The organism is Streptomyces sp. ADI95-17, from assembly GCF_003846175.1.
Lineage (GTDB): Bacteria > Actinomycetota > Actinomycetes > Streptomycetales > Streptomycetaceae > Streptomyces > Streptomyces sanglieri.
Map to the genome: position 1 here is coordinate 1 of NZ_ML123046.1, position 57,671 is coordinate 57,671.

General features: G+C 72.2%; 53 protein-coding genes (1 of these 53 running past the window's edge). 43 read left to right on the forward strand and 10 right to left on the reverse strand.

What is annotated here, in order from left to right; translation table 11 throughout:
- Positions 1-231 precede the first annotated feature (231 nt).
- Positions 232-981 carry a tetratricopeptide repeat protein gene (locus EES42_RS13890; protein ID WP_206433502.1) on the forward strand — a complete coding sequence of 250 codons (750 nt, stop codon included), beginning with the start codon at positions 232-234 and terminating at the stop codon, positions 979-981.
- Between the two features lie 55 nt (positions 982-1,036).
- Here EES42_RS13890 and EES42_RS13895 read toward each other — a convergent pair whose 3' ends face one another.
- Positions 1,037-2,314, reverse strand: coding sequence for a DUF1015 family protein (locus tag EES42_RS13895; RefSeq protein ID WP_124718546.1), 1,278 nt, complete (start codon positions 2,312-2,314; stop codon positions 1,037-1,039).
- Positions 2,315-2,386: 72 nt separating this feature from the next.
- Here EES42_RS13895 and EES42_RS13900 point away from each other — a divergent pair, with 72 nt between their 5' ends.
- Positions 2,387-3,415, forward strand: a complete 1,029-nt coding sequence (locus tag EES42_RS13900; RefSeq protein ID WP_124718547.1) for an HAD hydrolase-like protein — start codon at positions 2,387-2,389, stop codon at positions 3,413-3,415.
- Positions 3,416-3,581: 166 nt separating this feature from the next.
- Positions 3,582-4,412, forward strand: a complete 831-nt coding sequence (locus EES42_RS13905; RefSeq protein ID WP_124718548.1) for an ABC transporter ATP-binding protein — start codon at positions 3,582-3,584, stop codon at positions 4,410-4,412.
- Between the two features lie 3 nt (positions 4,413-4,415).
- Here EES42_RS13905 and EES42_RS13910 read toward each other — a convergent pair whose 3' ends face one another.
- Positions 4,416-4,763, reverse strand: coding sequence for an SCP2 sterol-binding domain-containing protein (locus tag EES42_RS13910; RefSeq protein WP_124718549.1), 348 nt, complete (start codon positions 4,761-4,763; stop codon positions 4,416-4,418).
- 55 nt (positions 4,764-4,818) lie between these two features.
- Here EES42_RS13910 and EES42_RS13915 point away from each other — a divergent pair, with 55 nt between their 5' ends.
- The 6 genes from EES42_RS13915 to EES42_RS13940 all read left to right on the forward strand — a co-directional run bounded on the left by EES42_RS13915 (position 4,819) and on the right by EES42_RS13940 (position 10,799).
- Positions 4,819-5,124, forward strand: coding sequence for a hypothetical protein (locus tag EES42_RS13915; RefSeq protein WP_241196454.1), 306 nt, complete (start codon positions 4,819-4,821; stop codon positions 5,122-5,124).
- Positions 5,125-5,131: 7 nt separating this feature from the next.
- On the forward strand, positions 5,132-5,947 hold the full coding sequence (locus EES42_RS13920) for a TlyA family RNA methyltransferase (protein ID WP_124718550.1): 816 nt from the start codon (positions 5,132-5,134) through the stop codon (positions 5,945-5,947).
- Entirely contained in the window at positions 5,944-6,849 is a 906-nt protein-coding gene (locus tag EES42_RS13925) for an NAD kinase (protein ID WP_072484231.1), read from the forward strand. The genes EES42_RS13920 and EES42_RS13925 overlap by 4 nt, the downstream gene beginning before the upstream one ends.
- Positions 6,850-6,957: 108 nt before the next feature.
- Positions 6,958-8,703 carry a DNA repair protein RecN gene (recN, locus tag EES42_RS13930; RefSeq protein WP_206433470.1) on the forward strand — a complete coding sequence of 582 codons (1,746 nt, stop codon included), beginning with the start codon at positions 6,958-6,960 and terminating at the stop codon, positions 8,701-8,703.
- Between the two features lie 113 nt (positions 8,704-8,816).
- Positions 8,817-9,518 (forward strand): hypothetical protein, encoded by a 702-nt coding sequence (locus EES42_RS13935; RefSeq protein WP_241196387.1) that lies wholly within the window; start codon positions 8,817-8,819, stop codon positions 9,516-9,518.
- Between the two features lie 186 nt (positions 9,519-9,704).
- A complete protein-coding gene (locus EES42_RS13940; RefSeq protein ID WP_124718551.1) occupies positions 9,705-10,799 on the forward strand; it encodes a glycosyltransferase family 4 protein in 1,095 nt (364 codons plus the stop codon).
- Between the two features lie 12 nt (positions 10,800-10,811).
- On the opposite strand, the gene EES42_RS13945 is transcribed toward EES42_RS13940, so the two are convergent.
- Positions 10,812-12,437, reverse strand: a complete 1,626-nt coding sequence (locus EES42_RS13945; RefSeq protein WP_124718552.1) for a PucR family transcriptional regulator — start codon at positions 12,435-12,437, stop codon at positions 10,812-10,814.
- 219 nt (positions 12,438-12,656) lie between these two features.
- Here EES42_RS13945 and EES42_RS13950 point away from each other — a divergent pair, with 219 nt between their 5' ends.
- On the forward strand, positions 12,657-13,517 hold the full coding sequence (locus EES42_RS13950; RefSeq protein ID WP_124718553.1) for a sulfurtransferase: 861 nt from the start codon (positions 12,657-12,659) through the stop codon (positions 13,515-13,517).
- Between the two features lie 215 nt (positions 13,518-13,732).
- Here EES42_RS13950 and EES42_RS13955 read toward each other — a convergent pair whose 3' ends face one another.
- Entirely contained in the window at positions 13,733-15,535 is a 1,803-nt protein-coding gene (locus EES42_RS13955; protein ID WP_124718554.1) for a glycoside hydrolase family 15 protein, read from the reverse strand.
- A gap of 406 nt (positions 15,536-15,941) precedes the next feature.
- Here EES42_RS13955 and EES42_RS13965 point away from each other — a divergent pair, with 406 nt between their 5' ends.
- From EES42_RS13965 to EES42_RS14030, 14 genes are all read left to right on the forward strand, one after another.
- Positions 15,942-17,627: a CTP synthase gene (locus EES42_RS13965; protein ID WP_124718556.1), complete on the forward strand. Its 1,686-nt coding sequence runs from the start codon at positions 15,942-15,944 to the stop codon at positions 17,625-17,627.
- A gap of 90 nt (positions 17,628-17,717) precedes the next feature.
- Positions 17,718-18,344, forward strand: coding sequence for an NUDIX domain-containing protein (locus EES42_RS13970; protein ID WP_124718557.1), 627 nt, complete (start codon positions 17,718-17,720; stop codon positions 18,342-18,344).
- A gap of 189 nt (positions 18,345-18,533) precedes the next feature.
- Positions 18,534-20,597, forward strand: coding sequence for a tetratricopeptide repeat protein (locus EES42_RS13975; RefSeq protein ID WP_124718558.1), 2,064 nt, complete (start codon positions 18,534-18,536; stop codon positions 20,595-20,597).
- 143 nt (positions 20,598-20,740) lie between these two features.
- Complete coding sequence (gene ald, locus EES42_RS13980) at positions 20,741-21,856, forward strand: alanine dehydrogenase (RefSeq protein ID WP_124719354.1); 1,116 nt, start codon at positions 20,741-20,743, stop codon at positions 21,854-21,856.
- 369 nt (positions 21,857-22,225) lie between these two features.
- Positions 22,226-23,344 carry a ParA family protein gene (locus tag EES42_RS13985; protein ID WP_124718559.1) on the forward strand — a complete coding sequence of 373 codons (1,119 nt, stop codon included), beginning with the start codon at positions 22,226-22,228 and terminating at the stop codon, positions 23,342-23,344.
- Entirely contained in the window at positions 23,341-23,946 is a 606-nt protein-coding gene (locus tag EES42_RS13990; RefSeq protein WP_124719355.1) for a hypothetical protein, read from the forward strand. Before EES42_RS13985 ends, EES42_RS13990 begins: the two co-directional genes overlap by 4 nt.
- A gap of 109 nt (positions 23,947-24,055) precedes the next feature.
- Positions 24,056-25,084, forward strand: coding sequence for a segregation and condensation protein A (locus EES42_RS13995; RefSeq protein ID WP_124718560.1), 1,029 nt, complete (start codon positions 24,056-24,058; stop codon positions 25,082-25,084).
- The gene (gene scpB / locus EES42_RS14000; RefSeq protein ID WP_124718561.1) at positions 25,081-25,722 is read left to right on the forward strand and encodes an SMC-Scp complex subunit ScpB; all 642 of its coding nucleotides are present in this window, start codon (positions 25,081-25,083) and stop codon (positions 25,720-25,722) included. The genes EES42_RS13995 and scpB overlap by 4 nt, the downstream gene beginning before the upstream one ends.
- The gene (locus EES42_RS14005) at positions 25,722-26,885 is read left to right on the forward strand and encodes a pseudouridine synthase (protein WP_124718562.1); all 1,164 of its coding nucleotides are present in this window, start codon (positions 25,722-25,724) and stop codon (positions 26,883-26,885) included. Before scpB ends, EES42_RS14005 begins: the two co-directional genes overlap by 1 nt.
- Before the next feature lie 133 nt (positions 26,886-27,018).
- Positions 27,019-27,672 carry a nicotinamide riboside transporter PnuC gene (gene pnuC, locus EES42_RS14010; RefSeq protein ID WP_124718563.1) on the forward strand — a complete coding sequence of 218 codons (654 nt, stop codon included), beginning with the start codon at positions 27,019-27,021 and terminating at the stop codon, positions 27,670-27,672.
- On the forward strand, positions 27,669-28,748 hold the full coding sequence (locus EES42_RS14015) for an AAA family ATPase (protein WP_124718564.1): 1,080 nt from the start codon (positions 27,669-27,671) through the stop codon (positions 28,746-28,748). Before pnuC ends, EES42_RS14015 begins: the two co-directional genes overlap by 4 nt.
- The gene (locus tag EES42_RS14020; RefSeq protein ID WP_124718565.1) at positions 28,745-29,479 is read left to right on the forward strand and encodes an NUDIX hydrolase; all 735 of its coding nucleotides are present in this window, start codon (positions 28,745-28,747) and stop codon (positions 29,477-29,479) included. The genes EES42_RS14015 and EES42_RS14020 overlap by 4 nt, the downstream gene beginning before the upstream one ends.
- Positions 29,476-30,498: an ADP-ribosylglycohydrolase family protein gene (locus EES42_RS14025; protein ID WP_124718566.1), complete on the forward strand. Its 1,023-nt coding sequence runs from the start codon at positions 29,476-29,478 to the stop codon at positions 30,496-30,498. The genes EES42_RS14020 and EES42_RS14025 overlap by 4 nt, the downstream gene beginning before the upstream one ends.
- Positions 30,499-30,501: 3 nt before the next feature.
- Positions 30,502-31,308 (forward strand): nucleotidyltransferase domain-containing protein, encoded by an 807-nt coding sequence (locus EES42_RS14030; protein WP_124718567.1) that lies wholly within the window; start codon positions 30,502-30,504, stop codon positions 31,306-31,308.
- Here EES42_RS14030 and EES42_RS14035 read toward each other — a convergent pair.
- Positions 31,305-32,000: a nucleotidyltransferase domain-containing protein gene (locus tag EES42_RS14035; RefSeq protein ID WP_124718568.1), complete on the reverse strand. Its 696-nt coding sequence runs from the start codon at positions 31,998-32,000 to the stop codon at positions 31,305-31,307. The genes EES42_RS14030 and EES42_RS14035 overlap by 4 nt on opposite strands.
- A 144-nt stretch (positions 32,001-32,144) precedes the next feature.
- Here EES42_RS14035 and EES42_RS14040 point away from each other — a divergent pair, with 144 nt between their 5' ends.
- The 6 genes from EES42_RS14040 to der all read left to right on the forward strand — a co-directional run bounded on the left by EES42_RS14040 (position 32,145) and on the right by der (position 37,209).
- Positions 32,145-32,582, forward strand: coding sequence for a YidB family protein (locus EES42_RS14040; RefSeq protein WP_124718569.1), 438 nt, complete (start codon positions 32,145-32,147; stop codon positions 32,580-32,582).
- Between the two features lie 169 nt (positions 32,583-32,751).
- Positions 32,752-33,114 carry a chorismate mutase gene (aroH, locus tag EES42_RS14045; protein ID WP_124718570.1) on the forward strand — a complete coding sequence of 121 codons (363 nt, stop codon included), beginning with the start codon at positions 32,752-32,754 and terminating at the stop codon, positions 33,112-33,114.
- Positions 33,111-34,196 carry a prephenate dehydrogenase gene (locus tag EES42_RS14050; RefSeq protein WP_124718571.1) on the forward strand — a complete coding sequence of 362 codons (1,086 nt, stop codon included), beginning with the start codon at positions 33,111-33,113 and terminating at the stop codon, positions 34,194-34,196. The genes aroH and EES42_RS14050 overlap by 4 nt, the downstream gene beginning before the upstream one ends.
- 121 nt (positions 34,197-34,317) lie before the next feature.
- A complete protein-coding gene (cmk, locus tag EES42_RS14055; RefSeq protein WP_124718572.1) occupies positions 34,318-35,019 on the forward strand; it encodes a (d)CMP kinase in 702 nt (233 codons plus the stop codon).
- Entirely contained in the window at positions 35,016-35,672 is a 657-nt protein-coding gene (locus EES42_RS14060) for a lysophospholipid acyltransferase family protein (RefSeq protein ID WP_124718573.1), read from the forward strand. The genes cmk and EES42_RS14060 overlap by 4 nt, the downstream gene beginning before the upstream one ends.
- A 67-nt stretch (positions 35,673-35,739) precedes the next feature.
- A complete protein-coding gene (gene der, locus EES42_RS14065; RefSeq protein ID WP_124718574.1) occupies positions 35,740-37,209 on the forward strand; it encodes a ribosome biogenesis GTPase Der in 1,470 nt (489 codons plus the stop codon).
- Between the two features lie 93 nt (positions 37,210-37,302).
- Here der and EES42_RS14070 read toward each other — a convergent pair whose 3' ends face one another.
- Positions 37,303-37,647 carry a hypothetical protein gene (locus tag EES42_RS14070; protein WP_124718575.1) on the reverse strand — a complete coding sequence of 115 codons (345 nt, stop codon included), beginning with the start codon at positions 37,645-37,647 and terminating at the stop codon, positions 37,303-37,305.
- Positions 37,648-37,784: 137 nt separating this feature from the next.
- Positions 37,785-38,591 (reverse strand): hypothetical protein, encoded by an 807-nt coding sequence (locus tag EES42_RS14075; protein ID WP_124718576.1) that lies wholly within the window; start codon positions 38,589-38,591, stop codon positions 37,785-37,787.
- Between the two features lie 366 nt (positions 38,592-38,957).
- On the opposite strand from EES42_RS14075, the gene EES42_RS14080 reads away from it, so the two are divergent.
- The 4 genes from EES42_RS14080 (at position 38,958) to EES42_RS14095 (ending at position 42,734) form a co-directional block, all read left to right on the forward strand.
- A complete protein-coding gene (locus EES42_RS14080) occupies positions 38,958-40,241 on the forward strand; it encodes a glycosyltransferase family 4 protein (protein ID WP_124718577.1) in 1,284 nt (427 codons plus the stop codon).
- The gene (locus EES42_RS14085; protein WP_124718578.1) at positions 40,238-41,089 is read left to right on the forward strand and encodes a transferase; all 852 of its coding nucleotides are present in this window, start codon (positions 40,238-40,240) and stop codon (positions 41,087-41,089) included. The genes EES42_RS14080 and EES42_RS14085 overlap by 4 nt, the downstream gene beginning before the upstream one ends.
- Positions 41,090-41,147: 58 nt before the next feature.
- Positions 41,148-42,107, forward strand: a complete 960-nt coding sequence (locus EES42_RS14090; RefSeq protein ID WP_124718579.1) for a helix-turn-helix transcriptional regulator — start codon at positions 41,148-41,150, stop codon at positions 42,105-42,107.
- Between the two features lie 411 nt (positions 42,108-42,518).
- Entirely contained in the window at positions 42,519-42,734 is a 216-nt protein-coding gene (locus EES42_RS14095) for an I78 family peptidase inhibitor (protein WP_124718580.1), read from the forward strand.
- 114 nt (positions 42,735-42,848) lie between these two features.
- Here the strand turns inward: EES42_RS14095 and EES42_RS14100 are convergent, their stop codons facing one another.
- Positions 42,849-43,856, reverse strand: coding sequence for a phosphatase PAP2 family protein (locus tag EES42_RS14100; RefSeq protein WP_124718581.1), 1,008 nt, complete (start codon positions 43,854-43,856; stop codon positions 42,849-42,851).
- Between the two features lie 533 nt (positions 43,857-44,389).
- Here EES42_RS14100 and EES42_RS14105 point away from each other — a divergent pair.
- Together EES42_RS14105 and EES42_RS14110 are read left to right on the forward strand one after the other, a co-directional pair.
- A complete protein-coding gene (locus EES42_RS14105; protein WP_124718582.1) occupies positions 44,390-46,096 on the forward strand; it encodes an MFS transporter in 1,707 nt (568 codons plus the stop codon).
- Positions 46,097-46,169: 73 nt separating this feature from the next.
- Entirely contained in the window at positions 46,170-47,366 is a 1,197-nt protein-coding gene (locus EES42_RS14110; protein ID WP_124718583.1) for an acyl-CoA dehydrogenase family protein, read from the forward strand.
- Positions 47,367-47,387: 21 nt separating this feature from the next.
- On the opposite strand, the gene sepF is transcribed toward EES42_RS14110, so the two are convergent.
- Positions 47,388-47,828, reverse strand: coding sequence for a cell division protein SepF (sepF, locus tag EES42_RS14115; protein WP_124718584.1), 441 nt, complete (start codon positions 47,826-47,828; stop codon positions 47,388-47,390).
- A gap of 308 nt (positions 47,829-48,136) precedes the next feature.
- On the opposite strand from sepF, the gene EES42_RS14120 reads away from it, so the two are divergent.
- Positions 48,137-49,372: a DUF5685 family protein gene (locus EES42_RS14120; protein ID WP_206433503.1), complete on the forward strand. Its 1,236-nt coding sequence runs from the start codon at positions 48,137-48,139 to the stop codon at positions 49,370-49,372.
- Between the two features lie 33 nt (positions 49,373-49,405).
- On the opposite strand, the gene EES42_RS14125 is transcribed toward EES42_RS14120, so the two are convergent.
- Positions 49,406-50,344 (reverse strand): ABC transporter substrate-binding protein, encoded by a 939-nt coding sequence (locus EES42_RS14125; RefSeq protein ID WP_124718586.1) that lies wholly within the window; start codon positions 50,342-50,344, stop codon positions 49,406-49,408.
- A gap of 469 nt (positions 50,345-50,813) precedes the next feature.
- Here EES42_RS14125 and EES42_RS14130 point away from each other — a divergent pair, with 469 nt between their 5' ends.
- The 6 genes from EES42_RS14130 to EES42_RS14160 form a co-directional block, all read left to right on the forward strand.
- Positions 50,814-51,680: an amino acid ABC transporter permease gene (locus EES42_RS14130; RefSeq protein ID WP_124718587.1), complete on the forward strand. Its 867-nt coding sequence runs from the start codon at positions 50,814-50,816 to the stop codon at positions 51,678-51,680.
- On the forward strand, positions 51,677-53,521 hold the full coding sequence (locus EES42_RS14135; protein WP_124718588.1) for an FAD/NAD(P)-binding protein: 1,845 nt from the start codon (positions 51,677-51,679) through the stop codon (positions 53,519-53,521). Before EES42_RS14130 ends, EES42_RS14135 begins: the two co-directional genes overlap by 4 nt.
- Positions 53,522-53,753: 232 nt before the next feature.
- On the forward strand, positions 53,754-54,506 hold the full coding sequence (locus EES42_RS14140) for an amino acid ABC transporter ATP-binding protein (RefSeq protein ID WP_124719356.1): 753 nt from the start codon (positions 53,754-53,756) through the stop codon (positions 54,504-54,506).
- Positions 54,507-54,723: 217 nt separating this feature from the next.
- Entirely contained in the window at positions 54,724-55,791 is a 1,068-nt protein-coding gene (locus EES42_RS14150; RefSeq protein ID WP_124718590.1) for an LLM class flavin-dependent oxidoreductase, read from the forward strand.
- Between the two features lie 17 nt (positions 55,792-55,808).
- Positions 55,809-57,089, forward strand: coding sequence for an NtaA/DmoA family FMN-dependent monooxygenase (locus tag EES42_RS14155; protein ID WP_124719357.1), 1,281 nt, complete (start codon positions 55,809-55,811; stop codon positions 57,087-57,089).
- 4 nt (positions 57,090-57,093) lie between these two features.
- On the forward strand, positions 57,094-57,671 hold the 5' portion of the coding sequence (locus EES42_RS14160; RefSeq protein ID WP_124718591.1) for a DUF1684 domain-containing protein. 238 nt of this gene lie beyond the right edge of the window; the window shows 578 of its 816 coding nt (coding positions 1-578); its start codon is at positions 57,094-57,096; the stop codon falls past the right edge of the window.

Sequence of the window (57,671 nt, forward strand, 5' to 3'; positions counted from 1 at the left end):
GACGACAGCCGTGGCGGCGGCTCCGGCGGTGGCTTCCGTCGGGACGACAGCCGTGGTGGGGGATACCGCGGGCAGCGGGACGACCGTGGGGGCCGGGGCGGCTACCGCGGGCGCGACGACCGTGGTGGGTACGAGCGCCGGGACGACCGGGACCGTGAGCCGATCAAGCGGCTTCCGATTCCCGAGGACGTCACCGGTGACGAGATCGACAAGGATGTGCGGCAGGAGCTGATGAGCCTGCCGAAGACCCTGGCCGAGGACGTCGCGCGCAACCTCGTCATGGTGGCCCGGCTGATCGACGAGGACCCGGAGCAGGCGTACGCGTATTCGCGGATCGCTCTGCGGCTGGCCTCGCGGGTGGCCGCGGTGCGTGAGGCGGCCGGGTTCGCCGCGTACGCCACGCAGAAGTACTCGGAGGCGCTGGCGGAGTTCCGGGCCGCCAAGCGGATGACCGGGTCCGTGGAGCTGTGGCCCGTCATGGCCGACTGCGAGCGTGGACTCGGGCGGCCCGAGCGGGCGATGGCCATGGCCGGCGAGCCCGAGGTGCAGAAGCTCGACAAGGCCGGACAGGTCGAGATGCGCCTGGTGGCTGCCGGGGCCCGCAGGGACATGGGGCAGCTCGACGCGGCCATCGTCACTCTGCAGAGCTCCGAGCTCGCCTCGAACGCCGTGCACCCGTGGACGGCCCGGCTGCGCTACGCGTACGCCGACGCGCTGCTGGCGGCCGGGCGCGAGGACGAGGCGCGTGAGTGGTTCGGGAAGGCCCTGGAGGCCGACAAGGACGGCTCCACCGACGCGTCCGACCGGCTCGCCGAGATGGACGGCGTCGAGTTCGTCGATGCCCTCGACGAGGATGAGGACGAGGACCGGGCCGCGATCGACACCGACGTGGCCTCCGAGTCCGCTGCCACCGCGAAGGGCGGAGACAGCGACGACGATGACGGTGACGACGATGACGAGGACCGTCCGTCGGAGGCGTAAAGCATGAGAGAGGGCGGCACCCCGTGGGGGTGCCGCCCTTTTTTGTTGCTGTGGGTCAGTCGAGGTCGAGGCTCCGCAGGACCAGGCCGGTGGCCGGCTTGGGGCCGAAGGAGGTCGACTTGCGGGGCATGGTGACTCCCTGCCGGGCGAGATCCCGGACGACCTCCTCGCGTACCGGATGCATCAGGACCGCCGTCGCGCCGTGACGTTCGGCCTGTTCCACGGCGGCTGCGGTGTCGTGGATGTACGCGATGTGCTCCGGGGCGTCGGGAATCCGCCAGATGTGGTCGAGCAGGACCGAGTGCAGGACCGTCGCGTCGAGGGCCTGCCAGGCGGCCGGCCGGTCGGCGCGAATCGTGCGGGACAGCAGAGCGGGGTCGGGACGGTCGACGAGATGGAAACCACCGTCGCCCGCCAGCAGGAACGCGTTGCCTTCGGCGGCCGCCTCGGCGAGCGCGTCCAGCGCCATGGGGAGCGGCACGTCCAGGTCGCGGATGCGGAACAGGTCGTCCAGCGCGGCGAGGGCGTCGGCGACCGGGAGGCGGTGCAGCAGCCGGTGTATCGCCCGGACCCGGAGCGGGTAGCGGGCCGTGTCGACCAGGAGGACCAGGCCGAAGTCCCAGGGGCCGGGGGCGGTGTGCTCCTGCTGGAGGCGCAGATAGGTGGCCCAGCGGTGGTGGCCGTCGGCGATCAGGGCCTGGTGGCGGGCGAGATCCGTCTCGATCTCGGCCCGGTCGGCCGGGTCGGTGACCGCCCAGAGCCGGTGGTGGTAGCCGTCCTCGGTCGTGGTGGCGAGTAGCGGTGGGCGGTCCGTGGTCCGCTCGATGACGGCGGTCGCTCCCGGGCCGTCGTCGTCGCTGCGGTAGGTGAGCAGCAGCGGTTCGAGATGGGCGGCGGTGGTGCGCATCAGATCGGCCCGGTCCTCGACGACATGGGCCATCACGTCCTCGTGCGGCAGCACGATGCCGTCGGCGGGGGCGGACAGCGCCAGCGCCCCGACCACGCCGCGTTGCAGGATCTCGGCGTTGCGCTGCTCGTAGACGTACAGCGAGGGCTCGCTGTCCGGTGCGAGGACGCCCTCGGACAGCCAGTGCTTCAGGGTCTGTGCCGCCTGCTGGTGGCGGGCCGGCGCCGTGTCCGCCTGCGGCAGGATCAGCCGGACGATGTTGTACGGGTCCGCCGACTCCAGGTGGTGCAGACCGTCGGGGCGCACGACGACGTCGTACGGCGGCGAAGTCACCGCGGCGAGACTGCTGACCCGCTCGGGGACGTAGCGCAGCCCGCGGAACGGAATCAGACGCAGTCCCTGGCCGGCCGGACCTGATGTGTTCATTTCTGCATCGTATGTGCGCGGCCGGGATGCGCGATGATCGGAACGGAAAGCATGGGACGAGGAGCGCAAAGAATGAGTCAGGCGAGCAGGACCAGGCCAAGCGGCAGCAGCACCGCGTTGAACGAGGCGTACGACACGGCGCTGCTCGATCTCGACGGGGTGGTGTACGCGGGCGGTCACGCGATCGTGCACGCCGTCGACTCGCTGGGGGAGGCGCGGGACGGCGGGATGCACCTGGCGTACGTGACCAACAACGCCCTGCGGACGCCGGCCGCGGTGGCCGCCCACCTGACCGAACTCGGCGTACCCGCGGAGCCCGCCGATGTGATCACCTCGGCGCAGGCGGTGGCCCGGCTGATGGCCGATCAGCTGCCTGCCGGGGCGCGGGTGCTGGTGGTGGGCGGTGAGGGGCTGCGGGTCGCGCTCCGGGAGCGCGGTCTGGTGCCGGTGGAGTCGGCGGACGACGAGCCGGTCGCGGTGGCGCAGGGGTACGGCGGCCCCGACATGGCCTGGGGGCGGTTCGCCGAGGCCGCGTACGCGATCGCGCGCGGGGTGCCGTGGTTCGCGTCCAACACGGATCTGACGATTCCGAGCGCCCGGGGCATCGCACCGGGCAACGGCGCGGCGGTGGAGGTCGTACGGATCGCTACCGGGGCCGAGCCGCAGGTGGCCGGAAAGCCGCTGCCGCCGATGCACCGGGAGACGGTGCTGCGGACCGGAGCCGAGCGCCCGCTGGTGGTCGGTGACCGGCTGGACACGGACATCGAGGGCGCGTTCAACGGCGGGGTGGACTCCCTGCTGGTGCTGACCGGGGTGACGGACGCGGCGCAGCTGGTCGCCGCGCCGCCGGAGCACCGGCCGACGTACGTCGACGCGGATCTGCGGGGGCTGCTGACCGGGCAGCCCGAGGTGGCGGAGAGCGGCGAGGGCTTCCGGTGCGGGGGCTGGACGGCCTCGGTGCGCGGGGACGAGCTGGTGCTGGCGGGGGACGGCGACGTACTCGACGGGCTGCGGGCGCTCTGCGGGGCGGCGTGGACGTACGCGGGGGACGGTTCGTGCGGGCTGGACGCGGGCAAGGCGGTCGCCAGGCTGGGGCTGTGACGCGGGGCTCCCGGCGAATCAGGGGCTCCCGGCGAAATCGAGGGCTCCGGCAAGAACGGGGGCTCCCGACGACACCGACGTAGAGGAGGGTAGGCTTACCTAACTTGCCCCTGTTCGGTGTGTCGTCGTCCCGCACCCGATCACCTCCGGCTCCGGGAGTACGACCATGCAGCGCCTCACCGCGGACTCGGTGACCCTCGGCTACGACCGGCGGGTCATCGCGGAGAATCTCTCGGTCGAGATTCCCGACAACTCGTTCACGGTGATCGTCGGCCCCAACGCCTGTGGCAAGTCGACCCTGTTGCGCGCGCTCTCGCGGATGCTGAAACCGGACAGCGGGCGGGTGCTCCTGGACGGGCAGGCGATCCACGCGATGCCCGCGAAGAAGGTCGCCAGGACGCTGGGGCTGCTGCCGCAGTCCTCCATCGCGCCGGACGGGATCACCGTCGCCGACCTCGTCGGGCGCGGCCGGTACCCGCACCAGGGGCTGCTGCGTCAGTGGTCGCCGGACGACGAACGCATTGTCGAGGAATCGATGGCGGCGACCGGAGTCGGCGAACTCGCCGATCGCTATGTCGATGAATTGTCCGGCGGTCAGCGGCAGCGTGTCTGGATCGCCATGGCGCTCGCGCAGCAGACCCCGCTGCTGCTGCTCGACGAGCCGACGACGTACCTCGACATCCAGCACCAGATAGATGTCCTCGACCTCTGTGCGGAGCTGCACGAGACGCAGGGGCGCACTCTGGTGGCCGTCCTGCACGATCTGAATCACGCCGCGCGGTACGCCACCCACCTCATCGCGATGCGGGAGGGCGAGGTGATCGCGGAGGGTGCCCCGGGCGAGGTGGTCACCGCGGAACTGGTGGAGCGGGTCTTCGGGCTGCGCTGCCAGGTCATCGACGACCCGGAGACCGGAACCCCGCTGGTGGTGCCGGCCGCACGCAGGCCGCGCCCGTCCGGCGACGGCGGCGGCCTGATCCCCGCCGCGGCGAGCTGACTCCTACAGCAGCGACCTGAGCCTCAGCAGGTCGCGGAAGCCGGCCTCCAGGCGGACCCGGCCCGAACCCCACGCCTTGGCGAAGTTCAGCTCGCCGTCCACCATGGCCACCAGGTCGTCGCCGGTCATCGCGAGCCGGATCTCGGCCTTCTCGCGGGGCGGGCCGTCGACCGTGTCCAGGACCTGGATCCGGCCATCTGTCAGCCGCCCGGTGAAGGTGATGCCGAGGTCCTTGATGTGGCAGCTCAGCGAGCGGTCGAGCGCGGCCGCGCCGCGCACGTCGCCGTCGGCCCCCGCGAGGTTGTCGGAAAGTCTGTCGAGTGCGCTGCGGCACTCCGCCATGGTCGCCATCGTGATCGACGGTACCGCAGCCCTTCGCGGTAGCGTTTCCCGCATGAGCGACTCGATGCCGGAACCGGCGACGGCAGCCGGAACAGTGCCCGGGAACGGGGCGGAGGACCCGGCCGCCGTGGCCCCGCTCGACCCCGCCGCGCCCGCGCCCCTCGGCGTCGTACGCACCCCCACGGGCAACGCCGGGGTGGACGCCGGGCTGGAGCGTCTCGCCGACGCGGACCACCTCCCGGCGGACGGACACATCGAGGTGTACGAGGATGTACACCGTGGGCTGCGCGAAACGCTGACCGCGCTGGACGCCGGGCCCGCACCCGCACCGGTACCCGCACCGATGCCCTCGTACGACAACAGGAGCTGAACCGAACGTGGCAAGAGTGGCCCGTCGCCGCCTCGACGCCGAGCTGGTACACCGCAAGCTCGCACGCTCGCGCGAGCACGCGAGCCAGCTGATCGCCGCAGGGCGGGTGACCGTCGGGGGGAACACCGCGACCAAACCCGCCACCCAGGTCGAGACCAGCGCCGCCGTCGTCGTGACCGAGGACGACAGCGACCCCGGGTACGTCTCGCGCGGCGGGCACAAGCTCGCGGGCGCGCTCGCCGCCTTCGTGCCCCTCGGGCTGGAGATCGAGGGCCGGCGGGCGCTGGACGCCGGGGCGTCGACCGGTGGCTTCACCGATGTGCTGCTGCGGGCCGGAGCCGGCCATGTCGTCGCCGTCGACGTCGGCTACGGGCAGCTCGCCTGGTCGCTCCAGTCCGACGAGCGGGTCACCGTCAAGGACCGCACCAACGTCCGTGAGCTGACGGTGGAGGCGATCGACGGACAGCCGGTGGACCTGGTGGTCGGCGACCTCTCGTTCATCCCGCTGGGCCTGGTCCTGCCCGCCCTGGCCCGCTGCACCGCCCCCGACGCGGACCTGGTCCTCATGGTCAAGCCGCAGTTCGAGGTGGGCAAGGAACGGCTGGGCAGCGGCGGCGTGGTGCGCAGCCCCGAACTGCGGGCCGAAGCGGTACGGGAAGTGGCGCGCCGGGCCTGGGCGCTGGGGCTCGGAGTGCGGGGGGTGACGGCGAGCCCGCTGCCCGGGCCCGCCGGGAACGTCGAGTACTTTCTCTGGCTGCGGGCAGGAGCACCTGAGCTGGATCCCGCAGATGTCGACCGTGCAGTGGCGGAGGGGCCTCGTTGACGACGAATGCGGCACGAACTGTCTTTCTTCTGGCACACACCGGCCGTCCGGCCGCGATCCGCAGTGCCGAACTGGTCGTACAGGGGCTGCTGCGTAGCGGCCTGGGCGTGCGGGTGCTGGCCACCGAGGCGGCCGATCTGCCGCTGCCGCCGTCCGTGGAGACGGTCACGGACACCACGCCCAAGGCTGTGGACGGCTGTGAACTGCTGATCGTGCTGGGCGGGGACGGCACGCTGCTGCGCGGCGCGGAGTTCTCCCGCGCCTCCGGGGTGCCGATGCTCGGCGTCAACCTCGGCCGGGTCGGCTTCCTCGCCGAGGCCGAGCGGGACGATCTGGACAAGGTCGTCGACCGGGTCGTCACCCGGGCCTACCAGGTCGAGGAGCGCATGACCCTCGACGTACTGGTGCACAGCAACGGCGACATCGTGCACACCGACTGGGCGCTGAACGAAGCGGCCGTGCAGAAGGTGTCGCCCGAGCGGATGCTGGAGGTCGTGCTGGAGATCGACGGCCGCCCCGTGACCGGGTTCGGCTGCGACGGGATCGTCTGCGCGACCCCGACCGGATCGACCGCCTACGCCTTCTCGGCGGGCGGTCCCGTCGTCTGGCCCGAGGTCGAGGCGCTGCTGATGGTGCCGATCAGCGCCCACGCGCTGTTCGCCAAGCCGCTGGTGACCTCCCCGACGTCCGTGCTCGCCGTCGAGGTCCAGCAGCACACCCCGCACGGGGTGCTGTGGTGCGACGGCCGCAGGACCGTGGAACTGCCCGCCGGCGCCCGGGTCGAGGTGCGGCGCGGTGCGGTGCCGGTACGGCTGGCGCGGCTGCACCACGCCTCGTTCACCGACCGGCTGGTCGCCAAATTCGCCCTGCCGGTCTCGGGGTGGCGGGGCGCCCCGCACTGACCGTCGGACATTCCCCCGGAGGTGTTGCGAATGGATCGTGAATACACGGGAGAGTGAGCCCCGGGAGGCGGGGTCCGTCGCACATCGGCGCCCGGACCTCGTAAGGTCGTGTCCGTGTTGGAGGAGATGCGGATACGGTCGCTCGGAGTCATCGACGACGCGGTGGTGGAGCTGTCACCCGGTTTCACCGCGGTGACGGGTGAGACCGGCGCGGGCAAGACCATGGTCGTCACCAGCCTCGGGCTGCTGCTCGGCGGGCGTGCCGACCCCGCCCTGGTACGGATCGGGGCCAAGGCCGCCGTCGTCGAGGGGCGGATCACGGTGTCCGGCGGCGACACCGTCGCCCTGCGGGCCGAGGAGGCCGGGGCCGAGATCGAGGACGGTGCGCTGCTGATCAGCCGTACCGTCTCCGCCGAGGGGCGCTCCCGGGCGCATCTGGGCGGCCGGTCGGTGCCGGTCGGGGTGCTCGCCGAACTCGCCGACGAACTCGTCGCCGTGCACGGCCAGACCGACCAGCAGGGGCTGCTCAAGCCCGCCCGGCAGCGGCAGGCGCTCGACCGCTACGCGGGCGACGGCGTCGCCGGGCCGCACGCGAAGTACGCGGCGGCCTACCGGCGGCTGCGGGCCGTCGTCACGGAGCTCGACGAGCTGACCACACGGGCCCGGGAACGAGCCCAGGAAGCCGATCTGCTGCGCTTCGGGCTGGGCGAGATCGCCGCCGTCGAACCGCTGGCCGGTGAGGACGCCGACCTCGCCGCCGAGGCCGAACGGCTCGGCCACGCCGAAGCGCTCTCCTCCGCCGCGGCTCTCGCGCACACCGCGCTCGCGGGCAATCCGGAGGACCCGGAGGGCGTCGATGCCACGACCGTGGTCGCGGCCGCCGGACGGTCCCTGGACGCCGTGCGCGCCCACGATCCGGCACTGGCGGCGCTCGCCGACCGGATCGGCGAGATCTCGATCCTGCTCTCCGACGTGGCGGGCGAACTGGCCGGGTACGCCGACCAGTTGGACGCCGATCCGCTGCGGCTCGCCGCGGTGGAGGAGCGCCGCGCCGCGCTCACCGCGCTCACCCGGAAGTACGGCGAGGACATCGGCGCCGTGCTCGCCTGGTCCCAGGAGGGCGCCGCCCGGCTCACCGAGCTGGAGGGCGACGACGACCGGATCGGCGAGCTGACCGCCGAACGCGACGCGCTGCGGGACGAACTCTCCGGCCTCGGGCAGGCGTTGACCGACGCGCGCAACCGGGCGGCCGCGCTCTTCGCCGAGGCGGTGACCGCGGAGCTGGCCTCGCTGGCCATGCCGCACGCCCGGGTCTCCTTCGACATCCGGCAGACCGAGGCGGCCGACGAGGCGTCCGGCATCGAGATCGACGGGCGGAGCGTGCTCTACGGGCCGTCCGGCGCCGACGAGGTCGAGCTGCTGCTGGCCCCGCACCCCGGTGCCCAGCCCCGGCCGATCGCCAAGGGGGCGTCGGGCGGTGAGCTGTCGCGGGTGATGCTTGCCGTCGAGGTGGTCTTCGCGGGCGCCGACCCCGTACCCACGTACCTGTTCGACGAGGTCGACGCGGGAGTCGGCGGCAAGGCCGCGGTCGAGGTCGGACGGCGGCTCGCCAAGCTCGCCAGGTCCGCCCAGGTCGTCGTCGTCACACACCTGCCGCAGGTGGCGGCCTTCGCGGACCGGCAGTTGCTGGTCGAGAAGACCGTCGACGGATCGGTGACCAGCAGCGGGGTCACGGTCCTGGAGGGCGAGGACCGGGTGCGGGAGCTGTCCCGGATGCTCGCCGGCCAGGAGGACTCCCAGACCGCACGGGCCCACGCGGAGGAGCTGCTGGCCGCGGCCCGGGCCGACGGGTAGCGGCCCCGCCCGCCGGGTGGCCCCGGTGGGCCGCTGCGTAGTGTGGCGGGCATGGGAGCAGCGCTGAGCAGGGCCGTGAAGTCCGGTGCCGTGCCGCCGTCGTCGCGGGGGGTGTGTACCGGGCGCTGCGGGCCCGGCAGCGCCCGCACTGGCAGCGCACCAACCACGTGGGCCGGACCGTCGATCTGTACGCGGGTCCGGCCGCCGTCCTCGGTACCGCGGCCGGAGCGGCCGTCCTCCCGCTGCCGGCCCGTACCCGGTGTGCCGCCGTACTTGCCGTGCTGGCGGCCGGCGGCTGCGGTGCGTACGACGATCTTGCCGGGGCGGACGATCCGCGCCGCGGGTTCCGCGCCCACCTCGGGGCGCTGCGGGAGGGCGAGGTGACCTCCGGCGCGGTGAAGCTCCTGGGGATCGGGGCCGCCGGGATCGCGGCCGGTGCGCTGCTCAAGGAGCGGCCCGTCGACCGGGCGCTCGCCGCGGTCGTGATCGCCGGGACCGCCCATCTCGTCAACCTGACCGACGTGCGGCCCGCGGCCGCCGCCGCCACCGTCCTCGCCCTCGGGGCCCCCGGCCTGCCGGGCGGGCTTGCCGCCGCACCGGTGGGTGCCGTGGCCGCGCTCGCCGCCGACGACTTGGGGGAGCGGACCATGCTCGGGGACACCGGGGCCCATGCCCTGGGGGCCGGCCTCGGGGTCGCGATCGTCGCGGGCCGCGGCCGGGCCGGACTCGCCGCGCATGCCGCGGGGCTGGTCGCCGCGGCGGTGTACGGGGACCGGATCGGCCGCCGGATCGCCCGGACGCCGGCGGACCGCTGACGGAGGGACCGCAGGGGCGGGCGCGGCAACGACATGCCCGTTTCTCACCCGGGCGAGTGATAGGCCGGGTCCGGTTGTTGCGGTGCGGGCCGCAACAACGGCTCGATTGTGCCGGAACGCGCGTACGGACTGGCATCCTTGGCGGTGCCCAAACCGCCGACTCGGGAGCCCCGGGAGCCAATCAACGTGTCACAGCTGCGTACGGTCCAAGTCCTGGGCGGCGGCAGCGCGGGCAGCAGTGCCCACGTCAGCTCGCTTGCCGCGGGACTCGTGGCGAGGGGCGTGCACGTCACCGTCTGCGCCCCGGCCGAACTGGACCACGCCTACGACTACTCCGGCACGGGCGCCGCTTTCGCGCCGGTACCCCGGCGCAGTGATCCCGCCGCCGTCGCCGCCCTGCGCGCCGCCTGCCAGACGGCGGACGTCGTCCACGCGCACGGACCGCACGCCGCCGTGCGCGCGGCCCTCGCGCTCGGCGGCCGGCGCGTCCCGCTGGTCGTCACCTGGCACGCCCGCGCGCACGCCGAGGGGGCCCGCAGTCGGCTGATCCGGCTGATGGAGCGAAGAGCCGCCCGGGCGGCGGCAGTTGTGCTCGGCACGACCTCAGACCTGGTCGACCGGGCCCGGCACCGGGGCGCGCGCGACGCACGGCTCGCACCGGTCTCCGCCCCCGTCCCCCGACTGCCCGCCGCCGCCCACGCGGGCAAGGCGCGGGCCGAACTCGGGGTGGTGGAACGGCCGTTGATCATCGCCCGCGGAAGTCTCGTACCGCATCACGGGTACGGGTCACTGCTGGACGCCGCGCGGCTGTGGCGCGAGCTGGACCCCGCGCCGCTCCTGGTCGTCGTGGGCGAAGGCCGCGAACGGGCCGCCCTCCAGCGCCGGATCAGGAACGAGGAGCTGCCCGTACGGCTCATCGGCAGCCGCGACGACTACGCCGAACTGCTCGCCGCCGCGGATCTGGCCGTGCTGTGCAGCAGCTGGGAGGCGCGTTCGGTGTCGGCCCAGGAAGCGCTGCGGCTCGGTGTCCCGCTGGTCGCCACCGCGGTCGGCGGTGTGCCCGAACTCGTGGGTGACGCGGCGGAACTCGTGCCGTACGGCAACGCGGAGGCGCTCGCGCGGGCGGTGGTCAGGCTGCTCGGGGACCCCGGGCGGCGCGCCGAGATGGCGGCCGCCGGGCTCGCGCAGGCCGCGAGCTGGCCGACCGAGGACGACACGATCGCCCAGGTGCTCAGCGTGTACGACGAGTTGACCCAGCCGCTGGCGGCGCGGACGCGGTGAGCCGCCGCCCCGCTACGAGGTGTGGCGGCGGGCCCGGAGGGCCAGGCTCAGCGCCAGTACCGCCTGCGGGTCGTCCAGGTCGGTGCCGAGCAGCTCGCCGATGCGGGCCAGCCGGTTGTACAGCGTCTGACGGTTCAGATGGAGTTCGCGCGCCGTCTCCGCCTTGCGCCCCGCGTGGGCCAGATACGTCTCCAGCGTCGGCAGCAGCGCCGGGCGCGAGGTGCGGTCGTGATCGCGCAGTGGGCCGATCGCCCGGTCCACGAACGCCGCCAGGTCCGGGTGGTCGCGCAGCCGCCACAGCAGCAGATCGATGTCGAGGCGCCGGGCGTCGTACCAGGGCCGGTCGCTGAGACCGTGCGCGGCCGTCGCCGTCTCGGCGGCGTGCCGCAGCCCCGCGCCGGCCGCCGCCCAGCCGCCCGCCACCCCCACCACCACGACCGGCGGATGAGACCCGGCACGCTCCAGCCCGGCGCGCTCCACACCGGCCCGCAGCGCCGCCGCGACCCGGTCCGCGACCGCCGTGCGCTCCGTCTCGGACCGCAGCCCCAGCAGCACCGGAACCCTGCCCTCCACGGGCCGCACGCCCAGCAGCACCGGCACCCCCACCGACGAGAGTTCCTCCAGCACCGCCCGCGCCAGCAACGCCCAGTTCCCGGACAGCGAAAGCTCGGGGGCCAGCCGCATCACCACCGGCAGCAGTGGCATCTCGGCCGGCTTGAAGCCCAGTACGCGGGCCTGCGCGGGCGCGTCCTCCGGCGTGATCCGGCCCTCGGCGAGATCGGTCAGGAAGTCGCCCCGGCCGCGGGCCGCGAGCTCCTCCTCCTGGCGGGCCTGCATCAGCACCACGGCGAGAATGCCCGCCGCCCGCTCCGCCGCCATCCGGTGCACCGTCACCAGCGGCCCGGCCACGGCCAGCAGCACCAGCCTGGCCCGTACCGAACCGGAGCCGGGGCCGCCGCCCGGCACGTCCACCAGCACCGAACCGGTGGGCGGGGTCTCACGGGCCGCCCGCCCGCCGCGCATCCCGTCCCACACCTGGAGCGGATCGGCGCAGACCGGGCCGGAGCCGGGGCCCGCCGCGTACAGCAGCTGGCCGTCCGCCGTCTCCAGGAAGACCGGATTGGCCGCGAAGTCCGCCAGGATGCCGAGCACCTGCGGCACCCCGCCCCCGCCCAGGAGCGCCTCCGTACACCTGCGGTGCACGTCCTCGGCCTGCCGCAGCAGCGCGTAGTGACCGTTGACGATCTCGGTGTGGATCTCCTCGGTCACCGTCACGAACGGCACCTCGCGGTGCAGCTGCACAAGCGGCAGCCCCGCGGCGCGGGCGGCGTCCACTATCGACGCGGGCAGTCTGCTGAAGCGCGGCCCGAGCTCCACCACCAGGGCGGCGATGCCCCGGTCGGCGAGCCTGCGGACGAAGGCGCGCTGCTCGGCGGGGCGGGTGCCGAGCCCGAGCCCGGTGGTGAGCAGCAGTTCACCGCCCTTGAGCAGCGAGGCGATGTTCGGGACCTCGCCCGCGTGCACCCAGCGCACCGTACGGTTCAGCCGGTCCGCGCCGGCCACCACCTCCGGGAGCCCGCCGCGCAGCCCCGGCAGTTCGAGGGCTCGCTGCACGGTGATTCCGCCTTGCGTCTCCACTGGCTCTGGCCTCGCGTTTCCACTCGGATCGGACGGCGGTCGCCCCTGATTCAGGAAGGTACCGGCCCCGGCCGCCGGAGGCGTCGCCGGGGGAGCCACCGGGGGAGCTGTTGACACGGGACGAGCGCCGCTGCGATCTTGTGGACGCCGTGCGGTCCGGGCCGATCGGCCCCGGCACGCCGGGCGGCCCCGACAGCCGGAACCGGACCTGGAGCAGACATGGGCGACGACGTGCCGGCGTACCCGAGCGGTCCGGAACTCCCCGGCCCGCTGGTCGGGGTCGACTGGCTGGCGCGGCGGCTCGGCCGGCCGGGACTGGTGGTGCTCGACGCCTCGGTCGGCGCGCACCGGGGCGGCGAGCGGCGGATCCCGGGAGCGCGGGCCTTCGACATCGACGGGGCGCTGTCCGACCACTCCGGCCCGTTGCCCCACACGATGCCCGGGGCCGGCCGGTTCACCGAGGAGCTGCGCTCCCTCGGCGTGAACGGCTCCGACACCGTCGTCGTCCACGACGGCGCGGGAATCTACTCCAGCGCGCGGGCCTGGTGGATGCTGCGGGCGATGGGCTTCGACCGGGTCGCGGTGCTCGACGGCGGCCTGCCCGCCTGGGCCGACGCCGGACTGCCGCTGGAGGACACCCTGCCCGGGCCCGCCGTCGAGCCCGGCGACTTCACCGCACGGCCGCGCCCGGGCATGTTCGTCGGCGCCGACGAGGTGGCGGCGGCGCTGGCCGACCCGGCCGCGGTGGTCCTCGACGCCCGTGCCCGGGAGCGGTTCACCGGCACCGTCGCCGAACCCCGGCCCGGACTGCGCGCCGGGCACATGCCGGGGGCGGTCAGCCTGCCCTTCGGAGAGCTCCAGCGCGCCGGGCGGATGCGCCCGGCGCACGAGCTGCGCGCCGTGTTCGCCGCCCTCGCCGGAGAGCGCGAGCGGCTGGTCGTCAGCTGCGGCTCGGGAGTCACCGCGTGCGTCCTGGCCCTGGGGGCCGAACTGGCGGGGTACCGAGGACAGGCCGTGTACGACGGGTCCTGGAGCGAATGGGGGCTGCCGTCACGGCGGCCCGTGGTGACCGGGGCGTAGGGCCTGCCCGGCTGATCAGGGCCGGACCGACGCGCCAGGCCCTTCCGCGACGTCCCTTCCGCGACGTTCCTTCCGCGACGTCCCGCCCGCGCCGGACGCCGCAGGGCCCGCTCTCCGGGCGGACGACGGGACTCCGCGGACGCGCATGGCGCGGCGGCCCGCCGTCGCAGGGGTGACCGGGGCGGACGGGTCTCCGCCCGCCCCGTGAGCCGGACTCAGCCGACGTAGGCCCCGCTCGCCGTCAGGCGCAGTGCCGTGTCGATCAGCGGCACATGACTGAAGGCCTGCGGGAAGTTCCCCACCTGGCGCTGGAGCCGGGGATCCCACTCCTCCGCGAGCAGGCCCAGATCATTGCGCAGGGCCAGCAGCCGCTCGAAGAGCTGGCGGGCCTCGTCGACCCGGCCGATCATCGCCAGATCGTCCGCCAGCCAGAACGAGCAGGCCAGGAACGCGCCCTCGTCGCCCTCCAGGCCGTCGACGCCCGCGTCCTCGCCCGAGGTGGGGTAGCGCAGCACGAAGCCGTCCTCGGTGGACAGCTCGCGCTGGATCGCCTCGATCGTGCCGATCACGCGCTTGTCGTCCGGGGGCAGGAAGCCCATCTGCGGGATCAGCAGCAGCGAGGCGTCCAGTTCCTTCGAGCCGTAGGACTGGGTGAAGGTGTTGCGCTCCGGGTCGTAGCCCCGCTCGCAGACATCGCGGTGGATGTCGTCGCGCAGCTCGTGCAGGCGCTCCAGCGGTCCTTCCGCGTCCCCGGACTCGATGAGCTTGATGGTGCGGTCGACGGCCACCCAGGCCATCACCTTCGAGTGGACGAAGTGACGGCGCGGCCCGCGCACCTCCCAGATGCCCTCGTCCGGCTCGTCCCAGTGCTTCCCCAGGTACTCGATCAGCTTGAGCTGGAGGCCGGTCGCGTAGTCGTTGCGGGTCAGGCCGGTCATGTGGGCGAGGTGCAGCGCCTCGGTGACCTCGCCGTACACGTCCAGCTGGAGCTGGCCCGCCGCGCCGTTGCCGACCCGGACCGGGCCGGAGTTCTCGTAACCGGGCAGCCAGTCCAGCTCGGCCTCGCCCAGCTCGCGCTCGCCCGCGATGCCGTACATGATCTGGAGGTTCTCCGGGTCGCCGGCGACCGCCCGCAGCAGCCACTCGCGCCAGGCGCGGGCCTCCTCGCGGTAGCCGGTGCGCAGCAGCGAGGAGAGCGTGATCGCGGCGTCGCGCAGCCAGGTGTAGCGGTAGTCCCAGTTCCGGGAGCCGCCGATGTCCTCCGGCAGGGAGGTGGTCGGCGCGGCGACGATGCCGCCGGTCGGCGCGTACGTCAGGGCCTTGAGGGTGATCAGCGAGCGGACCACGGCCTCGCGGTAGGGCCCGTGGTACGTGCACTGCTCGACCCACTCGCGCCAGAAGTCCGCCGTCGCGTCCAGCGAGCCGTCCGGGTCCGGCAGAGCGGGCGGCTCGTGGTGCGAGGGCTGCCAGCTGATCGTGAACGCGATCCGGTCACCCGGCGCGACCGTGAAGTCGGAGTACGTCGTGAGGTTCTCGCCGTAGGTCTCGGCGGGGGTGTCCAGCCAGACGGAGTCGGGGCCCGCGACGGCGACCGTGCGGCCGTCGACCTTGTGCACCCACGGGGTGACCCGTCCGTAGCTGAACCGCATGCGCAGCTCGGAGCGCATCGGCACCCGGCCGCTGATCCCTTCCACGATCCGGATCACCTGCGGCGCACCGTCACGCGGCGGCATGAAATCGGTCACTCTGACCGTTCCGCGCGGTGTGTCCCACTCCGATTCCAGGATGAGGGAGTCCCCGCGGTAGCGGCGGCGGTCCGCGGCCTGCGGCTGCGTCCCCTCCGCCCGTGCCGGACCCAGGCGCCAGAAGCCGTGCTCCTCGGTACCCAGCAGTCCTGCGAAGACGGCGTGCGAATCGAAGCGGGGAAGGCACAGCCAGTCCACTGTGCCGTCCCGGCAGACCAGGGCGGCGGTCTGCATGTCTCCGATGAGTGCGTAATCCTCGATGCGCCCGGCCACGTGCATCTCCAGTCGAACGGCCTTGTCGCCCCGTAGGGCATTACTGCGGGTCAAGAGGTCGTCGCAAGGGGTTGTTGTGGGGGATCCTGCGAACAAGTCACCTCGCCCGGGGCAAGTGTCCGAGCAGGATACGACGCACCTGGATGATCCGCGCGACGGTCTCAGCAACACGTCTGACCCGAACGGGTGTGTGTACGGGCACTCGTGGTGATCATGCGAGGTGGGTGGTGCGGATGCTGCCGGAAGCGGGCTCCCTTCGGCGCTGATACCCTGGTAGCCCGTGGACCGGTGGTCGTCCGCAACCGCAGACGAGGCCCCCGAACCGCAGCGACGGCGCCTCCGGAGTCTCCGGACGAAAACGCCGGTACGCACCTCACGATCGCGACCACGGGAGCCCCCTTTGGCTATGCAGCCCACATCCACGACGACCAAGCACATCTTCGTCACCGGGGGTGTCGCCTCATCCCTCGGCAAGGGTCTGACTGCCTCCAGCCTCGGTGCCCTGCTCAAGGCGCGCGGCCTTCGGGTCACCATGCAGAAGCTCGACCCCTACCTCAACGTCGACCCGGGCACGATGAACCCGTTCCAGCACGGTGAGGTCTTCGTCACCAACGACGGCGCCGAGACCGACCTGGACATCGGCCACTACGAGCGTTTCCTCGACGTCGACCTCGACGGTTCCGCCAACGTCACCACCGGCCAGGTCTACTCGCAGGTGATCGCCAAGGAGCGGCGCGGCGAGTACCTGGGCGACACCGTGCAGGTCATCCCGCACATCACCAACGAGATCAAGCACCGCATCCGCCGCATGGCCACCGACGACGTCGACGTCGTCATCACCGAGGTCGGCGGCACGGTCGGCGACATCGAGTCGCTGCCGTTCCTGGAGACCGTCCGCCAGGTCCGCCACGAGGTCGGCCGGGACAACGTCTTCGTCGTGCACATCTCGCTGCTGCCCTACATCGGCCCGTCCGGCGAGCTCAAGACCAAGCCGACCCAGCACTCGGTGGCCGCGCTGCGCAACATCGGTATCCAGCCGGACGCCATCGTGCTGCGCGCCGACCGTGACGTACCGACCGCCATCAAGCGCAAGATCTCGCTGATGTGCGACGTCGACGAGGCCGCCGTGGTGGCCTGTGTGGACGCCAAGTCCATCTACGACATCCCGAAGGTGCTGCACACCGAGGGCCTGGACGCCTACGTCGTGCGCAAGCTCGACCTGCCGTTCCGCGACGTCGACTGGACGACGTGGGACGACCTGCTGGACCGCGTCCACAACCCCGACCACGAGATCACCGTCGCGCTCGTCGGCAAGTACATCGACCTGCCCGACGCCTACCTCTCGGTGACCGAGGCCATCCGGGCCGGCGGCTTCGCCAACAAGGCGCGGGTCAAGGTCAAGTGGGTCGCCTCGGACGACTGCAAGACCCCGGCGGGTGCCGCGAAGCAGCTCGGTGACGTCGACGCGATCTGCGTCCCCGGCGGCTTCGGCGACCGCGGTGTCAACGGCAAGATCGGCGCCATCCAGTACGCCCGCGAGAACAAGGTGCCGCTGCTCGGTCTCTGCCTCGGCCTCCAGTGCATCGTGATCGAGGCCGCGCGCAACCTCGCCGAGATCCCCGACGCCAACTCCACCGAGTTCGACGCCGCCACCTCGCACCCCGTCATCTCGACGATGGAGGAGCAGCTGGCGTACGTCGAGGGCGCGGGCGACCTGGGCGGCACCATGCGGCTCGGCCTGTACCCGGCGAAGCTCGCCGAGGGCTCGCTGGTCCGCGAGGCCTACGAGGGCGAGCCGTACGTGGAGGAGCGCCACCGCCACCGCTACGAGGTCAACAACGCCTACCGGGCCGAGCTGGAGAAGAAGGCCGGTCTGGTCTTCTCCGGCACCTCCCCGGACAACAAGCTCGTCGAGTACGTCGAGTACCCGCGCGAGATCCACCCCTACCTGGTCGCCACCCAGGCGCACCCGGAGCTCCGGTCCCGTCCGACCCGCCCGCACCCGCTCTTCGCGGGCCTGGTGAAGGCGGCCGTCGCGCGCAAGACGGGCGCCGCGGCCGGTGACGGCAAGGGCAAGCAGTCGGGCAAGTAGTCCGGCGCCGCACAGGCGTTAACGTTGACCGGGGTACGCGTCCTTCGAAGGACGCGTACCCCGGTTTCTGTTTTTCGTGGGAGGACGTAGATGGGTTTCCAGGACACGCCCGAGGAGTGGCAGGTCACCGCGACCGAGACGCCCTTCGCCGGCAACAAGACCAGCGTCCGCACCGACGAAGTGGTGATGCCGGACGGCACGGTCGTACGCCGCGACTACCAGGTCCACCCGGGCTCGGTCGCCGTGCTCGCGCTCGACGACGACAACCGGGTCGTCGTGCTGCGGCAGTACCGCCACCCGGTGCGCCACAAGCTCTGGGAGATCCCGGCCGGACTGCTCGACGTCCCCGGTGAGAACCCGCTGCACGCGGCGCAGCGCGAGCTCTACGAGGAGGCGTACGTCAAGGCCGAGGACTGGCGGGTGCTGACCGACGTCTACACCACACCGGGCGGCTGCGACGAGGCCGTACGGATCTTCCTGGCCCGCGGTCTCTCCGAGGCCGACGGGGAGCGCTTCGAGGTCTCCGAGGAGGAGGCCGACATGGAGCTGGCCCGGGTGCCGCTCCAGGAGCTGGTACGGGGCGTGCTCGCGGGGGAGCTGCACAACAACTGCCTGGTGGTGGGCGTCCTCTCGCTCGCGGCGGTGCTCGCCGGTGACGGGATCGATTCGCTGCGCCCGGCCGACGCGCCGTGGCCGGCCCGCCCGTTCGAGGCCTGACGGGCCGTAGCGCCGCCGAACGGTGCACACCGAGGTCCTTCGATCGGACAAGATGCTGATCCGATCGGGGGACCTCTGCGTCGTGCTCAGCCGTGCTCGAAGGAAAACGCCCGCACGCCTGAACTACGCTCACAATGCCCTGACCGGAGTCCCGGCGGGCGACGCGTGCAGCGAAGTGGAGCGTGGCCCGTGACGGATCAGGCGGTGGACACCAGCGGCCCGGCCGAGGCAGCGGGAACCGAGGAGCCGTCCGGTACCGCCCCACCCCAATTCTTCGGCCGAGCCCGCGAGTTGAAGGAGCTGCGGGCCGACATCGAACGGGCCGGCCTGGACACCCTGGCCGGCCGCAAGGCCGCCCGCGCCCGGGTCCTGCTGATCGCCGGACGCCCCGGCTCCGGACGCACCGCGCTCGCCGGTGAGCTCACCCGGCGGCTGCTCGCCGAGGGCGACCACCCCGACGGACTGTTCCGGGTCAGGCTCACCGACCCCGGCGGCGTGCCGGTGCCCACCGAGCGCACCGCCCGCGAGCTGCTCGACCGGATGGGGGTGACCGGGCCGCCCGGCGCGGACGGGGACGAGCTCTCCGGGATGGTCCGCGACGAGCTCGCCGGACGCCGCGCCCTGCTGCTCCTGGACGACGCGGTGGACGCGGAACAGGTCGACCCGCTGCTTCCCGACAACCCGGACTGCCTGGTCGTCGCCACGTCCGGGGGCCCGCTCACCGGCATCCCGGGCGTCCGCCCCTGCACCATCGGCGGCCTGGACGCGGGCTCCGCCGTGCGGCTGCTCGCCCGCACCATCGGAGAGGTCAGGATCACCGTCGATCCGCGGACCGCCGAGACCCTCGCCGAGGAGTGCGGCGCACTTCCGGCCGCCCTGGTGATGGTCGCCGGCTGGCTCGCCGCCCGGCCCATGGCATCGGTCGCCGATGTCACCAGGCAACTGCGCGAACTGCCGGACGACACCGAGCAGTCCACCGGCTCCCGGCCGCTGGCCCGGGCCTTCCGGCTGGTCCACGAATCGCTGCCGCCGACCGCCGCCCGGATACTGCGACTGCTCGCCCTCGCCCCCGCCGGTCTCGCCGACGCCCACACCGCGTCCGCGCTGGCCGGCTGCTCCGTCTCGGCCGCCCAGACGACCCTCGACGACTTCGTGGCCCTGGGACTGCTGCACACCAATGGGGCGGACCAGCCGCAGTACGAGGTGCCCGGCTGCCTCGCACCGCTGCTGCGGGCGCTGCTGGAGGCCAGGGACCGGCCGGCCGAGGTCCAGCTGGCCCGCGCCCGGATGCTGGAGCGCACCGTACGGCTGCTGCAGTCCTGCCGGGCGGTGACCGAACCCGAGGGCTCACCGGCCCGCCGGAAGCTCGCCGGGCTTCCGCGGTCGCTGCGCTTCCCCAACCCCGAGGCGGCCGCCGAATGGCTGCGGATCCGCCGGCCGGCCCTGCTGGCCTCGGCCCGGATCGCCGTCGAGGACGGTGAACTCGACACCCTGGCAAGGCGGTTGGTGTCCGCGCTGGTGCGGGCGCTGGCCGTGCACCGGGGTACCGAGGCCGCCGCACCCGAGCTGTACGGACTGCACGGTCTGGTGCTGGCCGTCGCCGAGCGGCGCGAGCTGCCGCGCGAGCGGGCCGCCGCGCTGCTCAACCTCGCCGACCTCGACGCCAGGACCGGCCGCACCCGGGAGGCGCTGGCCCGCTACCGGGCCGCGCTGGACGCCGGACGGGCGGCGAAGGACCTGTACGCCACCGGCCGCGCGATGGAATCCGTAGGCGGCGCCTATGCCGAGCTGGGGGACTTCCAGCGGGCCTCCGACTGGTACGGCCGCGCGCTGGCGCAGCGGCTCACCCAGGGGGAGCGGGCCGACGAGGCGCGGCTGTACGGGCGGCTCGGCGCCGTCCACACCTACGCCGGGCGGTACGGCGAGGCGCTGCGGAACTGGCGCGCCGCGGCGGCTGGGTACCGCAGGCTCGGCGACGTGCCGGCCCAGGCGCGGGCGCTCAGCGAGGCGGCGCGGGTGCAGGAGTACGCGGGCCGGCCGCACGAGTCCCTGCACACCTGCCAGGAGGCCGTCGAGTGGGCCAGGCGGGCCGGTGACGTACGGCTCCAGGCGGCGCTGGAGCTCCGGCTGGCGGACACGCTCGACAGGCTCGGCGACCCGGCCGCGGCAGGGCTGCACCGGGGTCTGGCCGACAGATTGCTGGGCCAGGAGGGTGTGACCTGCGAAATCCGTAGTGCGGCGACTGAAAATTAATGCTTTGTAAGGCTAGACAGCGCGAAACCCTTCATTAGACTGGCTCTGCCGCGTGTGTTCGCGGTGTCTCCATTTACGTAGTGTCTATCCGGGTATGTATAGCTATGCCCGGGTAACCCTCTGAGCCAAGGACCGTGATCGACGTGAAGGTCGGCATCCCCCGCGAAGTCAAGAACAACGAGTTCCGCGTGGCGATCACGCCTGCCGGTGTGCACGAGCTCGTCCGCCACGGCCACCAGGTCGTCGTCGAGGAGAACGCCGGGGCCGGCTCCTCGATCACGGACGAGGAGTACGTCGCCGCCGGGGCGCAGATCCTCCCCACCGCCGACGAGGTCTGGGCCACCGCCGACCTGCTGCTCAAGGTCAAGGAGCCGGTCGCCGAGGAGTACCACCGCCTCCGCAAGGACCAGACGCTCTTCACCTACCTCCACCTCGCGGCCTCCCGCGAGTGCACCGACGCGCTGATCGAGTCGGGCACCACGGCCATCGCCTACGAGACGGTCGAGACCGCCAACCGCGCGCTCCCGCTGCTCGCCCCGATGTCCGAGGTCGCGGGCCGGCTGGCCCCGCAGGTCGGCGCCTACCACCTGATGCGCTCGGTCGGCGGCCGCGGTGTGCTGCCGGGCGGCGTCCCGGGCACGGCGCCCGCCGAAGCCGTGGTCATCGGCGGCGGTGTCTCCGGCTGGAACGCCACGCAGATCGCCGTGGGTCTCGGCTTCCACGTCACGCTGCTCGACAAGGACATCAACAAGCTCCGCGAGGCCGACAAGGTCTTCGGCACCAAGGTGAAGACCGTCGTCTCCAACGCCTTCGAGCTGGAGAAGGCCGTCATCGAGGCCGACCTCGTCGTCGGTGCCGTGCTCATCCCCGGCGCGAAGGCGCCGAAGCTGGTCACCAACGAGCTCGTCGCCAAGATGAAGCCCGGAAGTGTTCTTGTCGACATTGCGATCGACCAGGGCGGCTGCTTCGAGGACTCGCACCCGACGACGCACGCCGAGCCGACCTTCATGGTCCACAACTCGGTGTTCTACTGCGTCGCGAACATGCCGGGCGCGGTTCCGAACACCTCGACCTACGCGCTCACCAACGCCACGCTGCCGTACATCCTGGAGCTGGCCAACCGCGGCTGGGTCGAGGCGCTGCGCCGCGACGCCGCGCTCGCCAAGGGCCTCAACACCCATGACGGGCAGGTCGTTTACCGCGAGGTGGCCGAGGCGCACGGCCTGGAGCGCGTCGAGCTGAGCTCGCTTCTCGGCTGACGGGTCAACTCCTTCCGTCAACCTCGCGCGTACGGCCGGACCTTGCCGAGCAAGGTCCGGCCGTACGTATGTCGGGCCCCTTCGGCGGCCCCGTTCAACTCGTCTCGAACGTAACCCTTTAACCGATTCGTACACCCGTTAAATCTGCGCCCCGGTGGCCGCACGCCCTTGACAGGGACGTGTTCGATTGCCGACACATCGGGCCGGGTCCGGCGGATTGTGTTGCTGCGGAGCGGTGACACGCCATAGAGTCGCCAATCGTCGGCATGGTGCCACGCTGACCTATCGATAAGTTTCCTGGTCACGTCCAAGGAGGTAAGACGACTTGTGAATGAGTCGACATTTACTCCCGGGGGTGTTCATCCAGGGATGCCTGCGCGGGGCCAGAGCCCGAACGGGCTGGAGGCTGTCGGCTCCGTCGCTGTCCGCACCTTCGCCACCCAACAGCACATGACGACAGCCCCCCAGATGATGGACGGCCTACACGTGAACGCCATGGCCGGCAACGAGAGTGGCCGGGACACCGCCCACTTCGCCGACTTCGACGAGGTGCCCCAGGGGCACTTCTACGACCCCGATGCCGAGTACGAGCCCGATCCGGAGTACGCGGCCACCCTCGCGCCCGACGCTGCCCGTCAGCGCCGCGAGCGGATCGGCCCGACCGGCCGGCCCCTGCCCTACTTCCCGATCCCGGGCCCGCTGACCGATCACGGCCCCGCGAAGATCATCGCGATGTGCAACCAGAAGGGCGGCGTCGGCAAGACCACGTCGACCATCAACCTGGGCGCCGCGCTCGCGGAGTACGGACGACGCGTCCTGCTCGTCGACTTCGACCCGCAGGGTGCCCTGTCGGTCGGGCTCGGCGTCAACCCGATGGAGCTCGACCTCACGGTCTACAACCTGCTCATGGAGCGGGGCATGTCGGCCGACGAGGTGCTGCTGAAGACCGCGGTCCCGAACATGGACCTGCTGCCCAGCAACATCGACCTGTCGGCCGCCGAGGTGCAGCTGGTGAGCGAGGTGGCCCGGGAGTCCACGCTGCAGCGTGCCCTGAAGCCGCTGATGGCCGATTACGACTACATCGTGATCGACTGCCAGCCGTCGCTCGGCCTGCTCACCGTGAACGCCCTGACGGCCGCCCACAAGGTCATAGTGCCGCTCGAGTGCGAATTCTTCGCGCTCCGTGGTGTGGCGTTGCTCACCGAGACCATCGAGAAGGTCCAGGAGCGCCTCAACCCCGATCTGGAGCTCGACGGCATCCTCGCCACCATGTACGACTCCCGTACGGTGCACAGCCGTGAGGTCCTCGCGCGCGTCGTCGAGGCATTCGACGACCACGTCTACCACACGGTCATCGGGCGCACCGTGCGCTTCCCGGAGACCACGGTCGCCGGTGAGCCCATCACCACCTACGCCTCCAACTCGGTCGGTGCCGCCGCCTATCGCCAGCTCGCCAGGGAGGTGCTCGCCCGGTGTCACGCCGAGTGAGTCTGCCCGGGGCCGACGAACTGTTCCGTACCACCGGAGGAATGGGGCTCCAGGCCTCGTCCCCCGCGGACCGGCGACGCAAGGCGAACGGTGAGGCCCGGGTGCCCGGTCCGGCCGGGGAGAGCGATTCCGGGGCGGACGGATCCGGGGCGGAAGCGGCGCAGGCGGCCGACGGTGCCTCGCGCGAGGAGCACTCCGCGGCGGACGCCGACGCGGGGGAGTCGCGCAGCCGCGACGCAGACCGGGGCGCGGTGGCCGCTCAGGCGGGCCGCAGGCCCCAGCAGTCCGCGCCGACGGCCGCGCCCCCGGCCGCGCAGGAGGCGGTTCCAGCCCCTGCCGTCCAGCAGCAGCGCAGGCGCGGCGGCGGGCGCGGGGCGAACCGGCGGCCCAGCGGCCGCGAGCGCCACGACGAGAAGATCACCGTCTACGTCTCGGCCGAGGAACTGATGGACCTGGAGCACGCCCGCCTGGTGCTGCGCGGCGAGCACGGGCTCGCCGTCGACCGAGGGCGGATCGTCCGCGAGGCGGTCGCGGTGGTGCTCGCGGATCTGGAGTCGCGGGGCGACGCGAGCATCCTCGTACGGCGGCTGCGCGGCCGCTGACGGGTGAGGCGCCGGTAGCCTGCCCGGTGGGCGGCCGCCGGACGAGCGGTCCGGCCCCTTCCGTACGGGCCACGGCCCGCCGCCCGTATCCCGCTGCCCCTGGACCTTCATGCCGACGACCGACGAGCCCGCCCGCACCCCACGCCGCCCCCTGGGGCGCGGCCCGGGCGGCGGGGCCGCGCCGGAACCGGCGGACGGCGGGAGCACCGGGGCCGGGGCCCCCGCGCCGGAAGCCGCGGTGTCCGGGGCGCCCGAGGTGCCCGAGGTGCCCGAGGTCCCTGTCGCGCTCCCCGGGCCCACTGATCCTCCCGAACCCTCCGGGCCCGCCGGCGACGGGCGGTTCACCGTCCGGCTGGCGAACTTCGAGGGGCCGTTCGACCTGCTGCTCCAGCTCATCGCCAAGCACAAGCTGGATGTGACCGAGGTCGCCCTGTCGAAGGTCACCGACGAGTTCATGGCGCACATCCGCGCCATGGGGCCGGACTGGGACCTGGACCAGACCACCGAGTTCCTCGTCGTCGCCGCGACCCTGCTCGATCTGAAGGCGGCCCGGCTGCTGCCCACCGCCGAGGTGGAGGACGAGGCGGACCTGGCGCTGCTCGAAGCGCGGGACCTGCTCTTCGCCCGGCTGCTCCAGTACCGCGCGTACAAGCGCATCGCGGAGATCCTCAGCGAGCGGCTGGCGTCCGAGGGGCGGCGGTTCCCCCGGACCGTGGGGCTGGAGCCGCACCACGCCGAGCTGCTGCCCGAGGTCGTGATCAGCATCGGCGCGGAGGGCTTCGCCGCGCTGGCCGTGAAGGCGATGCAGCCGAAGCCCGAGCCGCAGGTGTACGTCGACCACATCCACGCGCCGCTGGTCAGCGTGCGGGAACAGGCCGGGATCGTGGTGGCGCGGCTGCGGGAGGCCGGCGAGATCAGCTTCCGTACGCTCACCGAGGACGCCCCGGACACCCTCACCGTCGTCGCCCGGTTCCTCGCGCTGCTGGAGCTGTACCGGGAGAAGGCCGTCGCGCTCGATCAGGACGAGGCGCTCGGGGAGCTGCTGGTGCGCTGGGCCGGGGGAGAGGGGGCCGGCCCCGTCGTCACGGACGAGTTCGACCCCGAGACGCAGGACGTCCAGGAGGATGTGAAGGCATGAGTCAGCAGGAGAACACCGGCGTCGCGGATCTCGATCTCAGGCCCGCGCTGGAGGCCGTCCTCATGGTCGTCGACGAGCCCGCCACCGAGGAGCACCTCGCCAAGGTGCTGGAGCGGCCCCGCAGGGCCGTCGCCGACGCGCTGCGGGAGCTGGCCGACGAGTACACCGTGCAGCGGCGCGGTTTCGAGCTGCGGCTGGTGGCGGGCGGCTGGCGCTTCTACACCCGCCCGGAGTACGCGGCGGCCGTGGAGGGCTTCGTCCTGGACGGCCAGCAGGCCCGGCTGACCCAGGCGGCGCTGGAGACCCTCGCGGTGGTCGCGTACCGCCAGCCGGTCAGCCGTTCCAGGGTCTCCGCGGTCCGTGGGGTGAACTGTGACGGGGTCATGCGGACCCTGTTGCAGCGGGGGCTGGTGGGGGAAGCGGGCGCGGAACCCGAAACAGGTGCGATCCTGTACAGGACGACGAACTACTTTCTGGAGCGGATGGGCCTGCGCGGCCTGGATGAGCTCCCGGAGCTCGCGCCCTTCCTCCCCGAGGCGGACGCGATCGAGGCTGAGACGCTAGAGGGTGTGCCGTCGTTCGATCCGGACGCACCGGACACCCCGGATACTCACGCAGACGACAAGACGGATTTTTGATGCGAAGCAGTGGCAGGAACAGCGGAAGCGGCGGCGGAGCCAGGAGCGGCGGCGGCAGGAGCGGCGGCAGCGGCGGCAGGAACAACACCGGCAGCGGCAGGAACAGCAACCCCAACCCCAGGGTTGCCGGCTCCGAGCGGGACGACAAGCAGGAGCAGCGCCCCCGCCGGCCCCGCCCCGAGGAGCGCCGCTACGACGTGGGCAACGACAAGCCGGGCGGCGACGGCGGCACCCGCAAGGGCCGCGGCGCGGCGGCCCGCGGCGGCGCCAAGGGCGGCCCGAAGGCGGCGACCGGCGGCTCCAAGAGCAGCGGCCGCCGTACCCCGTACGGCGCCCCGTCCCGTCCGCGTGAGCTCGACGCCAAGATCGAGCAGCGCAACCGGGACCGGTACGCGGGCAAGGCCGACATCAAGACGCCCAAGACCCACCCGGGCGCCGAGCAGGAGGGCGAGCGGCTGCAGAAGGTCCTCGCCCGGGCCGGCATGGGCTCGCGCCGGGCGTGCGAGGAGCTGATCGAGCAGGCCCGCGTCGAGGTCAACGGCGAGATCGTCGTCGAGCAGGGCATGCGCGTCGATGTGAACAGGGACGAGATCAAGGTCGACGGTCTGACCGTCGCGGCCCAGTCCTACCTCTTCTTCGCGCTGAACAAGCCCGCCGGTGTCGTCTCCTCGATGGAGGACCCGGACGGCCGCCAGTGCCTCGGCGACTACGTCACCAACCGTGAGACGCGGCTCTTCCACGTCGGCCGGCTGGACACCGAGACCGAGGGCATCATCATGCTCACCAACCACGGTGAGCTGGCCCACCGCCTGACCCACCCCAAGTACGGGGTGAAGAAGACCTATCTGGCCGCCATCCAGGGACCGCTCCCGCGCGACCTGGGCAAGCGGCTCAAGGACGGCATCCAGCTGGAGGACGGGTACGCCCGCGCCGACCACTTCCGGGTCGTCGAGAACACCGGCAAGAACTACCTGGTCGAGGTGACCCTCCACGAGGGCCGCAAGCACATCGTCCGCCGGATGCTGGCCGAGGCCGGCTTCCCGGTCGAGCGGCTCGTGAGGACGTCCTTCGGGCCGATCCCGCTGGGCGACCAGAAGTCCGGCTGGCTGCGCCGCCTCACCAACACCGAGGTGGGCATGCTGATGCGCGAGGTCGGTCTGTAGGGAGCGCCCTTCACCGTCCGTTCCGAGGCCCGCGGCCGGTTCCTGTCTTCGATTTTCGAACAGGAATCGGCCGCGGGCCTTTTCCTGTACCCCTTCCGCCTTTATAGTCAGAGTGACTATTAAGGAGGCGGGCGTGAGTCTCGCGGATTTCCTCGATCCACTGCAGCAACCCCTGGTGACGGTGCTCGACACCCCGGTCAGCTGGACCGAGGTGCTCGGCTTCGGAAGCGGGGCGCTGTGCGTCTGGCTCGTGGCCCGCCAGCACCTCGCCAACTGGCCGATCGGCATCGCCAACAACCTCTTCTTCATCCTGCTGTTCACCCAGTCCGGTCTGTACGCCGACGCCGGCCTCCAGATCGTCTTCATCGCCCTTGCCGCGTACGGCTGGTGGACCTGGACCCACGGGGGTGGACCAGGCTCGCCGGACCTGCCGGTGCGGCGCACCACGCGCACCGAATGGACCTGGCTGCTCGCGGCGGGGGCGGTGGGGACCGTCGCGCTCACCGTCCTGCTCGACCATGCCACCGACTCGACCGTGCCCTTCTGGGACGCCCTGACGACCGCGCTGTCCCTGACGGCGACGTACGGGCAGTGCCGCAAGCTCGTCGAGTCCTGGTGGCTCTGGATCGCCGCAGATGTGGTGTACATCCCGCTGTACGCGTACAAGGAGCTCTACCTGACCTCGCTGCTGTACGTCGGCTTCCTGACGCTCTGCCTGATCGGCCTGCGCAACTGGAAGCGCGATCTCGCGGGGCAGCGCCCGCGGTTGGTGCGGGTGGCGGCATGAAGCGCTTCGGCCACGGGCTGGTCCTCGGCAAGTTCTATCCGCCGCACGCCGGCCACCACCACCTCGTCCGCACCGCCCAGGACCGCTGCGAACGGCTGACCGTCCTGGTCTGCGCCGCCTCCGTGGAGTCCGTCCCGCTCGCCGACCGGGTGGCCTGGATGCGGGAGGTGCACCCGGACGTACGGGTCGTCGGCGCCGTCGACGACATCCGGATGGATCTCCACGACCCGGTGATCTGGGACGCCCACATGGCCGTCTTCACCGGGGCCGTGCCCGAGCCGGTCGACGCCGTCTTCACCTCGGAGTCGTACGGGGACGAACTCGCCCGCCGGTTCGGCGCCGAATCCGTCTGCGTCGACCCCGACCGCACGGTCTTCCCGGTCTCCGGCACCGCCGTCCGCAAGGACCCGGTCGGCTGCTGGGACTTCCTGGAACCGCCGGTACGGGCCGCCCTCGCCCGCCGGGTCGTCGTCCTCGGCGCGGAATCCACCGGCACCACGACCCTGGCCCGCGCCCTCACCGACCACTACCGCGCACGCGGCGGCGTCTGGGCGCGGACCCGGTACGTCGCCGAGTACGGACGGGAGTTCAGCGAACGGAAGCTGGCCGAGCTGCGCGAGCGGTGGCCCGGTGCCCAGTGGGAGGACGTCAGCTTCACCACCGGTGACTTCCCGCTGATCGCCGAGGCCCAGAACGCGAAGGAGGAGGCCGCCGCGCGCACCGGGTCGCCGGTGCTCATCTGCGACACCGACTCCTTCGCCACCACCGTCTGGCACGAGCGGTACATCGGCGGACGCAACCCGCTCGTCGAGCGGACCGCCGACCGGGTCGCCCACCATCTGTGGCTGCTCACCGACCACGAGGGCGTCGCCTTCGAGGACGACGGACTGCGCGACGGCGAAGAACTGCGGCCCTGGATGACCGACCGGTTCCGCGCCGAACTCAACCGCACGGGAAGGGAGTTCATCGAAATAACCGGCACCCGTCAGGAACGCCTGGCCACCGCGGTCGCCGCCGTCGACGCACTGCTCGCCGACAGCTGGAACTTCGCCGCGCCCCTGCCGGAGCACCGATGAGCACCGGAGTCCCCGAAGGGTACGACCCGTACGCCTTCGAACCCTTCGCGGTCACCGTCGACCTCGCCGTCTTCACGGTCCGCGACGGCCGGCTGCACGTCCTGCTCGTCGAACGGGGCGCCGACCCGTACAAGGGCCACTGGGCACTGCCCGGCGGCTTCGTACTGCCCCGCGAGTCCGCCGAGACCGCCGCCCGCCGGGAACTCGCCGAGGAGACCGGACTGACCGGGGGCACCGCCGGCGCCCTCCACCTGGAACAGCTGCGCACCTACACCGACCCGGACCGGGACCCCAGGATGCGGGTCGTCTCGGTCGCCTACGCCGCGCTCGTACCCGACCTGCCCGAACCGCGCGGCGGCGGCGACGCGGCCGGCGCCCGGTGGTGGGACGCCGGGCGGACCGGCCCGCTCGCCTTCGACCACGACCGGATCCTCGCCGACGCGCACGACCGGATCGGCGCCAAGCTCGAATACAGCTGTCTGGCCACCGCCTTCTGCCCGCCCGAATTCACCCTGGGGGAACTCCAGCAGGTGTACGAGACGGTCTGGGGCGTCGAGCTGGACCGGCCCAACTTCCGGCGCAAGGTCCTCACCACGCCCGGCTTCGTCCAGGCCGTGGAGGGATCGCCGCGCCGCACCGGCGGACGGGGAAAACCGGCCGCGCTCTACCGGGCGGGTGCCGCTACCGCCCTGCACCCACCACTGCTGAGACCGGAAGGAAGAAGCACGTGATCGTGACCAGGACCATCACCAAACAGGCCGCCACCGGCGCGCTGACCGGGCTCGCGCTCGGCGACGCACTGGGCTTCCCGACCGAGTTCAACAACGTTCCGTCGATCCTCGCCAAGTGCGGGCCGTGGCGCACGATGCGGCTGCCGAAGCCGGCGGTCGTCACCGACGACACCCAGATGACGCTGGCCCTGGGGCGGGGCATCCGCACCGCCATGGACCGCGGACTGCTCACCCCGCTGCGGCTGGCCCGCCCGGTGCGCGAGGAGTTCGTCGACTGGTACCACTCGCCCGACAACAACCGCGCGCCCGGCCGCACCTGCATGACCGCCTGCCGGCTGCTCGACAGCGACCGGCTCTGGCAGGAGGCCAGCCAGACCGGCTCCAAGGGCTGCGGCGCCAACATGCGGGTCGCGCCGATCGGACTCGTCCCCGGACTCAGCGACGAACAGCGCTCCGGCGCCGCCCAGTTGCAGGCCGCCCTCACCCACGGACATCCGACCGCGCTCGCCGCGTCCGACCTGACGGCCCGCGCGGTGCACCTGCTGGCGCAGGGGGCGGAGCCGATGGGCCTGATCGGGCAGTTGCGCAGTTACGCGTACGAGAACAGCGGCCGGTACCTCACGCGCTGGCTCGGCGACCTCTGGCGGTACGCGGGCGACGCCTCGCCCGAGCTGTACATCCAGCGCGGCTGGGACGAATGCCTGACCGCCCTGGCCCGCGTCCAGGACGCGTTGCGCGACCCGTCCCCGGAGACCGACCCCTGCGAGGTGACCGGCGACGGCTGGATCGCCGAGGAGGCCCTGGCCACCGCCCTGCACTGCTTCCTCCTGTTCCCCGAGGAGCCGGTCACCGCGCTCCGCCGGGCCGCCTGCACCCGCGGCGACTCGGACTCCCTGGGCTGCCTGACCGGCGCGTTCGCCGGCGCGCACCTGGGGGCGGGGGCCTGGCCCAAGGAATGGTCGGAGCGGATCGAGTACCGCAGCGATCTGCTGTCGCTGGGGGCGCTCTGGGATTCTTGACCCATGCTCATGGACACCAAGCACCTCAAGGAGGCCGGGCTGCCGGTCACCGACCTCGGACCGGTCCTCGCCGGGGAGCGCCACCCGCTGCTCTTCGCCACGGTCTCCGGAGCGCACCTGTACGGGTTCCCCTCCAAGGACTCGGATGTGGACCTTCGGGGGGTCCATCTCCTGCCCGCGGCCGACCTCGTGGGACTGCGCGAGGCCGAGGAGACCCGCTCACGGATGTGGGACCGGGACGGGACCGAGATGGATCTCGTCACGCACGACCTGCGGAAGTTCGTCCGGCTGATGCTGAAGCCCAACGGCTATGTGCTGGAACAACTGCTCTCGCCGCTGGTCGTCCACACGAGCGGGACGCACGCGGAACTGGTGGAGCTGGCACCGGGCGTGGTCACCCGCAACCACGCCCACCACTACCGGGGCTTCGCCAACACCCAGTGGCGGCTCTTCGGGAGGACCGGTGAGCTGAAGCCGCTGCTGTACACGTTCCGGGCACTGCTCACCGGGATCCACCTGATGCGCAGCGGTGAGGTGCTGGCGCATCTGCCGGCTCTCCTCGGGGAGGTGGCGGCGCCCGCGTATCTGCCCGGGCTGATCGAGGCGAAGGCCGAGGCCGAGCACGGGGGAGCGGAGGGCGTGGACGGGGAGGCGGTGTCGCGGGACGTGGAGGCGCTGCACGGGGTGCTGGACGAGGCCCAGGCGGGGTCGGCGCTGCCCGCGACGGCCGGCGGGTTCGAGGCGCTGCACGACCTCGTGGTGCGCGCGCGGTTGACGGGGGTCTCCTGGTCTCCTGAGTCAGGGGACTAGGACCGGTCCACGGACGCCCGGCGGGTGCGGATCAGGAAGTCCTCGATCCGCGCCCGGTCCGGCTCCTGGGGGAGCGGGGAGTTCCGCGCCGTCTCCTCGCTCTCCTCCATGAGGCGGTTCATGCGGCGCTCGACCTCCTCCCACGGCACCTCGCCCCGCTTCACCGCCAGCAGATCGTCGCGGGCCGCGCCCACCTCGATCGTGAGCTCACCGGTGCGCAGCAGGTCCCGGCCGGCGCCCAGGAGCCGCAGCAGATGCATGGCGTGCTTCCAGCGCGGCGCCCCGTACTGCCGTACGTCCGCCTCCAGCTTCTTGCGCTGGCCCGAGGCGTAACGCACGAACGTCCGGTGGGCCAGCCGGGACAGGAACGCGCCACGCAGGGAGAGGAGTTCCCGGCCCACGTCGTCGACGTGCTCCACCAGCGGCGAGTGCAGGCACTCCAGCACGTTGGGGTTGGCGCGCAGCGCCAGCTCGCAGAAGCGTTCCAGCTCCCAGGAGAACTGCTCCGGTGCCGGGCCGTCGACATGCGTCGGCGGCTTCTCGAACCGCCAGAACAGCGGAGTCGGCGCGAGGAACACGCCGCGCCGGTCGGTGTCGCTCCCCTCCGTGGCGAGCCCGAAGGCGCGCGAGCCCATCACACAGGAGTAGACCGTGTGGTCGCGTACGAGAGCCTCGGGATCAGGGGTGATCATGCCGGCGAGGCTACGTGAGCGGGAGCGGTCCGCACCGGGGATTTCCGTGCCGGGGCTCCGGCACGGGGTGCCCCGCTCAAGTGGCAGAAGCCCGGGTTCTGATCGACATTGTCGATAAATCATCCCCTCTGGAGAGGCAGAACCATGGCAGGAAACGATCTCGGCAGCCTGCTCGGCGGCTTGCTGGGCGGCAGCGGCCAGAGCGGCGGCCAGGGCGGCGCGGGGAACATCCTCGGGGCGCTGCTGGGCGCGCTCGGCGGCGGCCAGGGCGGCCAGGGCGGTACGGGCGGCGGCAACGCGCTCGAAGGGCTGATCGGGATGCTCACCAGATCCGGCCTCGTCGACCAGGCGCAGTCCTGGGTCGGCACCGGGGAGAACCAGCCGGTCAGCGGTGCCCAGATCGCCGAGGCACTGCCGGACGAGACCCTGCGGAAGGTCGCCCAGGAATCGGGGGTCAGCACCGAACAGGCGGCCGACCAGATCGCCCGCTCGCTGCCGACCGCGGTCGACAGGCTGACCCCGTCCGGGGAGGTGCCGGAGGGCCGCTCGATCGAGGACCTGGTCCGCGAGCAGCAGCTCTGACAGCGGAAGCGGCCCGAGGACCTGCCCGGCGGATCACGGCCGGACCGGCCCCGGGCCGTTGCCGTGCGCCCGCCCCGTCTCACGGACAGAGCACCCCGGGCCGCCGGCCGCGCCGCACCTCTAGGCTGACCGGCAGAGAGATCGAGCACGAAGAACCGAGGAGCACGACGTGGCGGTACGAGCGGTCCGTGGAGCCGTCCAGCTGGAGCGGGACGAGGCCGGACACATGGACGAGCAGGTCGGTGCCCTGCTCACCGCCGTCCTCGAACGCAACAGCCTCGTCGCGGACGACCTGATCAGCATCTGGTTCACGGCCACCCCGGACCTGCACAGCGACTTCCCGGCCGCCGCCGCGCGCGGGCTCGGTATTGTCGACGTACCGCTGATCTGTGCCCAGGAGCTGGACATCGTGGGCGCCATGCCCCGTGTGGTGCGCATCCTCGCGCACGTCGAGACCTACCTTCCCAAGTCCGAGATCGCCCACGTGTACCTCGGTGCCACCGCCGCACTCCGCAAGGACATCGCCCAGTGAGAACCGCCGTCGTCATCGGAACGGGCCTCGTCGGCACGTCCGCAGCCCTCGCCCTCGCCGGGCGCGGCATCCGGGTCCACCTCGTCGACCACGACCCCCAGTCGGCCCGTACCGCCGCCGCGCTGGGCGCCGGTACGGACGAGGCGCCCGAGGAGCGCGTGGACCTGGCGATCATCGCCGTACCGCCCGCCCATGTGGCCACGGTGCTGGCCACCGCCATACGGGACGGCATCGCCCGCGGCTACCTGGACGTCGCCAGCGTGAAGGGCGGCCCCCGCCGCGAGCTGGAGGCCCTCGGCCTCGACCTCACGCCGTACATCGGTACGCACCCCATGGCCGGCAAGGAGCGCTCGGGCCCCCTCGCCGCCACCGCGGACCTGTTCGAGGGGCGGCCCTGGGTCCTCACCCCGACCCGTGACACCGACACCGAGGTCCTCAACCTCGCCCTGGAACTGGTCGCGCTCTGCCGTGCCGTCCCGGTCGTCATGGACGCCGACGCGCACGACCGGGCCGTCGCCCTGGTCTCCCACACCCCGCAGCTGATCTCGTCGATGGTCGCCGCCCGCCTGGAGGAGGCCGACGAGACCGCCGTACGCCTCTGCGGCCAGGGCATCAGGGACGTCACCCGGATCGCCGCCTCCGACCCCCGGATGTGGGTGGAGATCCTCTCCGCCAACCCCGGCCCGGTCGCCGACGTGCTGGCCGGGGTGGCCGCCGACCTGGACGAGACGGTACGGGCACTGCGCGGCCTGGAGTCCGGTGACGACGACAAGCGCCGCGAGGGCACCGAGGGCATCGAGGACGTCCTGCGCCGCGGCAACGCGGGCCGGGTCAGGGTGCCCGGCAAGCACGGGACCGCCCCCGCCGCGTACGAGATGGTGTCGGTGCTGATCAGCGACCGGCCGGGCGAGCTGGCCGGGATCTTCGCCGACGCCGGACGGGCCGGGGTCAACGTCGAGGACGTGCGCATCGAGCACGCCACCGGGCAGCAGGCAGGTCTGGTCCAGCTGATGGTCGAGCCGAGCGCGGTCGCCGCACTGAGCGCGGCGCTGCGCGAGCGCGGCTGGTCGATACGGCAGTAGGCGGGGCGGGACCGGGAGGCGGTTGTCCACAGGGGTGCTCAGGCCCGCTCCGACACTCGGTAACCTTGTGCGGGGCGGGTTCGCACACGTCCCCGTCCCGCCCACCCCGTGTACCAGGAAGGTGTCCACCACCGTGGAAACCCGTACGGCCCCGGCCGCAGTGATCGTCGCCATCGACGGGCCCTCCGGCACCGGCAAGTCGAGCACGTCCAAGGCCGTCGCCGCGCAGCTCGGGCTGAGCTACCTGGACACCGGCGCTCAGTACCGGGCGATCACATGGTGGATGCTGAACAACGGCATCGACGTCCAGGACGCGGTGGAGGTGGCGACCGCGGCCGCCAAGCCGGTCATCGTCTCCGGTACGGACCCGGCCGCCCCGACGATCACCGTCGACGGCGAGGATGCCTCGGGCCCGATCCGTACCCAGGAGGTCACCTCCAGGGTCAGCGCCGTCAGCGCCGTCCCCGAGGTGCGCTCCCGGATCACCGAGCTGCAGCGCACCATCGCCGCCGCGGCCGAGCGGGGCATAGTGGTCGAGGGCCGCGACATCGGCACCACGGTGCTGCCCGACGCCGACCTGAAGATTTTCCTCACCGCCTCCCCGGAGGCACGCGCCGCCCGGCGCAGCGGAGAGGTCAAGGGCTCCGACCTCGCCGCGACCAGGGAAGCACTGATCAAGCGGGACGCGGCCGACTCCGGCCGCAAGACCTCGCCGCTGGCCAAGGCGGACGACGCCGTCGAGGTGGACACCACCGAGCTGACCCTTCAGCAGGTCATCGAGTGTGTCGTCACCCTCGTCGAGGAGAAGCGGGCCACGAAGTGACCCGGGCCACGGGCCGCCCCTCGCCGCGCGGAGCGGCGGTGGGGCGCGGGATCGGTATCGGGCTGATGTACGGGCTGTGGAAGCCCCGGGTACTGGGCGCGTGGCGGGTTCCCGCCTCCGGACCCGTCATACTCGCGGTGAACCACTCGCACAACATCGACGGTCCGATGCTGATGGGCACCGCGCCCCGGCCCGTCCACTTCCTGATCAAGAAGGAGGCGTTCGTCGGCCCGCTCGACCCGTTCCTGCGCGGAATCGGTCAGCTGAAGGTGGACCGCACGACCGTCGACCGCGCCGCCATCACCCACGCCCTCGGCGTGCTGGAGGAGGGCGGGGCGCTCGGGATCTTTCCCGAGGGCACCAGGGGCGAGGGCGACTTCGCCTCCCTGCGTGCCGGGCTCGCGTACTTCGCGGTACGCGGTGGGGCGCCGATCGTGCCCGTGGCCGTCCTGGGAAGCACCGAGCGCCGCGGACGGTTGATATCGGCACTGCCGCCGCTGCGCAGCCGGGTCGATGTCGTCTTCGGCGACGCCTTCGAGGCGGGCGACGGAAGCGGCAGGCGTACGCGCAAGGCGCTGGACGAGGCGACGGTACGGATCCAGGCGCGGCTGACCGCCCACCTGGACGAGGCCAGGCGCTTCACCGGCCGCTAGGTAAGACTTGAGTAGTGGGCCGCGCAGTAGTGGCCCATCGATGATGATGCAAAGAGGAACGGACTTCATGAACGACCAGATTCACTCCGACGGCTCGGACCACGAGCACGGAGCGCTTGGCGACGCCGAGTACGCGGAGTTCATGGAGCTCGCCGCGGAGGAGGGCTTCGACCTCGAAGAGGTCGAGGGCGCCATCGACGAGGCCGGTCACGGACCGCTGCCCGTGCTCGCCGTTGTCGGCCGCCCCAACGTCGGCAAGTCGACACTGGTGAACCGGATCATCGGCCGCCGCGAGGCCGTCGTCGAGGACAAGCCCGGCGTCACCCGCGACCGCGTCACCTACGAGGCCGAGTGGGCCGGCCGCCGCTTCAAGGTCGTCGACACCGGCGGCTGGGAGCAGGACGTGCTGGGCATCGACGCCTCCGTCGCCGCCCAGGCCGAGTACGCCATCGAGGCGTCCGACGCGGTCGTCTTCGTGGTCGACTCGACCGTCGGCGCGACCGACACCGACGAGGCCGTCGTCAAGCTGCTGCGCCGGGCCGGCAAGCCCGTCGTGCTCTGTGCCAACAAGGTCGACGGACAGAGCGGCGAGGCGGACGCCACCGCCCTGTGGTCGCTGGGCCTCGGCGAGCCGCACCCGGTCTCCTCGCTGCACGGCCGCGGCACCGGCGACCTGCTCGACGCCGTGCTCGAAGCGCTTCCCGAGGCCCCGGCGCAGCGCTTCGGCACCGCGATCGGCGGCCCGCGCCGGATCGCGCTCATCGGCCGTCCCAACGTCGGCAAGTCCTCGCTGCTGAACAAGGTCGCCAACGAGGACCGCGTCGTCGTCAACGAGCTCGCGGGCACCACCCGCGACCCGGTCGACGAGCTGATCGAGCTCGGCGGCATCACCTGGAAGTTCATCGACACGGCCGGCATCCGCCGCCGCGTCCACCTCCAGGAAGGCGCGGACTACTACGCCTCGCTGCGTACCGCCGCCGCCGTGGAGAAGGCCGAGGTCGCCGTCGTACTGATCGACGCGGGCGAGTCCATCAGCGTCCAGGACCAGCGCATCATCACCATGGCCGTGGAGGCCGGCCGGGCCATGGTGATCGCGTTCAACAAGTGGGACACCCTCGACGAGGAGCGCCGCTACTACCTGGAGCGCGAGATCGAGACGGAGCTCGCGCAGATCGCGTGGGCGCCGCGGGTCAATGTCTCGGCCGTCACCGGCCGGCACATGGAGAAGCTCGTCCCGGCGATCGAGACCGCCCTCGCCAGCTGGGAGACCCGTGTCCCCACCGGCCGGCTGAACGCCTTCCTCGGCGAGATCGTCGCCTCCCACCCGCACCCCGTCCGCGGCGGCAAGCAGCCCCGGATCCTCTTCGGCACCCAGGCCGGTACCAAGCCGCCGCGCTTCGTGCTGTTCGCCTCGGGCTTCCTGGAGCACGGCTACCGGCGGTTCGTCGAGCGTCGGCTGCGTGAGGAGTTCGGCTTCGAGGGCACCCCGATCCACATCTCGGTGCGGGTCCGCGAGAAGCGCGGCCGCAACAAGTAGCACCCACGGGCGCACGACAGAGCCCCGGACCGTCTCGGACGAGAGACGGCCCGGGGCTCCGTCGTCACGGGGCGGGCGCCCGCGGACGTACGGTCAGGCGCCCCGCGAGCCCGGGGGCAGGGCCGCCGGCTGGGTGCGCCCGGAGTGCCGGCCCATCCGCTGCCAGGAACCGAGGCCCCCGGTGCCGGTCCCGGTGCTGTGTCCGGAGGCGCCGCCCGTCACGGCGAGGCCGGTGGAGAAACCGGCGGAGTGGCCGGAGTGGCCGCTCAGCGGGAGGCGGCTGCCGAAGAGCCCGGAGCCGAAGGCCAGGAAACCGAGATTCTCCTCGCCGCTCCGATCGCCCGGCAGCGCCCTGAACGAGCGGCGGTACTCGGAGTACAGCGCGTCGTAGATCGGCGTGTGGGACTGACCGCCCGATGGCTCCTGCGAGGGCCGCATGGCAGGGATCGGGCTCGGGCGCTGGTGGGAGGAGTCGTATGAGTGCACGTATGTGCCAACGACACCGGTGTCGCTCGGATGCGGGCGCGGCGGAGAAATAGCTGTTCGCCGCTGGTGCGAGGGGCCGGCGGTCACGATCAGGTACCGGCCAGCGGCATCGCGGCGGCGACCAGGAGCCCCTTGGCCGCGGCCCTGTCCAGGGCGTCGCGCAGCAGGTCCTCGCGGGGCTGCTGGCCGATCGACCCGGCCGGGGCGGCGAAGACGAGAACGGTCTGCGACTTGTTGGCCGCGGTCCGCCAGCCCTCGGTGACCTGGAGCGGTGCGTGCGCCTGCCACCAGGCGACCGGTGCGCCGCCGCCGGTGCCCGGCTGGAGCACGGCGTGCAGCTGGCCCATGGCGAGCAGGATCGACCAGCCGTGCAGCACGGCGGGCACCTGGTCCGTGCGGTGGACCGGGTGGAAGCCCTGCTCCAGCAGCAGCTGGAGGAATTCGTCGCCCCGGCTGCCGTCCGTGCCCGGCCGGGAGATCGCACCGGTCGGCTCGACGACGAGGGCCGGGTGGAGCTCGTCGTCGATCAGGACGAGGCCGCTGGTGATGCCGAGTACGGCCTGTTCGGTGGGGGCGTTCTGCGGCAGGCCCGCGCCGGAGCCGCCGACGTCCGGTCCCTCGCCGCCGGTGATGCTGCGTACGGCGCCCTGGAGCTGCTCCTCGGCGACCTGGACGACCTGCGAGGGGATGCACGTCGCGTGGGCGAAGGCGAGGACGGCGGTCTCGTCGCCGACGAAGAGCACCGTGCTGGTGCGTTCCTGCTCGGAGTCTCCGGGAGTGCGGCAGGAAGTGCAGTCGTAACTGCCCGGGGTGTTGTCGCCGACGAGCAGCCGGTCGGCTTCGGCATCGCCGATCTCGGCGCGTACGTCCTCGCTGACGTCGAGCATGCGCGGCACGGGTGGCTCCTCGAACTCGGTACGTGCGCCGGGCGGTTCCCGGCTCATGGAAATGACAACGGGCGAGCTGCGGCCGGGGTCACGCGAGAAAGGGAACGTAATCGAACCAACCGGCCCAGAGGGTGAATCCCGGGGCCCGGCAGTGCACTTGGGGACCGTTCGGGCCGGTCCGGGGGCTCGCGATGTGGTCGACTCGACGATGCGGCGGTACACCGAATACGGCAGCAAAGCGACAAAGCGGAGAAGTTGGTGAGTCAACCGCTGGCCGAAATTCGCTCGTACGCGGAGTGAACCGCGGACCGGCCTTTGCCGTCATGGCAAGTGCAGCCTGCCGCTGATCAGCCGAACCGGGAGATATGGCGTTTCATGCACATTTCTTTCCTGCTCCACAACGCCTACGGAGTCGGGGGCACGATCCGCACGACGTTCAATCTCGCCGGGGCGCTGGCCGGGCACCACGACATCGAGATCGTGTCGGTCTTCCGGCACCGTGACGTTCCCGCGCTGGGCGCCCCCGAGGGGGTGCGCATGAGCCACCTCGTCGACCTGCGGAAGAAGAGCCCGACGTACGACGGCGACGCCGCCGAGTACGCCCGGCCCGCGACGGTGTTCCCGCGCGGCGACAGCAGGTACCGGCAGTACAGCAGGCTGTCCGACGCGCGGGTGGCGGACCATCTGCGGTCGCTGGAGGCGGACGTCGTGGTCGGCACCCGGCCGGGTCTCAACGTGCACATCAGCAGGCAGGCCCGCCGCGGCCCGGTCCGGATCGGACAGGAGCACCTCACCCTCGACAGCCACAGCTACCGGCTCCGCCGCGAGATCGCGCACCGCTACCCCCTGCTCGACGCGATCACCACCGTCACCGAGGCCGACGCCCGGGCCTACCGGACCGGGTTCAAACTCCCCGGCGTACGGATCGAGGCCATCGCCAACAGCGTGCCCGAACCGTCCGTCCCGCCCGCCGACGGCGACCGCAAGTGGGTGATCGCCGCGGGCCGGCTGCACAAGGTCAAGCGCTACGACCTGCTCGTCCGGGCGTTCGCCGACGTGGTCGCGGTCCGCCCGGACTGGCGGCTGCGCATCTACGGCGGCGGCGACGCGACCGGCAACGAACGGGCGGCGCTGCTCGCGCTCATCGAGGAACTCGGGCTGCACAACCACGTGTTCCTGATGGGACCGGTCAATCCGCTGGAGGCCGAGTGGCCCAAGGGATCGATCGCCGCGGTCACTTCGGACCGCGAGTCCTTCGGCATGACCATCGTCGAGGCGATGCGCTGCGGTCTGCCGGTCGTCGCCACCGACTGCCCGCACGGCCCCCGCGAGATCATCGACGACGGCACCGACGGACGGCTGGTGCCCGTCGGTGACACGACGGCCGTGGCCGACGCCCTGCTCGGCCTGATCCGCGACGACGAGGCACGGCACCGCGCGGGACGCGCCGCACTGGCCGCGTCGCAGCGGTTCGACCCGGCACGGATCGCCGAACGCCATGAACGGCTCTTCACCGAACTCGCCTCGCGGGGCCCGCGCGACCGCTCGCACGGCGCACTGAGCACCACACTGCACCGCGCCAGGGGCACCGTGCTGGACGGGGCGTACGCCCTGCGCTACAAGGCAGCCGCCGTGATCCGCAAGGGGAAGACCGCATGACCGTCTCCACAGGGCGAAGGACACCGAGGGCCGACTGCACCGCGGGACCCGGCGGCGGGATCACCTTCGATCTCGACCTCGGCCGCCGCGAGGACGAGGAGGCGCCCGAGCTGCTGCTCCGGCTGCGCGGCGCCAAGGGCAAGGGCGACGGCGACACCGTACGGCTGCAGCTGAGCCCGCTGCGCGACGGGCGACTGCGCGCGGTGCTGCCGGGCACCCTGGAGCCCGCGGAGGGCCGCTGGGACGTCTATCTGCGGGAGCCCGGCGCGCAGGACGGCGAGGCGGTGGCCGTCGAGCCCGGCATCCGGGATCTTCGGCTGCTCGTCGACCAGGTACCGCAGAGCGGGCGGATCGCGGTCCGGATCCCGTACCCGACCCTCGACGGCCGGCTCGCCGTGCGCTGCTGGCTCCGCACACCGCATGCCGAGGCCGGTCCGGTGACCTTCGACGGGCACGGGATGACCGTCGGGGGCACGCTGTACGGCACCGGTCTCGGCGCCGGTGCCCGTGTCGAGGCGCGGGCGCCCGGCGCGGACGGCCGGGTCCTGCGGGTGCCGGTCACCGGGGACGGGGAGGAGGGCACCTTCGCCTTCACGCTCCCTCTCGACGAACTGGCCGACGGGGCCGTCACCGAGCCCCGGCTGTGGACGCTCTGGCTGATCCCCGGCACGGCGGAGGACGGACCGGCCGGCGGTGTACGGATCTCCCGCATCCTCGACGACGTCTGGGACCGCAAGAAGATCTTCGTCTACCCGGGCCGCAGCACCGGGGAGGGCAGCCGGGCCACGCCCTGCTACACCACCGACAACGACCTCTGCGTAAGGCTCGAACCGGAACCCGCCCCCTGAGGGCCGCCGGGGCGGTTGCGGACCCGGGCTGTCCGCAACCCCTGGCAGACTCACCGTCATGTTGGAGACCTCGGCACGACTGCTGCGTCTGCTCTCACTGCTCCAGGCACACCGCGACTGGTCCGGCGCCGACCTCGCCGACCGGCTCGGGGTCACCCCGCGGACCGTCCGGCGCGACGTCGACAAGCTCCGCGAGCTGGGCTACCCGGTCAACGCCAGCCCCGGCACCGGCGGCGGGTACCAGCTCGGCGCCGGTGCCCAGCTGCCGCCGCTGCTCCTGGACGACGAGGAGGCCGTCGCCGTCGCCGTCGGCCTGCGCACCGCGGCGGGCAACGGGGTCGAGGGCATCGGCGAGACCTCCGTACGCGCCCTGACCAAGCTCGAACAGGTGCTGCCGGACCGGCTCCGGCGCCGGGTGAACGCGCTGAACACCTTCACCGTGCCGCTGCTCCGCGGGCCCGGCGCCTCGGTCGCCGACGCGGGTGTCCTGACCGAACTCGCCGGGGCCTGCCGGGACGGCGAGCGGCTGCGCTTCGAGTACCGGGACCACTCAGGCTCCGTCTCGCGGCGGACCGTCGAACCGCACCGGCTGGTGTGCACCGAGCGCCGCTGGTACCTCGTCGCCTGGGACCTGGAGCGCGCGGACTGGCGTACGTTCCGGGCGGACCGGATCACCCCCACGCCGCCGCACGGGCCGAGGTTCGTCCCCCGCGAGCCACCCGCCGAGGACCTGGCCGCCTATGTCGCCAGGGGGATCTCCACGAACGTGTACCCGATGCACGCGGTGATCCGGCTGAAGGCGGGGATCGAGCGAGTGGCCGAGCGGATCTCGCCCGCCGCCGGGGTGCTGGAGGCAGTCGACGACGACACCTGTCTGCTGCGCACCGGAGCGATCGGCCTGGACGTGATGGTCGTCCATGTGATGCTGCTGGGCCTCGACTTCGAGGTCGTCGAACCACCGGAGCTGAAGGACGCGATCAAGGTCGCCAGGGACCGGCTGACCAGGGCACTGGACTGAGCGCCGGCCGCGGCGACGCCATACGGACGGCCGGGGCCGCCCGCTATACCAGTGGCGCTCGACGGCTGTCCCGTACCGCGGAGTGAATATTGTGACCAAAGGATAAGGCTGCCATAAGGAAGCGTGAATTCCCGGCGACATGCTCATTTACGTGCGCTATTCGGCGCGGGAATTACATCCGCTCGATACGGGATATTCCGCTTCGATTCCGGGCTTTCCGAATGATCATTCTCCGGGTTGTGTGATTACTGTGTGTCGGGTCCCGGGCGGCCTGTCCGGGTGGCGTGATCCATACCGTGCGCGTGTCGTGATCCTGTGACACAAGTGTGACCGGCGGAGAACGTGAGGATGCCCTGCGACGGTGGGCGCCCCAACTTCCGCCGCCGCCCGCGGCCGCCTACGGTGAGGGGCATGGCACCCATACCGACCCCTTCCGCCCAGCCCGACGACGCGCCCGACGAGTACGTCGGCCTCGCCGCCGACGCCGCCGAACAACGGGCCCGCAGCCATGGCTGGACCACCGTCAGATCGCTGCCGCCGGGCGCGATCATCACCATGGAGTTCCGCGGCGGCCGGATCAACTTCGAGGTCGACGGAGCCGTCGTCACCCGCTGCTGGGTGGGCTGAGGCTCCCCGCGGCGCGAGAACCCGGACCCGGACACGAGTGAGGGCCCCGACAACGGTCGGGGCCCTCACTCGTGTCCGGGGAGCGGCTGTGCGTACCGGCTCCCTCGCAGGGGCTCAGCCGCCGGCCACCGGGCGGGCCGGGGTCGTCGAGCCGCCGCGCGGTGTGCGATCGGCGTGCGGCGGGCGCCGGCTGCCGACCGGGGTGACCGGGGTCCGCTCCGAGCGCACCACATGCGCCGGATGCGAGGCGTGGGCCCGCGGCCGGGTGCCGGTGCCGCCCGCGGCCGCCGAGACGACCGGCTCCCGGGCCGGGGCCTCGCCGCCGTCCGGCTGAGGCACCAGCACGGTCCGGGGGCCTCCGGCCGCGACGGGCACCGAGGGAACGGGGCGGCCGAATCCCCGCAGGTTCTCGCGCTGGGCGAAGATCCAGGCCTCGGCCCGGGTGATCAGCGGCTCCGCCCAGGGCAGGCCCAGCATGATCAGCAGGCCGGCGGCCCAGCCCAGCAGGACGTCGCTGAGCCAGTGCGTACCGAGATAGACGGTGGTGAGGCCGACGCCCAGCGACACGATCGCCGACATGGCCGACAGATAGCGCCGGGCCCGTGGGGTGGTGGCCAGATAGGCGAGGATTCCCCAGGTCACAACCGCGTTGGCGGTGTGCCCGGAGGGAAATATGTCGCCGCCGGCGAAGAGCTCGGCGGAGCCGATCTGGGTCGCGTAGTGCGGGCCGAGGCGGCCCAGGCCGATCTTGACCGCGCCGACCGTCACATTGAGCAGCAGCAGCGCCGCGCCCAGCGTCAGCAGGGGGCGCAGCGTGTGCTGCCGCCAGGAGCGCCAGCCGAGCCAGCAGGCCACCATCGTGGCGGTGGGGCCGCGCTGGCCGAGCACGATGTAGTAGTCGAGGAAGGCATGGATTTCCGGCCACTGCTGATACGGCCGGAAGAGCATGACCTTCCAGTCCAGGGTCACCAGCCAGGACGAGACCAGCACGGCAATGACGATGGCGAGATAGAACGCCAACGTCCCGCCGAAGAGTGCGATGCGGTGACGGCTCATCCGCGGTGGCTCTATCTTCGGCGGCTCCGGCTCCCGGTCCAGCCGGGCAAAGATGTCGGTACGCACCCAATCGACGTTACAGCGCGTTAGTGAGAGACCAGGTCGATCCGGTCTCTTTGTGATGACGATGTGATGTGGACTATGTCTCAGCGGGGTCTTAATTCCTGATCCGCGTAAGCGTCTCGGCGGCACTTCGCGCTATTGATTTCGCACGCATTTCGGAAGGGTGTTTGGGCCCGGACGGAAAAGCGCAGGAGGTGCCGGTATGAATTTATCCGGGCCCGGGAGGAGGGGGAACGGAACGTGCCGGTCCGGTCACCGGCCGCCTTCGGAGCGGGCCCGGCGGGTGCTCCGCGGGGGCGGCCGGGTACCGTCCCGTTCCGGGTGCGCAGGGTGTCCTCGCAGGTCCGGGCGGCGGGTCGGCGTGGCGTACGCCACACCCCGCGGCCCGACCGGGTATGAGGTGGGCCACGTGTGAGGGGTCCGAACTCGCGTACGCTGACGGCCACTCGCCCGTCGATGCCGGGCCATGAGGAGCGGCGAACCGCCGCATCCCCGGTTGGCCCGCCGAGCGCGAGGGACCTTTGGGAGGTACATGCATGTCAGGGACGACCACAGCCCGATTCCGGCTGCGCGCGGCGGCCGACGGTGCCAATCGATGGGTCGTCCTCGTCGTCCTCTGCCTCAGCCTCCTGCTCGTGGCGCTCGACTCGACCGTGCTCCACGTCGCCGTACCCGCCGTCACCGAGGACCTGAACCCCAGCGCGGTCGGTCTGCTCTGGATCGTCGACGCCTACCCGCTGGTCTGTGCCTCGCTGCTGATTCTCTTCGGCACCCTCGGCGACCGGGTGGGCCGCCGCCGGGTCCTGCTGCTCGGCTACGCCCTCTTCGGGGCCGCCTCCGCGATCGCCGCGATGGCCGACAGCCCCGCCGTGCTCATCGTGGCGCGTGCGCTGCTCGGGGTCGGCGGCGCGATGATCATGCCGGCGACGCTGTCGATCCTCCGGCAGGTCTTCCCCGACCGGCGGGAACGGGCCCTCGCGATCGGCATCTGGACCGCGGTCGCCGCGGTGGGCGCCGCCACCGGTCCGGTCATCGGCGGCTTCCTCGTCGAGCACTTCTGGTGGGGCTCGGTCTTCCTGATCAACGTTCCGCTGATGGCGCTGATCCTGCCGGTCGGACGGCTGCTGCTGCCCGAGTCGCGCGGCAGCCACGACGGGCCGTGGGACGTGCTGGGCGCACTGATGGCCGCCGCCGGGGTGCTCGGGGTGGTCCTCGGAGTGAAGCGGGCGGGCACCGGCGAGGGTGTGCTCAGTCCGGCCACGCTCGCTCCGCTGCTGATCGGGGCGGCACTGATAGTCCTGTTCGTGCGCCGGCAGAAGCGGCGTACGCATCCGCTGATCGACATCGGGCTGTTCGCCAAGCCCGCCTTCTCCACCGCGGTGGGCTGCATCATCATCGCCATGCTGGCCCTGGTCGGTCTTGAGCTCATAGCCGTGCAGTACCTCCAGCTCGTCCTCGGACTGAGCCCGCTGCAGACCGGCCTGCGGCTGCTCCCGCTCACCTTCGCTGCCATGGCCGCGGGCGCCACCGGCTCGTACACCCTGCGCCGCGTCGGCCCGCGCCGGATGGTCGGCTGGGGCTTCGTGCTCACGGCCGTCTCGGTGCTGACCCTGACCGCGATGGGGCAGCACGACCGGCCCGCACTGCTGACGGCGGCCTTCGTGGCCCTGGGCTTCGGGCTGCAGACCACGCTCTTCGGGGCGTACGAATCGATGCTCAGCGATGCCCCCGCCGACCGTGCGGGCGGGGCGGCGGCCATCGGCGAGACCTCGTACCAGCTGGGTGCGGGCATGGGGATCGCCCTGCTCGGCAGTGTCATGAACGCCGCCTACGCCCCCGGGCTCTCGAAGCTTCCCGAGGCGGGTGTCCCGGCCGGGGCCCGCGCGGCCGCCGCCCACTCGCTGGGCGAGGCCTACCAGGTGGCCGACCGGCTGGGCGGCCCGCTGGGTGCGGTGCTGCGCTCCACGGCGCGCCACTCCTTCATCACCGGGCTGCATGTCACGCTGCTGGTCAGCGCCGCGCTGCTGCTGGCCGGGGCGCTGGCCGCGCTGCGGCTGCCGAGGGCGATGGACTGTCCGGCACCGGTGCCCGACGAGCCGGAGCGTGCGGCGGACGTGAGCGAGGCGCGGGAGCACCGCGCGCCGCACGAGGTGCCCGCCCCGGGCCGTGCGCAGCGGCCCCTGTCGCGCCCCGCCCGGCGCCGACCCGCCGAGGCGACGGGCCCTGGACGAGCGGCACACTGAGCCGTAACGTCGGTGCGACGCCATAACTACCACTGCTAGTTTTAGCATCGTGCGAGCCGCCGGAGGCGCCCTCATGTCCACCACCGAGTCCTCGAAGCTCCCGCCCTTCGACCCCGCCGACCCGATCGGCATCGACGATCTGCTCAGTGCCGAGGACCTCGCGATCCGCCAGACCGTCCGGGACTGGGCCGCCGACCGCGTCCTGCCGCACATCGCCGAGTGGTACGAGAGCGGCGAGCTGCCCGGGATCCGTGAGCTGGCCCGTGAGCTCGGTTCGCTCGGCGCGCTCGGCATGTCCCTCCAGGGGTACGGCTGCGCCGGCGCCACCGCCGTCCAGTACGGACTGGCCTGTCTGGAGCTGGAGGCGGCGGACTCCGGGATCCGCTCCCTGGTCTCCGTACAGGGTTCGCTCGCCATGTACGCCATCCACCGCTTCGGCTCCGAGGAGCAGCGGCAGCGGTGGCTGCCGGGCATGGCGGCCGGCGAGATCATCGGCTGCTTCGGCCTCACCGAGCCGGACCACGGATCCGACCCGGCCGGGATGCGTACGTACGCCAAGCGCGACGGCGGGGACTGGGTGCTCACCGGACGCAAGATGTGGATCACCAACGGCTCGGTCGCCGGGGTCGCCGTCGTCTGGGCGCAGACCGACGGCGGAATCCGTGGCTTCGCGGTGCCGACCGACACCCCGGGCTTCTCGGCTCCCGAGATCAAGCACAAGTGGTCGCTGCGCGCCTCGGTCACCAGCGAGCTGGTGCTGGACGAGGTGCGGCTGCCCGCCGACGCGGTGCTCCCGGGCGTCACCGGTCTGCGCGGCCCGCTCAGCTGTCTCAGCCATGCCCGCTACGGCATCGTCTGGGGAGCGATGGGCGCGGCCCGTGCCAGCTTCGAGGCGGCCGTGGACTACTCGCGCACGCGGGAACAGTTCGACCGGCCGATCGGCGGCTTCCAGCTCACCCAGGCCAAGCTCGCGGACATGGCCGTGGAACTGCACAAGGGCATCCTGCTCGCCCACCATCTGGGCCGGCGGATGGACGCGGGCAGGCTCCGTCCGGAGCAGGTCAGTTTCGGAAAGCTCAACAATGTGCGGGAGGCGATCGACATCTGCCGTACCTCGCGCACGATCCTCGGCGCCAACGGGATCTCGCTGGAGTACCCGGTGATGCGCCATGCGACGAATCTGGAGTCGGTGCTCACCTACGAGGGAACCGTGGAGATGCACCAGTTGGTACTGGGCAAGGCGCTCACCGGTCTCGACGCGTTCCGCTAGACCGTCCGGCGAGCGCCCTGCTCAGCTCTGGTTGAAGAAGCCGTCGGCCGGCCGGCCGGCGGCTTCGGTCACCACCTGGGTGTCGGCCGGGGTCAGCAGGAAGACCCGGGTGGCCACGCGCTCGATCGAGCCGCGCAGTCCGAAGATCAGCCCGGCGGCGAAATCCACGACGCGCTTCGCGTCGGTGGGGTCCATGGTCGTGAGGTTGACGATCACCGGGACGCCGTCCCGGAAGAGCTCTCCGATGGCCCGTGCGTCCCGGAAGCTGTCCGGGGTGACGGTGGCGATCCGGCGGCCCGTCTCCTCGGCCGCCTCGGACACGACCTGCACCCGGGGGTCGGTCACCCAGGCCTGGCCGCCGGTCCCGGTCTGCGCGCCCTCGGCGTACTCGTCGTCGTAGTACCGCTCGTCGTTGTCCTCCACGAGGCCCAGCCAGGCACTCGCCTTGCGCACCGATCCCATGGACGCCTCCTCTCACCGCGGTTCCGTGGCGTTCCGCATCTCTTTCGTATCCCTATGGTCGTCCATGATGCGGATCGTGCGCCAAGTGGATAGTCGGCGCGCAGGGTGTTCGTGACGGTACTGATGCAGAAGATGTGGCGGTATGTCAGGGTTCCTCCCGCATAAGGGGTCGGAAAGAAAGAAAATATGATGCCCCGGGCCGTACGGGTGACATGGGGGACGTACGGGTGAACGGGCCGCTCGATACGATGCACCTCGCGCGGCCGCAGGGGTGCGGCGCGAAGGTGAACGACTCTCGGGGGATCGTCGTGTTCGGAATAGTCAGGCCCTGCGCCCATCGGTTGTCCGAGGGGCTCCGGACCGAGTGGATGGCCCATCTCTGCGGGCTCTGCCTCGCACTTCGCTCCGATCACGGGCAATTCGCCCGGATCGTCACGAACTATGACGGTCTGATTGTTTCCGTTCTGACGGAGGCTCAGTCCGAGCGCACCACCGGATGGCGACGCACGGCGGGGCCCTGCCCGCTGCGCGCCATGCGGACCGCGTCGGTCGCCCGCGGCGAGGGCGCCAGGCTGGCCGCCGCCGTCTCCCTGGTGCTGGCCTCGGCCAAGGTCCGGGATCACGTCGCCGACGGGGACGGCCTGTTGAGGCGCCGCCCGGTCGCCGCCGCCGCGCGCCGGGTCGCCGCGGGCTGGGACCGGGCCGGCGCGCGTACCGGCGCACAGCTCGGCTTCGACACGGCGCTGCTCGTGGACGCCGTCGACAGGCAGACCGGCATCGAGCTGATCGCCGGGCCCGGCACCCCGCTGCTCACCGTCACCGAACCCACCGAGACCGCCACCGCGGCCGCCTTCGCCCACACCGCGGTGCTGGCCGGCAAGCCGCAGAACGCGGCGCCGCTCGCCGAGGCCGGCCGCCTCTTCGGACGTCTGGCGCATCTGCTGGACGCCGTGGAGGACCAGGAAGCTGACGCCGCGTCGGGTGCCTGGAACCCGCTCACCGCCACCGGCACCTCGCGGGACGAGGCCCGGCGGCTGTGCGACGACGCGCTGCACGGCGTACGGCTGGCGCTGCGCGACGCGGAATTCACCGACGACAAGCTGGCCCATGTGCTGCTGGCACACGAACTGCGCCAGTCGGTGGACCGTGCCTTCGGCACCACGGCGTGCTCGCACCAGGCCGGCGCCGTGCTCCTGGACGGAGCTGCCGGTCCGTCAGCCGCCGGGCCGGCCGGGTCCTTCGGGCCGGTGCCGGGCAATCCGTACGCCCCGGGTCCGGGCGGCCCGGGCGGTCCGCCGCAGCCGCCGCCCGAGCCCCCGCGCGACCGGCGCGGTCTGATCATGGGCTGCCTGGTGTGGGCGGGGCTGGCCTGTACCTGCCAGATGTGCTGCGGCACGTTCGAGGACCCGTGGAGCCATCAGCGCCGCGAGGGTCTGTGCAGCCAGTGCGACTGCGGTGACTGCTGCGATGCGTGCGACTGCTGCAGCAACTGCGGGGACTGCTGCGACGGGTGCGACTGCTGCGATTGCGACTGCAGCTGCTGAGGGCGGGAGACCGGACGAGGGTGGGGGACCGGATCATTTGATCTCGGGCGGCGAGATCCGCGAGGTCGTGATCGCGGATGCGCCGATGCCCCACTTCTTCAGGATCCGGTCGTAGGTGCCGTCCGCCTTGAGGCCGTTCACCGCGGCCTGGAAGGCGGGCGCCAGCGGGGTGCCCTTCTTGAAGGCGAAGCCGACGTCGAGACGCTTGAACTCGTTGAGGAAGCGCACGCCCTCCTGCTGCTCCACCGCGTACCGCAGTCCGTTGATGGTGGACATCACCACATCGCTGCGGCCCTGCTGGAGCGAGGCCCAGGTGGCGCCCTGGTCGTTGTACGTCTTCACTTCGTACGGCTCGCGGCCCGTGTCGGTGCACAGGTGCCGGTTCTCCTCCAGGGTCACCTCGAAGGTGGTGCCCGCGCCGGTGCCCACGGTCAGGCCGCAGAGCTGGGTGAGATCGGTGACCTTCTTCAGCCTGCTGTCGTCACGGACCGCGAAACCCTGGCCGTCATTGATGTACGTGACGAAGTCGATCGTTCTGCGGCGCTCCTCGGTCACCCCGAAGTTCCCGGTGCCCACGTCGTACTTCCCGCTGTCCAGCGCCGGCAGGATCGCCTCGAAGGAGGCCACCTCGCGGGTGAGGCGCAGTCCGAGCTTCCGGGCGACCGCGTCCGCGAAGTCGATGTCCGTGCCGGCCACGGTCTTTCCGTCGGCGAGGTAGGTGGAGCCCGGCGGGTTGCCGACACTCGCGGCGATGGTCAGGGTCCCGGCGGCGCGGACGTCGGCGGGCAGCAGCTTCGCCGCCGCCTCGTCCTTGCGCACCGAGGAGACGACATCGGTCGTCGGCACCTTCCCCTCGGCGGCGGCCGCGGCGCCGGCCGGTGCGGCCGCCGGATCACCGGACCCGCACGCGGTGAGGGCGAGAGCGGCGGCGGTGATCAGTGCGAAGGCAGCAGTGTGCCGGGTCCGGGGCATGGGGTGTGGTTCTCCAGAGTCATCGGCCGTGAGCGGTCGCGCCGGCGTCGGGGCAGCACGCGGCGACCCCACGGTCGGGGCGAAGGATGGCGGAGCGAGGGGAGGGGAGAACGGTGTTGTGTACGGGAGGACACGCGGGGAAAGGCGCTCGGTCGCCGCACACGGCGCCGGGCGAAGACACGCGGAAAGGCAGGGGGTCGGCTCAACAGGAGGCGGACCACACGCGACCGAAGTCGATGTGGGAGCGCTTGACCAGCCACTGCTGCGAATGCATGGCCCCAGTGGAACAGGCATCCGGTGGTCCGTCAACCGAGCCCCGGCGCACGGCTCACAGTGTGGACGAGCTTGACAACGCGCGGCGAACAGCGATTGTCTCGGAAGCGGACCGGCGCTGAGGGGCCCGGTCCGTGTTGTGTTCCGGGCCGAAGGCACGCCCCGTGTTCGATCTCTGCATCCACGGAGCCCTCGCATGTCCGCGCAGACAGACACCCTCCCTCAGTCTCCCCCCGCACCGCTCGCGAAGAGCGACGGAGCCGACCGGCTCCGGATCGTCCCGGCGCGCCGAACGGGCCAGTGGACAGCGGCCGTTGCCGTACTGGCGCTGCTCGCCCTGGTACTGAACTCCGTCATCCGCAACGACGCCTTCCAGTGGGATGTCGTCGCCGACTACTTCACCACCGCCGCGGTGCTGCGCGGCCTCGGCCTCACCCTCTGGCTCACGGCGCTGGTCATGGTGCTGGGCTTCGCCCTCGGCACCCTGCTGGCCGTCCTCAGACTCTCCGCCAACCGCGTTCTGCGGTCGGTCGGCTGGGGGTACGTGTGGCTGTTCAGATCCACCCCGATCCTGGTCCAGCTGCTGTTCTGGTTCAACATCGGCGCGCTCTACCCGCAGATCCTCGGCGTCCGTACGGTGAACCTCCTCGGCCCCGTCACGGTCGCCGTCATCGGGCTCACCCTGCACGAGGCCGCGTACGCCGCCGAAGTCGTCCGCGGCGGCATCCTCTCCGTCGAACGCGGACAGATCGAGGCCGCCCAGTCGCTCGGCCTCGGACCCTGGCGCCGGTTCCACCGCATCGTCCTCCCGCAGGCGATGCGCTCCATCGTCCCGCCCGCCGGGAACATGCTGATCGGCACCCTCAAGGGCACCTCGATCGTCAGCATCATCGCCGTGCAGGACCTGCTGTACTCCGTGCAGCTCGTGTACCACCGCACCTATCAGGTCATCCCGCTGCTGCTGGTCGCCACCATCTGGTACGCCGTGGTCACCTCACTCCTGAGCATCGTCCAGCACTACGTTGAGCGGCACTACGCGCGCGGCACGGCGGGTGCCCGGTGAGCGGGACGCCGACGCTCGTGGTCATAGGCGCCGGACCGCGCGGCACCGGCCTGATCGAGCGGATCGCCGCCAACGCCCCCGCCCTGTACGGGGACCGCCCGCTGACCATCCACCTCGTCGACCCGTACCCGCCCGGCGGCGGGCGGATCTGGCGGCACGACCAGTCGCCGCTGCTCTGGATGAACTCCATGGCCGAGGACGTCACGATGTTCACCGACGACACCGTCGGCCAGGAGGGGCCGACCCGCCCGGGGCCCGCGCTGCACACCTGGGCGGCCGGCATCCGGGACGGCAGGCTCGGCCTCCCGGACGGGACGGGCACCGACCCCGGACTCCTCGACGAGATCAAGGCGCTGGAGGGTACCGACTTCCCCAGCAGACGGCTGCAGAGCGTCTATCTGCGCTGGGTGTACGAGCAGGCCGTGGCCGCCCTCCCGGAGGGCGTCACCGTGCACTGGCACCGGGGCAGCGCCCTGCGGGTCACCGGCCCGCGCGAAGGCCGCCAGCGGGTCTGGCTGGCGGGGCGCGGCACACCGCTGCTCGCCGATGCCGTCGCCGTCACCATCGGCCACCTCGAAGCCGAACCGGAGCCGGAACAGCTCCGGCTGGCCGACTTCGCGGACCGGCACGGACTCCTCCACCTGCCACCGGACTTCACCGCCGACACCGACCTGACCGCGGTGCCCGCGGGCGAACCGGTCGTCGTACGGGGCTTCGGGCTCGCCTTCGTCGACCTGATGGTGCTGCTCACCGAGGGCCGCGGCGGGCGGTACGAGGACGGCGAGTACGTGCCGTCCGGCCGGGAGCCGGTGCTTCACGTCGGATCGCGCCGGGGTGTCCCGTACCACTCCAAGATCGGCTACACCTGGGACGGCGAACGGCCGCCGCTGCCGCGCTTCCTCGGCCCGGAGCGGACCGAGGCGCTGCTCGCGGCGGACCGGCCGGTCGACTTCCGGCGCGATGTGTGGCCACATGTCGACAAAGAGCTCGGCTACGCCCACTACCACCGGCTCTTCACCGCCCACCCCGAGCGCACCACCGGCGACTGGGCCGGCTTCGAGACGGAGTACGCCGCCGCCGACCCGGCAGGACCCGAACTGGCCGCCCTGGTCGCCGCCGCCGTCCCCGACCCCGCGGACCGGCTCGACCTCGAAGCGCTCGACCACCCGCTGGACGGGGTGCGCCACACCTCGTTCGACGCACTCCAGGAAGGGCTGCGCGGCTACATTACCGCCGACCTGGAACGCCGCCACGACCCCGGCCACAGCCCGGACCTCGCCGTCTTCCTCGGACTGCTCTCCGTCTACGGGCAGTTGATCCGGCTGGGCGACCTCGGCGGCTGGTGGCACGGCTTCTTCAGCTATCTCGCCTCCGGCCCGCCCGGACCCCGGCTGCACCAGCTCCTCGCGCTCTCCCGGGCCGGTGTCGTCCGCTTCCTCGGCGCCGGAATGACCGTCGAGACCGACGAGCGGCGGGGCCTGTTCCTGGCGGGCAGCGACACCGTGCCGGGGCAGCGGATAGCGGCCCGCACCCTGGTCGAGGCCCGGCTGCCCGACCCCACCCTGGAACGCACCCGCAGCCCACTGCTCCAGGAGCTGTACGACGACGGGGCCGCCGCCACCGCCACCGGGCTGCTCTCGGTCGCCCCCGACAGCGGCCGGATCCTGGGCCGCGACGGACGGCCGCACCCGCGCCGCTTCGCGCTCGGCCCGTTCACCACCGCCCGCGCCGGCGGGGCGTTCACCCGGCCGCGCACCGGCGGACCGGCCTTCCGGCAGAACGACGCCACCGCCCGTACGGCACTCACCCTCCTGCGGGACCTCGCCTGTACCGAGGGCTGACCGCGACCTCGCGCACGGCCCCGACCCACCCTCGTACGCCGCGGCCCAAGGACCCCTCATGCGCCTCACCAGCGATCCGCCCATCGACAAAGCGACCGGACCACGCCGCGCGGCTCCCGCCGACGGCCACCACACACCCGCCGTCGCCCCGCTCCGTCCTCCAGCGCTACGCCGAACGTCACTACGCCAAGGGGTCCCCGCGATGAGCACCACCACCGGAACCACCGACGCCATGGTCGAGATCCGCTCCGTGCACAAGAGCTTCGGCAGCGTCGAAGTGCTGCGCGGCATCGACCTGTCCGTACGCACCGGAGAGGTCACCGTCGTCCTCGGCCCGTCCGGCTCCGGCAAGTCCACACTGCTGCGCACCATCAACCACCTGGAGAAGGTCGACCGCGGCTGGATCAGCGTCGACGGCACCCTGGTCGGCTACCGCAGGGACGGCGACAAGCTGTACGAGCTGCCCGAGCGCGAGGTGCTGCGCCGGCGCACCCGGATCGGCTTCGTCTTCCAGAACTTCAACCTCTTCCCGCACCTGACCGTCCTGGAGAACCTCGTCGAGGCCCCGGTCGCCGCCCTCGGCCGGCCGAAGAAGGAAGCCGTCGCCGCCGCGGAGAAGCTGCTCGCCCGGGTCGGGCTCGCCGACCGGGCGACGGCCTACTCCAGGCAGCTCTCCGGCGGACAGCAGCAGCGGGTCGCCATCGCCCGCGCACTGGCCCTCGAACCGAAACTGCTGCTCTTCGACGAGCCGACCTCGGCGCTCGACCCCGAACTGGTCGGCGAAGTCCTCGACGTCATCAAGGACCTGGCCCTCCAGGGCACCACCATGATCGTCGTCACGCACGAGATCGGCTTCGCCCGTGAGGTCGCCGACACCGTCGTCTTCATGGACGAGGGACGGATCGTCGAACAGGGCGCCCCCGGCGACGTACTCGACCGTCCGGCCCACGAGCGCACCCGCGCCTTCCTGTCCAAGGTCCTGTGATCCCGCCCATGGCCATCCCCAGGAGCACCTCCGTATCCGTCCGCCATCGACCACATCGCCGGGACGGCTCGTACGCCCAGGTGCTGAGGCGCCGGGGGCTCACCCACGAGGCCGTCACCAGGTCCGAGACCGACCCGAACGGCCTGCCCCTGCCCAGGAGTCGAGTGCCGCGGGATCCCCGAGAGAACACCTGAGAGAGTCCTGGAGAGGTACCACCATGCCTGCAACCGCCCCCCTTCACCTGGCCGCCGAGATCGGCGGTCCGCCACGTTACGACCCCGGGCACTACACCGGCCTCGCCCGGCTCGCCGAGCACGGCGCCCTGGACTTCGTCACGCTCGGCGACTCCTTCGCCAGACCCGGCCCCGACGCGCTCGCGGTGCTCTCCCGGGTCGCGCCCGCCACCGGCCGGATCGGCCTGGTGCCCACCGTCACCACCACCCACACCGAGCCGTTCCACGTGGCGTCCGCCGTGGCCACCCTGGACTGGGTGAGCCGCGGCCGGGCGGGCTGGTACGTCGATGTGTCGACCACCGGGGCCGAGGCCCGGCTGTTCGGCCGGCGCCCGGCGGCGCCCGCCGGCGAGCTGTGGCGCGAGGCCGGTGACAGCGCCGAGGTGAGTGCCCGGCTGTGGGACAGCTGGGAGGACGACGCCGAGATCAGGGACGTCGCCACCGGCCGCTTCGTCGACCGGGACAAGCTGCACTACATCGACTTCGAGGGCGCCGACTTCTCCGTCCGGGGCCCGGCCATCGTGCCCCGGCCCCCGCAGGGGCACCCGGTCACCGTCGTCGACGGGACCGGCGGCCCGGCCCGGGAGACCGCCGCCCGCCACGCGGACGTCGTACTGGTCCGGGCCACCACCCCCGAGCAGGCCGCCGCGGCCCGTACCGATCTGCGCCGGCGCGCCGCGGCGTACGGACGCGACCCCGACACGCTCCGGGTCCTGGTCGCGCTCACCGTGGACCTCGGCGACGCCGAGACCGCCCCGGAACCGGGACTGGAGAGCGGACCACCGCTCGCCGCGGGCGGCTCGTACTACCGGGGCGGCCCGGTCGACCTCGCCGAACTGATCACCCGGTGGCACCGCGGCGGCGCGGCGGACGGCTTCCACCTCACGCCCATCAGCCCCGGGCGCGACCTCGAACGGATCGTCAACGGCACCGTGGCACTGCTCCAGCACCGCAGCCTGTTCCGCACCTTCTATCCCGGCGGAACCCTCCGCGAGCACCTGGGGCTGGCCCGCCCCGCCAACCGGTACGCACTCGAAGGAGGACGGGCATGAGCACCGCGACGAGGCAGATGCATCTCGCCGCCCACTTCCCGGGCGTCAACAACACCACGGTCTGGGCGGACCCCCGCTCCGGGAGCCAGATCGACTTCTCCTCCTTCGAGCATCTCGCCCGCACCGCGGAGCGCGGCAGGTTCGACTTCTTCTTCCTCGCCGAGGGGCTGAGGCTGCGCGAGCACAACGGCCGCATCCACGACCTGGACGTGCTCGGCCGCCCCGAATCCCTCACCGTGCTGGCCGCGCTGGCGGCCGTCACCGACCGGCTCGGCCTCGCCGCCACCGTCAACGCCACCTTCAACGAGCCGTACGAACTGGCCCGCCGCCTCGCCACCCTCGACCACCTCAGCGAGGGCCGGGCCGCCTGGAACGTCGTCACCTCCTTCGACGCCTTCACCGGGGAGAACTTCCGGCGCGGCGGCTACCTCGACCGGGCCGACCGGTACACCAGGGCCGCCGAGTTCGTCGCCACCGCCCGCGAACTGTGGGACACCTGGACCCCCGACGGCACCCCGCGCCCGTTCGCGCACCGGGGGCAGCACTTCGCCATCGAGGGCGAGTTCACCGTCCCGCGCTCCCCGCAGGGCCATCCGGTCGTCATCCAGGCCGGTGACTCCCCGGACGGCCGCGAGTTCGCCGCGTCCACCGCCGACATCGTCTTCACCCGGCACGGCACCCTGGAGTCGGGCCGTGCCTTCTACGCCGACGTCAAGGCGCGGCTGGCGAAGTACGGCCGGGAGCCCGACCAGCTGAAGATCATGCCCGGGGTCACCTTCGTACTCGGCGACAGCGACGCCGAGGCCCAGGAGCGGGCGGCCGAGATCCGCCGCCGGCAGGTCTCCCCGCAGAACGCGCTGCTGGCCCTGGAGCAGGTCTGGGGCCGCGACCTGTCCGCCTACGACCCCGACGGGCCGCTGCCCGACATCGACCCGGATCCCGGCTCCTCGCTGGTCCAGGGCCGGGTCAGGCACGGTGACCCTCTTGCCGTCGCGGCGCGCTGGCGGGCGCTGTCCGAGGAGAAGGGGCTGTCCATCCGGCAGACCGTCATCGAGACGACCGGCCGGCAGTCCTTCATCGGCAGCCCCCGGACGGTCGCGGAGCAGCTGACCGAGTTCGTCGCCGCCGACGCCGCCGACGGATTCATCCTCGTACCGCATCTCACCCCCGGCGGCCTGGACGACTTCGTCGACCGGGTCGTCCCGCTGCTCCAGGAGCGCGGGGTGTTCCGCTCCGAGTACGGCGGTCCCACGCTGCGGTCGCATCTCGGGCTCGCCGAGCCGGTATGGAAGGGTTGACCGCATGAGCACGGACGCACAGCAGCCGCACGGATCCGAGCAGGCGGCACAGGACTGGAAGCACTGGCACGAGGAGCGCACCGCCACGGTCGCCGGACCCTACGGACCGCTCTCCCTCACCGGCACCCACTGGCTCTCCGACCACCCGGAGGGCCGCATCCCCGGGGTACCCGGGCAATGGCGGGAGGACGGCGACGAGCTGGTGCTCAGCGCCTCGGCCGCGGACGGGCTGACCGTCGACGGCGAGCCCTTCACCGGCCAGGTCCGCCTCACCGCCGACCGCGGCCCGATCGACGAGTCCCGGGTGGCGCACGGTGAGCGGCGGCTGGTCGTGCTGAGCCGCGAAGGACTCTGGGCGGTACGGGACTTCGACCCGGACTCCCCGGCACGACGCGCCTTCCGGGCCATCGAAGCCACCCCGTACGACGCCCGCTGGGCGCTGCCGGGCACCTTCCGTCCCTACGACAGCGCCCGCACGGTCCGGGTCGAGAACGCCGACGGGGTCGAGCGCGGCCTCGGGCTCGCCGGTGAGATCGCCTTCGAGGCCGACGGTACGGAGCACACGCTGCACGTCGCGGTCGA

Excerpts from the sequence above, each read along its gene's own strand:
- EES42_RS13905 (WP_124718548.1), top strand. The coding sequence starts at position 3,582 with ATGCAGCGCCTCACCGCGGACTCGGTGACCCTCGGCTACGACCGGCGG.
- EES42_RS14015 (WP_124718564.1), top strand. The coding sequence starts at position 27,669 with ATGAAGCGCTTCGGCCACGGGCTGGTCCTCGGCAAGTTCTATCCGCCG.
- EES42_RS13900 (WP_124718547.1), top strand. The coding sequence starts at position 2,387 with ATGAGTCAGGCGAGCAGGACCAGGCCAAGCGGCAGCAGCACCGCGTTG.
- EES42_RS14085 (WP_124718578.1), top strand. The coding sequence starts at position 40,238 with ATGACCGTCTCCACAGGGCGAAGGACACCGAGGGCCGACTGCACCGCG.
- EES42_RS13995 (WP_124718560.1), top strand. The coding sequence starts at position 24,056 with ATGCCGACGACCGACGAGCCCGCCCGCACCCCACGCCGCCCCCTGGGG.
- EES42_RS14030 (WP_124718567.1), top strand. The coding sequence starts at position 30,502 with ATGCTCATGGACACCAAGCACCTCAAGGAGGCCGGGCTGCCGGTCACC.
- EES42_RS13970 (WP_124718557.1), top strand. The coding sequence starts at position 17,718 with ATGGGTTTCCAGGACACGCCCGAGGAGTGGCAGGTCACCGCGACCGAG.
- EES42_RS14020 (WP_124718565.1), top strand. The coding sequence starts at position 28,745 with ATGAGCACCGGAGTCCCCGAAGGGTACGACCCGTACGCCTTCGAACCC.
- EES42_RS13890 (WP_206433502.1), top strand. The coding sequence starts at position 232 with ATGAGCCTGCCGAAGACCCTGGCCGAGGACGTCGCGCGCAACCTCGTC.
- EES42_RS14155 (WP_124719357.1), top strand. The coding sequence starts at position 55,809 with ATGCATCTCGCCGCCCACTTCCCGGGCGTCAACAACACCACGGTCTGG.
- EES42_RS14110 (WP_124718583.1), top strand. The coding sequence starts at position 46,170 with ATGTCCACCACCGAGTCCTCGAAGCTCCCGCCCTTCGACCCCGCCGAC.
- EES42_RS14130 (WP_124718587.1), top strand. The coding sequence starts at position 50,814 with ATGTCCGCGCAGACAGACACCCTCCCTCAGTCTCCCCCCGCACCGCTC.
- EES42_RS13915 (WP_241196454.1), top strand. The coding sequence starts at position 4,819 with ATGCCGGAACCGGCGACGGCAGCCGGAACAGTGCCCGGGAACGGGGCG.
- EES42_RS13910 (WP_124718549.1), bottom strand. The coding sequence starts at position 4,763 with ATGGCGACCATGGCGGAGTGCCGCAGCGCACTCGACAGACTTTCCGAC.
- EES42_RS14080 (WP_124718577.1), top strand. The coding sequence starts at position 38,958 with ATGCACATTTCTTTCCTGCTCCACAACGCCTACGGAGTCGGGGGCACG.
- EES42_RS14070 (WP_124718575.1), bottom strand. The coding sequence starts at position 37,647 with ATGCGGCCCTCGCAGGAGCCATCGGGCGGTCAGTCCCACACGCCGATC.
- EES42_RS14105 (WP_124718582.1), top strand. The coding sequence starts at position 44,390 with ATGTCAGGGACGACCACAGCCCGATTCCGGCTGCGCGCGGCGGCCGAC.
- sepF (WP_124718584.1), bottom strand. The coding sequence starts at position 47,828 with ATGGGATCGGTGCGCAAGGCGAGTGCCTGGCTGGGCCTCGTGGAGGAC.
- EES42_RS14125 (WP_124718586.1), bottom strand. The coding sequence starts at position 50,344 with ATGCCCCGGACCCGGCACACTGCTGCCTTCGCACTGATCACCGCCGCC.
- EES42_RS13965 (WP_124718556.1), top strand. The coding sequence starts at position 15,942 with ATGCAGCCCACATCCACGACGACCAAGCACATCTTCGTCACCGGGGGT.
- EES42_RS14005 (WP_124718562.1), top strand. The coding sequence starts at position 25,722 with ATGCGAAGCAGTGGCAGGAACAGCGGAAGCGGCGGCGGAGCCAGGAGC.
- EES42_RS14040 (WP_124718569.1), top strand. The coding sequence starts at position 32,145 with ATGGCAGGAAACGATCTCGGCAGCCTGCTCGGCGGCTTGCTGGGCGGC.
- EES42_RS13950 (WP_124718553.1), top strand. The coding sequence starts at position 12,657 with ATGGGCGACGACGTGCCGGCGTACCCGAGCGGTCCGGAACTCCCCGGC.
- EES42_RS13985 (WP_124718559.1), top strand. The coding sequence starts at position 22,226 with ATGCCTGCGCGGGGCCAGAGCCCGAACGGGCTGGAGGCTGTCGGCTCC.
- EES42_RS14095 (WP_124718580.1), top strand. The coding sequence starts at position 42,519 with ATGGCACCCATACCGACCCCTTCCGCCCAGCCCGACGACGCGCCCGAC.
- EES42_RS13895 (WP_124718546.1), bottom strand. The coding sequence starts at position 2,314 with ATGAACACATCAGGTCCGGCCGGCCAGGGACTGCGTCTGATTCCGTTC.
- EES42_RS14150 (WP_124718590.1), top strand. The coding sequence starts at position 54,724 with ATGCCTGCAACCGCCCCCCTTCACCTGGCCGCCGAGATCGGCGGTCCG.
- scpB (WP_124718561.1), top strand. The coding sequence starts at position 25,081 with ATGAGTCAGCAGGAGAACACCGGCGTCGCGGATCTCGATCTCAGGCCC.
- EES42_RS14090 (WP_124718579.1), top strand. The coding sequence starts at position 41,148 with ATGTTGGAGACCTCGGCACGACTGCTGCGTCTGCTCTCACTGCTCCAG.
- EES42_RS14035 (WP_124718568.1), bottom strand. The coding sequence starts at position 32,000 with ATGATCACCCCTGATCCCGAGGCTCTCGTACGCGACCACACGGTCTAC.
- der (WP_124718574.1), top strand. The coding sequence starts at position 35,740 with ATGAACGACCAGATTCACTCCGACGGCTCGGACCACGAGCACGGAGCG.
- EES42_RS14140 (WP_124719356.1), top strand. The coding sequence starts at position 53,754 with ATGGTCGAGATCCGCTCCGTGCACAAGAGCTTCGGCAGCGTCGAAGTG.